The organism is Luteolibacter algae, assembly GCF_042683045.1.
Classification (GTDB): Bacteria; Verrucomicrobiota; Verrucomicrobiia; order Verrucomicrobiales; family Akkermansiaceae; genus Luteolibacter; species Luteolibacter algae.
In genome coordinates, this window is the sequence record NZ_JBHUIT010000002.1 from 576,714 (window position 1) to 634,384 (window position 57,671).

General features: G+C 54.7%; 42 protein-coding genes (2 of these 42 cut by a window edge). 30 read left to right on the forward strand and 12 right to left on the reverse strand.

Annotated features, from left to right (window positions below):
• The 5 genes from ccsA to ACFSSA_RS03730 form a co-directional block, all read left to right on the forward strand.
• Positions 1-489 carry the 3' portion of a cytochrome c biogenesis protein CcsA gene (gene ccsA, locus ACFSSA_RS03710; RefSeq protein WP_386818430.1) on the forward strand. The gene continues 279 nt to the left of window position 1, outside the view, so the window shows 489 of its 768 coding nt (coding positions 280-768); its start codon lies off the left edge, out of view; the stop codon is at positions 487-489.
• Positions 489-1,481, forward strand: coding sequence for a glutamyl-tRNA reductase (gene hemA / locus ACFSSA_RS03715; protein WP_386818431.1), 993 nt, complete (start codon positions 489-491; stop codon positions 1,479-1,481). Before ccsA ends, hemA begins: the two co-directional genes overlap by 1 nt.
• A complete protein-coding gene (locus tag ACFSSA_RS03720) occupies positions 1,481-2,470 on the forward strand; it encodes a class I SAM-dependent methyltransferase (RefSeq protein ID WP_386818432.1) in 990 nt (329 codons plus the stop codon). The genes hemA and ACFSSA_RS03720 overlap by 1 nt, the downstream gene beginning before the upstream one ends.
• Before the next feature lie 168 nt (positions 2,471-2,638).
• Positions 2,639-3,688: a type I glyceraldehyde-3-phosphate dehydrogenase gene (gap, locus tag ACFSSA_RS03725; RefSeq protein ID WP_386818433.1), complete on the forward strand. Its 1,050-nt coding sequence runs from the start codon at positions 2,639-2,641 to the stop codon at positions 3,686-3,688.
• A 96-nt stretch (positions 3,689-3,784) separates the two neighbouring features.
• Positions 3,785-4,867 (forward strand): acyltransferase family protein, encoded by a 1,083-nt coding sequence (locus tag ACFSSA_RS03730; protein WP_386818434.1) that lies wholly within the window; start codon positions 3,785-3,787, stop codon positions 4,865-4,867.
• Between the two features lie 92 nt (positions 4,868-4,959).
• Here the strand turns inward: ACFSSA_RS03730 and ACFSSA_RS03735 are convergent, their stop codons facing one another.
• The 3 genes from ACFSSA_RS03735 to ACFSSA_RS03745 form a co-directional block, all read right to left on the reverse strand.
• The gene (locus ACFSSA_RS03735; RefSeq protein ID WP_386818435.1) at positions 4,960-5,742 is read right to left on the reverse strand and encodes a hypothetical protein; all 783 of its coding nucleotides are present in this window, start codon (positions 5,740-5,742) and stop codon (positions 4,960-4,962) included.
• A gap of 317 nt (positions 5,743-6,059) precedes the next feature.
• A complete protein-coding gene (locus ACFSSA_RS03740) occupies positions 6,060-6,998 on the reverse strand; it encodes a DNA cytosine methyltransferase (protein WP_386818437.1) in 939 nt (312 codons plus the stop codon).
• A complete protein-coding gene (locus ACFSSA_RS03745) occupies positions 6,991-8,889 on the reverse strand; it encodes an ATP-dependent nuclease (RefSeq protein ID WP_386818439.1) in 1,899 nt (632 codons plus the stop codon). Before ACFSSA_RS03745 ends, ACFSSA_RS03740 begins: the two co-directional genes overlap by 8 nt.
• Positions 8,890-9,090: 201 nt before the next feature.
• On the opposite strand from ACFSSA_RS03745, the gene ACFSSA_RS03750 reads away from it, so the two are divergent.
• Positions 9,091-11,238, forward strand: coding sequence for an exonuclease domain-containing protein (locus ACFSSA_RS03750; protein WP_386818441.1), 2,148 nt, complete (start codon positions 9,091-9,093; stop codon positions 11,236-11,238).
• Positions 11,239-11,352: 114 nt separating this feature from the next.
• Here the strand turns inward: ACFSSA_RS03750 and trhA are convergent, their stop codons facing one another.
• Positions 11,353-12,012, reverse strand: coding sequence for a PAQR family membrane homeostasis protein TrhA (trhA, locus tag ACFSSA_RS03755; protein ID WP_386818443.1), 660 nt, complete (start codon positions 12,010-12,012; stop codon positions 11,353-11,355).
• Positions 12,013-12,264: 252 nt separating this feature from the next.
• Between trhA and ACFSSA_RS03760 the strand changes: the two genes are divergently transcribed.
• The 9 genes from ACFSSA_RS03760 (at position 12,265) to ypfJ (ending at position 26,769) form a co-directional block, all read left to right on the forward strand.
• Positions 12,265-14,580, forward strand: a complete 2,316-nt coding sequence (locus tag ACFSSA_RS03760) for a Tex family protein (RefSeq protein ID WP_386818445.1) — start codon at positions 12,265-12,267, stop codon at positions 14,578-14,580.
• A 93-nt stretch (positions 14,581-14,673) separates the two neighbouring features.
• Positions 14,674-15,090, forward strand: a complete 417-nt coding sequence (locus ACFSSA_RS03765) for a PQQ-dependent sugar dehydrogenase family protein (protein WP_386818447.1) — start codon at positions 14,674-14,676, stop codon at positions 15,088-15,090.
• The gene (locus tag ACFSSA_RS03770) at positions 15,065-17,830 is read left to right on the forward strand and encodes a chitobiase/beta-hexosaminidase C-terminal domain-containing protein (protein ID WP_386818449.1); all 2,766 of its coding nucleotides are present in this window, start codon (positions 15,065-15,067) and stop codon (positions 17,828-17,830) included. The genes ACFSSA_RS03765 and ACFSSA_RS03770 overlap by 26 nt, the downstream gene beginning before the upstream one ends.
• A 357-nt stretch (positions 17,831-18,187) precedes the next feature.
• On the forward strand, positions 18,188-19,195 hold the full coding sequence (locus tag ACFSSA_RS03775; protein WP_386818450.1) for a patatin-like phospholipase family protein: 1,008 nt from the start codon (positions 18,188-18,190) through the stop codon (positions 19,193-19,195).
• Positions 19,152-20,606 (forward strand): phenylacetate--CoA ligase family protein, encoded by a 1,455-nt coding sequence (locus ACFSSA_RS03780; protein ID WP_386818452.1) that lies wholly within the window; start codon positions 19,152-19,154, stop codon positions 20,604-20,606. The genes ACFSSA_RS03775 and ACFSSA_RS03780 overlap by 44 nt, the downstream gene beginning before the upstream one ends.
• A 119-nt stretch (positions 20,607-20,725) precedes the next feature.
• The gene (locus ACFSSA_RS03785; protein ID WP_386818454.1) at positions 20,726-21,976 is read left to right on the forward strand and encodes a thiolase family protein; all 1,251 of its coding nucleotides are present in this window, start codon (positions 20,726-20,728) and stop codon (positions 21,974-21,976) included.
• Between the two features lie 28 nt (positions 21,977-22,004).
• Entirely contained in the window at positions 22,005-23,954 is a 1,950-nt protein-coding gene (locus ACFSSA_RS03790; RefSeq protein ID WP_386818455.1) for a 3-hydroxyacyl-CoA dehydrogenase NAD-binding domain-containing protein, read from the forward strand.
• Positions 23,955-23,993: 39 nt separating this feature from the next.
• Complete coding sequence (locus ACFSSA_RS03795) at positions 23,994-25,814, forward strand: acyl-CoA dehydrogenase family protein (RefSeq protein WP_386818457.1); 1,821 nt, start codon at positions 23,994-23,996, stop codon at positions 25,812-25,814.
• 64 nt (positions 25,815-25,878) lie between these two features.
• On the forward strand, positions 25,879-26,769 hold the full coding sequence (gene ypfJ, locus ACFSSA_RS03800) for a KPN_02809 family neutral zinc metallopeptidase (RefSeq protein WP_386818459.1): 891 nt from the start codon (positions 25,879-25,881) through the stop codon (positions 26,767-26,769).
• Between the two features lie 11 nt (positions 26,770-26,780).
• Here the strand turns inward: ypfJ and ACFSSA_RS03805 are convergent, their stop codons facing one another.
• Positions 26,781-27,287 (reverse strand): pyridoxamine 5'-phosphate oxidase family protein, encoded by a 507-nt coding sequence (locus ACFSSA_RS03805; RefSeq protein ID WP_386818461.1) that lies wholly within the window; start codon positions 27,285-27,287, stop codon positions 26,781-26,783.
• A gap of 119 nt (positions 27,288-27,406) precedes the next feature.
• Here ACFSSA_RS03805 and gcvP point away from each other — a divergent pair, with 119 nt between their 5' ends.
• The 4 genes from gcvP to ACFSSA_RS03825 all read left to right on the forward strand — a co-directional run bounded on the left by gcvP (position 27,407) and on the right by ACFSSA_RS03825 (position 33,012).
• A complete protein-coding gene (gene gcvP, locus ACFSSA_RS03810; protein WP_386818463.1) occupies positions 27,407-30,232 on the forward strand; it encodes an aminomethyl-transferring glycine dehydrogenase in 2,826 nt (941 codons plus the stop codon).
• 315 nt (positions 30,233-30,547) lie between these two features.
• Positions 30,548-31,678 (forward strand): vWA domain-containing protein, encoded by a 1,131-nt coding sequence (locus tag ACFSSA_RS03815; protein ID WP_386818465.1) that lies wholly within the window; start codon positions 30,548-30,550, stop codon positions 31,676-31,678.
• A gap of 215 nt (positions 31,679-31,893) precedes the next feature.
• On the forward strand, positions 31,894-32,274 hold the full coding sequence (locus ACFSSA_RS03820; RefSeq protein ID WP_386818466.1) for a hypothetical protein: 381 nt from the start codon (positions 31,894-31,896) through the stop codon (positions 32,272-32,274).
• A gap of 84 nt (positions 32,275-32,358) precedes the next feature.
• A complete protein-coding gene (locus ACFSSA_RS03825; RefSeq protein WP_386818468.1) occupies positions 32,359-33,012 on the forward strand; it encodes a vWA domain-containing protein in 654 nt (217 codons plus the stop codon).
• A gap of 90 nt (positions 33,013-33,102) precedes the next feature.
• Here ACFSSA_RS03825 and ACFSSA_RS03830 read toward each other — a convergent pair whose 3' ends face one another.
• Positions 33,103-34,413, reverse strand: coding sequence for a DEAD/DEAH box helicase (locus ACFSSA_RS03830; protein WP_386818470.1), 1,311 nt, complete (start codon positions 34,411-34,413; stop codon positions 33,103-33,105).
• A 200-nt stretch (positions 34,414-34,613) separates the two neighbouring features.
• Here ACFSSA_RS03830 and ykgO point away from each other — a divergent pair, with 200 nt between their 5' ends.
• Positions 34,614-34,778, forward strand: coding sequence for a type B 50S ribosomal protein L36 (ykgO, locus tag ACFSSA_RS03835; protein ID WP_386818472.1), 165 nt, complete (start codon positions 34,614-34,616; stop codon positions 34,776-34,778).
• 97 nt (positions 34,779-34,875) lie between these two features.
• Here ykgO and ACFSSA_RS03840 read toward each other — a convergent pair whose 3' ends face one another.
• From ACFSSA_RS03840 to ftsY, 3 genes are read right to left on the reverse strand one after another with little or no spacing between them, the layout of a single operon-like run.
• The gene (locus ACFSSA_RS03840; protein WP_386818474.1) at positions 34,876-35,859 is read right to left on the reverse strand and encodes a lipoprotein N-acyltransferase Lnb domain-containing protein; all 984 of its coding nucleotides are present in this window, start codon (positions 35,857-35,859) and stop codon (positions 34,876-34,878) included.
• Between the two features lie 47 nt (positions 35,860-35,906).
• Positions 35,907-36,977: a peroxiredoxin family protein gene (locus ACFSSA_RS03845; protein ID WP_386818476.1), complete on the reverse strand. Its 1,071-nt coding sequence runs from the start codon at positions 36,975-36,977 to the stop codon at positions 35,907-35,909.
• A 53-nt stretch (positions 36,978-37,030) separates the two neighbouring features.
• On the reverse strand, positions 37,031-37,963 hold the full coding sequence (ftsY, locus tag ACFSSA_RS03850; RefSeq protein WP_386818478.1) for a signal recognition particle-docking protein FtsY: 933 nt from the start codon (positions 37,961-37,963) through the stop codon (positions 37,031-37,033).
• Between the two features lie 194 nt (positions 37,964-38,157).
• Here ftsY and ACFSSA_RS03855 point away from each other — a divergent pair, with 194 nt between their 5' ends.
• From ACFSSA_RS03855 to ACFSSA_RS03865, 3 genes are all read left to right on the forward strand, one after another.
• Positions 38,158-40,212 (forward strand): hypothetical protein, encoded by a 2,055-nt coding sequence (locus ACFSSA_RS03855; RefSeq protein ID WP_386818480.1) that lies wholly within the window; start codon positions 38,158-38,160, stop codon positions 40,210-40,212.
• Positions 40,209-44,102 (forward strand): PAS domain S-box protein, encoded by a 3,894-nt coding sequence (locus ACFSSA_RS03860; protein WP_386818482.1) that lies wholly within the window; start codon positions 40,209-40,211, stop codon positions 44,100-44,102. The genes ACFSSA_RS03855 and ACFSSA_RS03860 overlap by 4 nt, the downstream gene beginning before the upstream one ends.
• A gap of 65 nt (positions 44,103-44,167) precedes the next feature.
• Positions 44,168-44,794: a hypothetical protein gene (locus ACFSSA_RS03865; protein ID WP_386818484.1), complete on the forward strand. Its 627-nt coding sequence runs from the start codon at positions 44,168-44,170 to the stop codon at positions 44,792-44,794.
• On the opposite strand, the gene ACFSSA_RS03870 is transcribed toward ACFSSA_RS03865, so the two are convergent.
• The gene (locus tag ACFSSA_RS03870; RefSeq protein WP_386818680.1) at positions 44,791-45,723 is read right to left on the reverse strand and encodes an ABC transporter ATP-binding protein; all 933 of its coding nucleotides are present in this window, start codon (positions 45,721-45,723) and stop codon (positions 44,791-44,793) included. The genes ACFSSA_RS03865 and ACFSSA_RS03870 overlap by 4 nt on opposite strands.
• Positions 45,724-45,856: 133 nt before the next feature.
• On the opposite strand from ACFSSA_RS03870, the gene ACFSSA_RS03875 reads away from it, so the two are divergent.
• The 4 genes from ACFSSA_RS03875 to ACFSSA_RS03890 all read left to right on the forward strand — a co-directional run bounded on the left by ACFSSA_RS03875 (position 45,857) and on the right by ACFSSA_RS03890 (position 53,151).
• Positions 45,857-48,658 (forward strand): 2-oxoglutarate dehydrogenase E1 component, encoded by a 2,802-nt coding sequence (locus ACFSSA_RS03875; protein WP_386818486.1) that lies wholly within the window; start codon positions 45,857-45,859, stop codon positions 48,656-48,658.
• Between the two features lie 28 nt (positions 48,659-48,686).
• On the forward strand, positions 48,687-50,099 hold the full coding sequence (gene sucB, locus ACFSSA_RS03880; protein ID WP_386818488.1) for a dihydrolipoyllysine-residue succinyltransferase: 1,413 nt from the start codon (positions 48,687-48,689) through the stop codon (positions 50,097-50,099).
• Positions 50,100-50,110: 11 nt separating this feature from the next.
• Complete coding sequence (locus ACFSSA_RS03885) at positions 50,111-51,979, forward strand: ABC transporter ATP-binding protein (protein WP_386818490.1); 1,869 nt, start codon at positions 50,111-50,113, stop codon at positions 51,977-51,979.
• Positions 51,980-52,068: 89 nt separating this feature from the next.
• Positions 52,069-53,151, forward strand: coding sequence for a nucleoid-associated protein (locus ACFSSA_RS03890; RefSeq protein WP_386818492.1), 1,083 nt, complete (start codon positions 52,069-52,071; stop codon positions 53,149-53,151).
• A 30-nt stretch (positions 53,152-53,181) separates the two neighbouring features.
• Here ACFSSA_RS03890 and ACFSSA_RS03895 read toward each other — a convergent pair whose 3' ends face one another.
• Positions 53,182-53,736, reverse strand: a complete 555-nt coding sequence (locus ACFSSA_RS03895; protein ID WP_386818494.1) for a C40 family peptidase — start codon at positions 53,734-53,736, stop codon at positions 53,182-53,184.
• 168 nt (positions 53,737-53,904) lie between these two features.
• Here ACFSSA_RS03895 and ACFSSA_RS03900 point away from each other — a divergent pair, with 168 nt between their 5' ends.
• Positions 53,905-54,828 (forward strand): mitochondrial fission ELM1 family protein, encoded by a 924-nt coding sequence (locus tag ACFSSA_RS03900; RefSeq protein WP_386818496.1) that lies wholly within the window; start codon positions 53,905-53,907, stop codon positions 54,826-54,828.
• A gap of 26 nt (positions 54,829-54,854) precedes the next feature.
• Positions 54,855-56,057: an MFS transporter gene (locus ACFSSA_RS03905; protein ID WP_386818498.1), complete on the forward strand. Its 1,203-nt coding sequence runs from the start codon at positions 54,855-54,857 to the stop codon at positions 56,055-56,057.
• Here the strand turns inward: ACFSSA_RS03905 and pdxA are convergent, their stop codons facing one another.
• Entirely contained in the window at positions 56,058-56,918 is an 861-nt protein-coding gene (gene pdxA / locus ACFSSA_RS03910) for a 4-hydroxythreonine-4-phosphate dehydrogenase PdxA (RefSeq protein ID WP_386818500.1), read from the reverse strand.
• Between the two features lie 137 nt (positions 56,919-57,055).
• Between pdxA and ACFSSA_RS03915 the strand changes: the two genes are divergently transcribed.
• Positions 57,056-57,671: the 5' portion of an LLM class flavin-dependent oxidoreductase gene (locus ACFSSA_RS03915; RefSeq protein WP_386818502.1), read on the forward strand. Its footprint extends 389 nt past the window's final position; the window shows 616 of its 1,005 coding nt (coding positions 1-616); it begins with the start codon at positions 57,056-57,058; the stop codon falls past the right edge of the window.

The window sequence follows — 57,671 nt, forward strand, 5'->3', positions numbered from 1 at the left end:
ACCGCTCCTGTGGTGGTGATTTTCCAGGGCTTGGCGCTTTTTCCCGGGCAGCTTCACGCAGCGCCGGAAAAGATCCTGAACACAAATTTCTGGGGTGAGACCCATTCCGCGATGTCTGTCCTTGCCTACGGGGCACTCGCCCTTGCCTCTGTGGCCGGGGTGATGTTTCTGGTGCTGGATCACCAGCTCAAGGAGCATCATCTGAAAGGTGGGCTCTTCCGGAACCTGCCGCCCGTGCGGGAATTGCTGGTTTCCCTGGAAAGACTGTTGTGGCTGGGGATGGGCTTGCTGACCTTCGGGGTCCTGGCAGGCTTGCTGATGCCACATGGTGAGGATGCCATGGGACACCTGATCGCTGCGGTTGCGGTTTGGGTGGGCTATCTCGTGCTGATGATCGTGAAACGGGTTCGCGGTATCACTGGACGTCGGTTCGCCATCGCGGCGGTCGCGCTTTTCGTCCTTTCTCTGGGGGTTTTTGCTTTTGTCTGATGGAACTCGTCTGCCTGGGATTGAATTATAAAACGGCACCCGTCGAGGTGCGCGAGCGCTTTGCTGTGGGGAATACGAAGCTTGGCGAGGCATCGCAGAATCTTCTCGATATGGCTGGTGCTCCGGAGGCTGTCGTGGTTTCCACCTGTAACCGGACGGAATTCTACCTCGCTGCGGAAGACGCCGGGGATGCGGTGAGGCGCCTGGAGAATGCTCTCGCGGAAAAAGTCCACGGCCATGAGGAGCCATTCTACCGTTACGATAAGAAAGAGGCGGCCAGACATCTATGCCAGGTTGTCAGCGGGCTGGACTCCATGTTGCTCGGCGAGACAGAAATCTTCGGCCAGGTAAAACAAGCCTACCAGGCTGCACATGCGGCTGGGACGACAGGGGCGATGCTGAACAAGCTTTTCCAAAAGGCCTTCAGCGTCGGCAAGAAAGTCCGCACACAGACTTCCATCCAGGAGGGATCGACCTCGATTGGGAATGTTGCAGTGGAGCTGGCGGAGAAAATCTTCGGCCACCTGAAGGACAGCGAGGTGATGGTGCTCGGGGCGGGTGAGATGAGCCGTCTGACCGCCCAGGCGCTGGTTTCACGCGGCGCGAAATCCGTCATTGTCGCGAACCGCACCCATGACCGCGCGATAGAGCTGGCTGCCGAAATGAAGGGCCGGGCGGTGCGTTTCGATGACTGGCTGGAAGTTTTGAAGAATGTGGATGTCGTCATTTCATCGACTGGTGCGCCCCACACGATCATTCACAAGGAGGAGGTGGAATCCGTCCGCCGCGCACGGAAGTTCCGCCCGCTTTTCCTCATCGATATCGCTGTCCCGCGGGATATCGATCATTCGGTGGGAGAAATCGAGGAGGTCTACCTCTATGACATCGATGCCCTTGAGCAGCTTGCGGAGCAGGCGAAGACGCGCCGGATCAAGCAGATCGAGGAGTGCGATAAAATCATCGAGGCCGAACTCATAAAACTGTTGCGATAATGAACCCCGCATTGGAGACCCTTTTTCTCGCCCGTCAGGAACTCCCGGAAAAAGGCGGAGCCACGCTTTTTCTTGGAGCGGAAGCTCATCCCGATCTCGCTGCGATTCCCCGGCTGACCGCTTGCCAGCCGCTCAAACCTCTGGCGGATAGCTGCGGGGAGATGGGTGTGGAAATTTCCACCGTGCCGGATTCCGGAGAGTTTTCGACCATCCTTTTCCTGCCTGGGAAATCGAAGGATGAGATTCTCGCCGGATTTGCCAGAGCACATGATCTGCTGGCGCCGGACGGTGTGCTACTGGTCTCACTGGCCAATACCGCTGGTGCTTCCCGCTATGAAAAAGAGCTGAAAAAAGTGACCACGCTGCTGTCCTCATTTTCAAAAAACAAGTGCCGCGCATTCTGTGTCGATCGCTCGAAACCATGGGATGCGGCCACGCTGGACGCATGGCGGGAGCTGGCCCGGCCGCGCTTGATCCCCGATACGGATTTCACCGTGGAGCCCGGGGTTTTCAGCTCAGGTCATGTAGATCCCGGCTCGCAGCTCTTGATCGATCATCTCTCGTATTCCGTCCGCGGCCACGTGGCGGATCTCGGTGCTGGCTGGGGTTTTCTCAGTCAGGCCGCGCTGAAAAAGCTGCCGAATATTTCCCGGATCGATCTCTTTGAAGCGGATGCCCGCGCACTTTCCTGTGCGAGGAAGAACCTTCCGGCGGAGGCGCCCGCGGGTTTTCATTGGCACGATGTCACCAAGGGGCTCCCGGAGAAATACGATCATATCCTCATCAATCCACCCTTCCACACCGCACAATCGCGCGATGTGGATCTCGGAAAAGCATTTCTTTCGGTAGCGGCCGCCTCCCTGAAACGCGGGGGCAGCCTCCAGATCGTCGCCAACCGCCAGCTTCCGTATGAAGCTCATCTGCTGGAATTGGGCCTGAGGCCGCGGATTGTCATCGAGACCGGGGTTTACAAAGTGATTTCGGCATAGAAGGGCGGCGATACCGCTTTTCCCGAAATTCCGGAAAAACCCCGTGGGTTCTCGCCATACAGCAGTATTGACGCTGGGAAAAATCCATGCAAAGTTCCGCCGCCGCGGGCGGAAGGACCGTCCGCGGCGTTTTCAACAACCAGTCTCCGGACTACTTAAAGCAAACATATGACCACTATCGCCATCAACGGATTCGGACGCATCGGACGCCTCGTCTTCCGCGCACTCGTCGAACAAGGCCACCTCGGCACCACATTCAAAGTCGCCGCAGTCGGTGATATCGTTCCTGCCGACAACCTCGCATACCTTCTCAAGTATGACTCCACACAAGGCAGATTCGACGGTGAAGTATCCTCCAAGAAATCTTCCCCGGAACTGGAAGAAGACGACATCATCGTTGTTAACGGCCACGAGATCAAAGTCGTATCCGCACGCACTCCGGAAGGTCTCCCTTGGAAAGAGCTCGGCGTAGACGTAGTCATCGAGTCCACCGGCCTTTTCGTCGAAGACAAGCTCGCACAAGGCCACATCACTGCTGGTGCGAAAAAAGTCATCATCTCCGCTCCTGGTAAAGGCGACGACGTTCACACCTTCGTGCAAGGTGTAAACGACGGCGAATACGATCCTGCGAAGCATCACCTCATCTCCAACGCAAGCTGCACCACCAACTGCCTTGCACCACTCGTTCACGTGCTTCTCAAAGAAGGTTTCGGCATCAAGGAAGGTCTCATGACCACCATCCACGCCTACACCGCTACCCAGAAGACTGTAGACGGTCCTTCCAAGAAAGACTGGAAAGGTGGCCGTTCCGCGGCGATCAACATCATCCCTTCCGCGACTGGCGCTGCAAAAGCAGTGGCTCTCGTTTGCCCACAAGTCAAAGGCAAGCTCACCGGTATGGCGTTCCGCGTTCCTACTCCTACGGTTTCCTGCGTTGACCTCACCGTGAAAACTGAGAAAGAAACTTCCCTTGAGGAGATCAACGCCGCTCTCAAAAAGGCGTCCGAGACTTACCTCAAAGGCATCCTCAACTACACCACAGACGAGGTGGTTTCTTCCGACTTCATCCACGACAAGGCTTCCTCCATCTACGATGCAGGCTCCTCCATCGAGCTCAACAGCACCTTCTTCAAGCTGGTCAGCTGGTATGACAACGAGTGGGGCTACTCCAACCGCGTGATTGACCTCCTCGATGACGTTGTTAAAAAAGGCATCTAATTCATAGTATGGAGAATCGGCCGAAAGCCGGGTTCTCCAGCTCTTTCCAAAAGCGGGCTGCCTCTCCGGGGTAGTCCGCTTTTAGTTTTCCCCTATATGAGCAAGCCGCCCAGCAACCGCGCAATCCAGCTCGATGGTCTCCGTGCCCTCGCGATGCTTGGGATTTGCTGGGATCACTGGGTTCCCAAAGCCTGGAACTTCAATCTGCCCTACGAGATCGGGCTCTACTTCTTTCTGGTCCTCACGGGCTATTTCATCACGGGCTCCTTACTCCGCATCCGGGATCGCTCGGAGGCTGCCGCAAATGGCGGCTCCTGGCGCTGGCAGGCATGGAAAAATTTCCAATGGCGCCGCGGGCTGCGGATCATCGCTCCCTACTACGTGGCCCTGGGCATCGCCTTCATTTTCTTGGCCCCGAAGCTCTGGCACAATCTTCATTGGTATCTACTATACCTGACGAATTTCCACATCGCTCTCATCGGAGAGTGGCCACACGGAACCTCACATTTTTGGTCGATCGCGATCCAGCAACAGTTCTATCTGTTCTGGCCGGTTGTCATCTGGCTCACCCCGCGCCGCTTTCTGCCAATGGCGATGATCCTTTTCACCGCGATCGCGCCGCTCTCCCGCTACTACGAGCACCTTTTCATGCCGCCCTTCGTCTGGCCGGGCAAGATCAGCTGGGGCTCGTTCGATTACTTCGGCATAGGTGGGCTCATGGCGCTCCTCATCCACAGTGGCTTTCCACTTTCCAGCAGACTCTGGAAAATCCTTGGCGTCGCCGGGTTCGGCACCTTTCTTACCCTGGAATACGGCAGCCATTTCGGTCTGCCGCCCAATCACATCGGCCCGTTCTACGCCTGCATTTTATCGGTGGGTCTCTGCGGAGTGATCGCCACCGCATCCATCGGCTGGCAAAACATCGCCGGCAGATTTCTCGAAACCGCCTTCCTCCAAAAGGTCGGGCTCCTTTCCTACGGGATCTACCTCTATCACAATCTGGCTCCCATCATCCTCGGGAAAACTCTGCCAATCCTCTGGTGGGGCCCCTATGCGGATTCCATCCCGCAGGCAGCCTTGCGCACAGCATGCTTCGCCGCACTAACCTGGGCGATGACTCTCGCCTCATGGAAGTATCTCGAAACTCCCCTCAACAACATGCGCGCGAAAAAAGGCTAGGGCACTTGCGCAATCGGTCATCTGCAGCCGCTAGCAGGCAGATTGCTTTTATGGAGGGATTCCGGAATAGCGAGCACGTCCCCCCGTAGCAACTACCTCCTCATCTCCAGTCTCATCTCCTCCTCGGTGATCGGATCCGCCACTGCGATTCCAAGCTTCGCCTGCATTTTCACAGCTCTCTCAAAATCCTTTTCCGCGACCCAAACTGCCGAATACTGGGTGCTGAAGTTCCCATCGGGCGCCGTGGAGACGTTTAGGAGCTTGAATCCGGCTTCGGTGTATTCCCTGTGAAAGCGCAGGAAGCGCACTCTGTTGCAAAAGATACGGGCAGCAAAATGGAAGCCCTCGCCGGGTTCGGTATAGATGGATCTGCCACGGCGGTTCTTATCCATCTCCTGATAGAGCGGGCAGGTCTTTTTCTCTCTTTGGTCGAATCTCTTCTGCAGCACTGGACTGCTCTCCCAAGGGGTGAATCTGCTTTCACGGGCGGCCGCCATATCCTCGTCCAGCGCTGATGCCTGGATCACGCTCTCCTTTGGCTTCGCTGGATAGATCCAGATCGCCTGATATCTCGCAATCCCCGAAGCATCGACAAACACGTTCAGGCTCACACGCTCGTAACCTTTGAGATGCCACTCCTTGCCTTCCTCGTAGTAGTCCTCGACACGTTTGTTCCACAGCATGGCAAACCTGAAAGACTTATCCAGCGGCCTGTCTTCCGAGACCCAGCGGAACTGGCTGATCCCATTGTGGTTCCGTCCCTCCAGCTTCCGCCAACAGGTGTAGCTCCCGCTCACCTCGTTCGATCTCAACGTGGTGTCCAGAACATCGAACCACTCGGAAAACTCCTCCTCCTCCAACGGTTCGGAGCTCACAACCTCCTTCTTGGAGCAAGCCACCGAAGAAAACGCCAGGACCACAAAAAACAACCATTTATACATAGCGCTATCCTTAGGAAAATAGCGGACCCGCCAATACAATTTCATATTGATGGTATAAAATTCCACTTATGCAAAACTCCGGATATTAGGTCCTCCGGGGCGGGCTGAAGACCCGCGGTCCTATGGAAAGCGATATGGTAGTGGGAATTAGAACTCGACACCGCCGTCCGTATTCAGCGCCCGACCGGAAGCTGAGGCTTTTGGCAGTGAAATTATAAAAAAACGGAGACTGAACATTCTCTTCTCTCACCTCAATAGGATGCAAAGATAGCATTTCCCAGTGCCTCTCCTATAGGAGGTGGAACAGCGTTTCCAACTTGCCGGGCACAACTCCAAAGATCGCCGCAAAAAATGAAGTCGTGGGGGAATCCTTGAAGAGTAGCCGCTTCTCGAACTGTTAGCGCACGATCATATTGGGGGTGCCCGAAGCGACCGTTTGAGAAAGATATACATTTTGTGGTTATCGTCGGAGCAGGCGCATCCCAGTGCAGACGGGAATAACTGTCGCTGAATGATGTTCCTCTGGCCCGCGAGTTCTCTCCTGCACGAATTTGCCTTATCCGAGCGAGATTTCCGGCTGAGAGTTTTAACGAGACATGGTTTGGGATTGTGTCTGATGTATCAGGAAATTCACCAATTTTCTCGCGGACAGTTTTTGGTTGATCATATTCCCCCATTGGCAATCCGATCTTGTTCCGCGATGCGAGGACGATCATCCTCTCTCGTTTCTGCGGAAGACCAAAATCAATACCTCTGAGAATACCGTGCTCAACATGATAGCCTTCATCTTTGAGTGTGGTGATAACCAGATTCCAAGCATCGGATCGAGACTTGATTGCCGGAACGTTCTCGAAAACCACGTGTGCGGGTTTAATCGATCGAATTAAGTTCATATAGGCCGCAACTTCTCGTGAATTGGAACGCGGGGATTTATTCAGCCGACTGAATAATTGACAGGGTGGACCACCAGCGAGAATTAGATTTTCCCTTGACTCAACATGATCGAGAAATTCCTCTGGGCGCAGTTCGGTGATATCCCCGCGAAGAAAGGGAGAGTCTCCAAAGTTCCTACGGTAAGTCGCCTCGCATCCAGCGTCCAGATCAGTAGCCAGTTTTACAGTGATTCCTGCTCGCTGCAGTCCGAGACTTAACCCGCCCGCGCCACAAAACAAATCGATACACTCAAGCATTTTCAGAAATCTTGCGGATTAAATTCTGAAGGTTCTCAAATGCCTCGCCCCTCTCAGAGACGAATCGATTGAGAAACATTTTCTGGATAAGGTTGATCTCTCTGCTGTCGGTTTGAGCGAAGTCCGGCTGTATTAAAGTTGTCACGGCTCTAAATCGTTCCTTTGGCTTAAGTTTTTCGAATTCAGGAATATTGTCGGAATCAGTGGCGAACTGCTTAATTAAAACCATTGCTGTGTCGGTGTCCCACAAAGCTGCCTCTGGGGTGTCGAAAGGAAGAAGGTGGAAATGGGTATTTGCAAATTTGATGAAGTTGATGCGCATTTCGCGTTTTGTATCCTCGTTCATATTCGAATTCTGACGGAACGAAATTTTAGAACCATATTGTTCCTTTATTAGTTCGTCAATATCGTCGCAGGTAGAGTCGATTCCAATGTTGTTCAATTCGATATTTTTCGTATTAAGCGCCTGATCCCCGTCGAAGACGTAGTGAACTCTTTGGGCGAATCGGTGATACTGCAAATTTGCGGCATCTTGTTTCATGTCACCGGTTCCGCCGGGGCTGTAGCTCACATGAAATCGGTTCGAAAAAGCTTCCCCTTCAGCGCTGATAACGGCGTCCAGCATCTGCTTTGCTAGGATGTCTTCCACATAGATCTGTGTCACATTTTCCGTCGGATGTCCGATAGAGTGAAATGCTTCATCTGGACTAATATTCTGGCGATGTTCTACTTTGCCATCGATATTGGCGTGCAAGACATGTATTGCTTTCTCAGGAAGATGGCGGACAAAAACAGGGGAGTGACTTGATATGACTACTTGCAAGAACTTCGAGGCAATCTGATCAAGGATAAAAACGAGTAGCCGTTCTTGGGCTCCCGGGTGAAGTGAAGTTTCTGGTTCATCAATGAGAAGCAATCGATTTGACGCTCCAGACATAATTTCGTGAACCATCTGTGCGACTGCGCTCTCGCCACTTCCGGCAAAGGCTTCGGAGTATGAACGAGCGTCTGTCCGGAAATAGGTAGATATTCCCCAACTGCCGTAAAATCGATGTTCTAAAATGTATCCGTGCGTGTATTTTCGCCCGATTATGTAACTGATTGTTTCTAGCTCTTCGTTACTGAGGGCTACTCTTTGCTTGTGTTGATTGCAGCTTCTATGGGAGATTTCTTTTCCCTCAACCAACACTTTTCTCAGCTTTTCAGATCTGTAGCGAATGAAGTCTTGGATTCTCGCTGCGCTTTTTCGCCCCAAGGCTCGTAAACTTTTCCAGTAGGCAAGATAAAGAATCTTTTTTGTTAACTCTTCTGGTTCAGAATAATAAAAAGCGCGATCGAAAGCATTGAGTTGGGTCTTAAGGTTGAAATATTCCGACTGCATTTGTATCGCGGTATCTCGCGATTTATCCTCATTGAGTTGCATGCCATATGCAGCGATCGGACGACTTGGCTCCCAATAGTCAGGGTCTCCTGGTTTCAAGATGCGCATTTTCACTACTTCGCGGGCTACGCCGCTCACGTCATGGTAGCCATACCAAAATGCCGCTTTTTCTTCAGTCGCCAGCCGGCGTTTTCGTTTCTGTGAAGTACGAAGTTCTTCGACGATCGGATCAAGCGAAGTTCCGAACCACCATCGACCCGGGGATTTTCCACCTGGTGCGCCATAAAGTGCATGAAGGAGAGATGTTTTACCGCAACCGTTCTGCCCCACCACAACCGTCAACGGGAACAAAAACTCAACTCTCAAGCCTTTTTGAAAATTTTTGTAGTTGGAAAACTCGATGAAATCGATGAATTTCGTGAATTTTCCTCCCTTCACGAGGCCGGCTATCCTTGCGACAGCTAGATTAATTTTATTGGAATGATTCTCCATCGGGAAAGATGGAATCATATTATCCAAATAAATATCACGAGCGAGAAATTTGTGGAGTTTTTCATTAAAGTTGCGAATGTAGAGGGTCGATTATAATCGTATGATGAGCGGACTTTATGAGGTTTTGAGACGGGAGTCCGATGGGTGCGCGATGATATGTTTGTAACTGTTCACTTGAACTTTAATGGCGCCGGGGGTAAGGGTTTTCCCCCAAGCGCTGTGGCTAGAAGTTTTCCCATCCTCCGACCTTTTTATTACCTCGATCATTTCGAGGAGATGCTGGCGTTTCTGGAGGGGAATTGTGCGGGTTTGTTTGGCGGGGAGGAGAGGGGATTCATCGCGGACTTCCGAGGGCTGGGAGTCGAGGCGCGGGCGATGGTGGTGCGGCTGGCGAACCGGTCGGGCTCGGTGTTCCGGGTTTCCTCGCTGAAATACAAGGAGCTGCCGGATGTGGCGGGGGTGTTGGCGGTATTACGGTCGGCAGGGTTCGTGAGGGAGCCGGGGCGGGCGGATGAGCGCGGCATCGTCGCGGTGCTGACGCGGCCTGAGATTGTGGATATTTTGAAGCCGATGAAGGGGCTTTCTTCGAAGACGAAGGGGGAACTGCTGGGCTTGGTGCAGGGTTGCGGGGATGGGGAAACGGGGGTGCTGGGCGATGAGTTGCTGGGCGGATTCATCGTGCAGGAGAGGGTGGAGACGCTGGAATTCCTGTTCTTCCTGTTTTTTGGAAAGCAGAGGCGTAACCTGCAGGCGCTGGCGCTGCGCGATCTGGGGATTGTGAAGACGCGGGCGGGGCAATCGTCGTTCGAAGTAAAGTTCCCCACGAGGGAGGCGGCGGTGAATTCGTTTTTCTACGCGAAACTTTCGGAGGCTATCTCCGTGGCGGATGGAGAGATGCTGGTGGAAATTGCGGCGGGGCTGGAGGATTGGCCGGTGGCAGGAGCCGGGGCTGGCGTGGATATGGAGCGCGATCGGGAGATCTGCCGGCTGGGTGCGCGGCTGGAGCAGGCGGGATTTCCCGGGGAGGCTTTGGGGGTTTACCGGAAGACTTCGGCGCATCCGGCGCGGGAGCGGGTTTGTCGGATTCTTGTTTCCCAAGGGAAGCCGGAGGAGGCGGAGCGGCTGCTGGAGGAGATGATTTCCTCGCCATCTTCCGATGAAGAGCTGCTGTTCGCGGAGGATTTCCACGCGCGGAAATTCGGCGGGCGTAAGGTGGGACGGCTTACGGGAATGTTGCGCTCGGCGCCGGTGATAGAGATCGATGAGGCTTTCCGGGATAGTGCGGAGGAAGCGGCGGCGAATCATTTCAGGAGGAAAAGGAAGCGAGCTTACCGGACGGAGAACCATTTGTGGGCTTCGCTCTTCGGCCTGCTTTTCTGGGAGGAGCTGCAGGGGGAAAACGGGGAGACGAAGCACAATGAATTCGAGCACAGGCCGACGCAGCTGAGCGATGGAAGTTTTTTCCGGAAGAACGAGGCGGCGATCGAGGCACGGCTGGAGCTTTTGCAAACCGGTGCGGCGTTGGAATATCTGGAGGCGGTGGCAGGCGCACATTGCGGGAAGGCGAACGGGGTTTTCCGGTGGAGACGGGATACGATGGAGGTGATACGGGAGCTGTTGGCCCATGCTCCGCCGAGGGCGGTCGCGGCAGTGCTGCGGCGGATGGCGAAGAGGCCGGGGGAGACGATGATCGGTTACCCGGACCTGATGGTGGTGGGCGCGGAGGGCTTGCGTTTTGTGGAGGTGAAGGCGGAGGGTGATCAAATACGCAGGCACCAGCTGGTGCAGCTCCAGGCGCTGGAGGCGGCGGGCTTCCGGGTCGGGGTGGTGAGGGTGGAGTGGTTCGCCGATCCGGATCAGGAATATGTGGTGGTGGATATCGAGACCACAGGCGGTCGGGCGGCGCATCATCGCGTAACGGAGATCGGTGCGGTGAGGATACGCGGTGGAGAGGTGGTGGCGAAATACAGCACGCTGCTGAATCCGGAGCGCCGCATCCCGGGGAACATCACGCGCCTGACAGGCATTTCCGATTCGATGGTGGCGGGCGCACCGAAGTTCGAGGACGTGGCGGATGCCTTCCGGGACTTCGTGGGGAACGCGGTCTTCGTGGCACACAATGCGTCATTTGATTATGGATTTCTGAGGCAGGAGTTCGCGCGGATCGGTGAAGATTTCCGCAGGCCCACCTTGTGCACGGTGGTGGCGATGAGGAAATTTTTCCCCGGTCTGCCGTCCTACAGTCTGGGGAAACTGACGGAGTATTTCCAGGTCCCGCTGGAGTCGCATCACCGGGCCTTGTGTGACGCCGAGGCTACGGCGGAGTTGCTGAAGCTGATCAATGGAAAGCGGTTGGCAGGGAGGTAGCGGTTGGCTGGCTTTTTGGACGCCGGAGCGGGCTGAAGGGCCGCGGTTCATGCGGGGAATTTTGTTGCTTTTCGGAAGCTGTCTTCGCCTGTTTCCGGGGGTGCGGGAAAGGCTTCAGGAAAGCACGTGGAGGATGACCATCAGCGCATGGCAGATACTTCCAGCTAGAACGAAAAGGTGCCAGATCGCGTGATTGTATTTTAACTTCTGCCAGGCGAAAAAGGCGACTCCGCCTGTGTAGCAAAGCCCGCCCGAAACCAATAAAACAAGCCCGCCTGTGGGCATGGCTTTGATCAGCGGGCCGAGAGCGACGACCACCAGCCAGCCCATGAAAATATAGAGCGCGGTGGAGATCCAGTGCTCGCGGTTTTTCCTCATCACGGATTTGATGATCACTCCGCACAACGCCATAGTCCAAACGATGGTTAGCAGCGTCCAACCCCAGGGACCATGCAGGGTGACGAGCGCCAGGGGAGTGTAGGTGCCGGCGATCAGGAGATAGATTGCGGAGTGATCGATGATCTGGAGCGCCGACTTTGTCCTCGGTCCGCTGAAGGAATGGTAGAGGGTCGATGAAAGATAGAGTAGCACCAGCGTGCTACCGAAAACGGCACCGCCAATGGTGCGCCATGGATCGCCGATGGAAATTTTCAGCATAACGATCAGCGCGATGATGCTGAGCAGCAGGCCGACGGCGTGTGTGATGGCACCCGCGAGCTCTTCCGCGTGGGTTTCGCAGAGATCGGAGCGGGTTCTCGAGAGATTTGGGGGCATGCGTCTTCCGTAGAATAGCCGCGAACTGGATATTGGAAAATCGTTTCCAAAAGGTGTGAGAAAAATCTCCGGAAGGAGCGATCTAAACGGTTGCCGTGTGGACCGAGGTTCCAGGAGGTTCTTGATGGATTTTTCGGGGGAAATGAAAAGATTTCCGCAGGCTTCCGGCAGGAAGGAGGTGGCCCTTTTCTGATTCCTCCACCCATCGCTTGCCACCAGCAAGGCTTCTGGCATAAAACCCGCCCGAAAGCCATGTCCGACTCCAAGCCAGAAACTTCCTCCCAAGCCCATCTCGAACTCATTGCCCGGGAGACCGGCATCAAGCTCTCCTCGGTTGCCGCCACAGCCAAACTGCTAGCCGAAGGAGCTACGATTCCCTTCATCTCCCGCTATCGTAAGGAGGCGACCGGAGAGCTCGATGAGCTGCAAATCCAGACCATCCGGGACCGGATGATGCAGCTTGCGGAGCTGGATGCACGGCGGGCGACCATTCTGAAATCCTTGGAGGAGCGGAGTCTTTTGAGCGATGAGCTGAAAAAGAAGGTGCTTGCCGCATTGACGCTTTCCGCCTTGGAAGACGTCTTCGCGCCATACCGCCCGAAACGGCAAACCCGTGCCACCAAGGCGGTCGAGCGTGGTTTGACGCCGCTGGCAGACTACATTTTCGAAAACCAGGGCGCCGATCCCACAGAGGAAGCCGCCAAGTATGTCGATGCGGAAAAGGATGTGGCGAGCGTGGAAGATGCTCTGGCAGGTGCGCGTGACATCATTGCAGAGCGTGTAGCCGATGACGCGAACCTACGCGGCCAGGTCCGGAAAATTTACGAGGAGGAAGCCACGGTTTCCTCGAAAATCATGTATGGCAAAGAGGAGGAGGCGGATGCGGCAAAATACCGTGATTACTTTGAGTGGTCCGAGGCCTTCAAGACAATCCCTTCCCACCGGATGCTCGCGATCCGTCGCGGCGAAAAGGAAGCCATTCTTTTCATGCGCATCGAAGTGCCGCTGGAGCGCGTGACAAGGATTGCCGTAGCGGATTGGGTTTCCGGAAACGGTGCCTGCGCTGAGCAGGTCCGCCTGGCCGTGGAAGATGGCTGCAAGCGCCTCCTGATGCCATCCATGGAGACGGAGATGCGTCTTCTCGGCAAAAAACGTGCGGATGAAACCGCAATCCAGGTATTTGCAGACAATCTTCGTGAGCTGATGCTCGCCTCCCCGCTCGGGCGGAAACGCACTCTGGCGATTGATCCGGGCTTCCGCACCGGTTGTAAAACCGTCGTGCTGGATGCTCAGGGAAACCTGCTTCATCACACGGTCCTGCACTGCACGGCAGGCTCCCAAAATCAGGCTTATGAAGCGGCTCTGGAGCTGGCTGGCCTTTTGAAAAAATACCAGATCGAAGCGATCGCGATCGGCAACGGCACCGCTTCCCGCGAGACGGAGGCTTTTGTCAGAAAGCTCAAACTTCCCGCCTCGATCCAGGTGATCATGGTAAACGAAAGCGGTGCTTCCATTTACTCCGCCTCGGAGGCGGCACGTGAGGAATTTCCCAACGAGGATGTCACTGTGCGCGGCGCGGTATCCATCGGCCGTCGTCTCATGGACCCTCTTGCGGAACTCGTAAAGCTGGACCCGAAGGCCATCGGCGTAGGGCAATACCAGCACGATGTCGATCAGCGCGCTCTCAAAACCTCTCTTGATGGCACGGTTGAAAGCTGTGTGAACGGTGTCGGCGTGGAGCTCAATACCGCCTCGAAGCATCTCTTGGCCTATGTTTCCGGGCTGAGTAATTCACTCGCCGAGAACATCATTTCCTTCCGCACGGCAAACAGTGGATTCACTTCCCGCGCCCAGCTGAAGGAGGTCCCGCGGCTTGGTGAAAAAGCTTTCGAGCAAGCTGCCGGATTCCTGCGCATCCGTGATGCGGCCTATCCCCTGGACTCTTCGGCAGTCCATCCGGAGCGTTATGCGCTGGTCGAAAAAATGGCTGAGGATCTTGGCTGCGGGGTCGCGGATTTGATGCGGGATGATTCCCTGCGGAAGAAAATTGATCTGAAGAAATACATCTCCGAGGAGGTCGGATTGCCCACACTCCAGGACATTCTTTCAGAGCTTTCAAAGCCGGGTCGGGATCCGCGGAAAGCGTTTGAAATTTTCAATTTTGCCGAGGGCGTTGAAAAGCCGGAGCATCTCACAGTGGGAATGAAGCTACCGGGCATCGTGACCAATGTTACAGCCTTCGGAGCGTTCGTGGATGTCGGCGTGCACCAGGACGGCCTCGTCCACGTCAGCCATCTTTCCGATCAATTCGTGCGGGATGCGAGCGAGGTCGTGAAAGTCGGCCAGAAGGTCCAGGTGACAGTCATGGAAGTGGATCTCAAGAGAAACCGGATTTCCCTTTCGATGAAGTCCCAGCCGGATTTCGAGCCACGCCAGCGCAATAGCAGCCCGGGCGGAAACGATCGCCGTCCGCAGCGCCAGAACAATGGTGGAGGAAACCGCAACCAGCAGCAGGCACCCGGCAACGATTGGTTTAGCCAAGCAATGGGCCAGGCGAAGAAAAGGTAGCTGTTTTGGCGAGGATGAAGAGGCATCCTTTTCTACGAAAGCCACTTGCAACCACATCTGGACTTTGGCGTGGGTTCTGCCAATTTTCTGTTCATGGCATTGCATTGTTCCATCACAAAGGTTCCACTGTTTTTCGTTTTAGGATGGATCGGATGCATGCTTGCTTCCCATGCCGCCGAGCCAAATTGGCCCATCCTAGAGTTCACCTCCGTGGCTTCCGGCGTTCCCCGGCCTGTGGACATCCAGAATGCAGCGGACGGAAGCAACAGATTGTTTCTCGTTGGTCAGGATGGGGAAATCCGAATTTTGAAAAACGGAGCCTTGCTGGAAACCCCGTTGCTCGATGTGGGTGACAGGATCGGCACCTACGCAGAGCAGGGTCTTCTGGGGCTAGCTTTTCCGCCAAACTTCGCTGAGAAAAAGTGCTTCTATAATTTACTATTGCCGCATGGGGGACGGGGCCGCGGTAATCAGCCGTTTTCAGATGGGTTCCGATCCGGATGTCGCTGACGGTGGGGCCGAGACCATCCTTCTTGTCATCCCGCAGCCGGAGCGCAATCACAATGGCGGTCAGCTGGCGTTTGGGCCGGACGGGCTTCTGTATATTTCCACTGGCGACGGCGGAGGGAGCGGCGATCCGTATCAGAACAGCCAAAATCTTACCAACAGGTTGGGAAAGATCCTGCGGATAGATGTGGAAAATACCTCTCCGGGCTTGCCCTATTCGATTCCCGCAACCAACCCGTTCGCAACACACAATGTCAATTCCCGCGAAATCCTCTGCTGGGGACTGAGAAATCCCTGGCGCTTCTCGTTCGATTCACTCACCGGAGATGTCTTCATTGGAGATGTGGGTGAACACCAGCGGGAGGAAATCGATTTCATCCCTTCAGCTTCCATTAATGCGGGGATTAATTTCGGCTGGTCGGTCAAGGAAGGCACCCTCGATTTCAGTGTCCAACAGGAAATCACCGGAGCCCTTGTGCCACCAGTATTTGAATACGATCACACCCTCGGCTCCTCAGTTACCGGGGGGCAGACCTACCGCGGTTCGGATCCCCGGCTTCAAGGGTTTTATATTTTCGGCGATTTCCAGACAGGCCGTATCTGGGGGATGGAAAATCCTGCCGCAGGCGGGCGCGTCGCCTTGCTCAAGGATACCGCCTATAATATTTCCACCTTCGGCAAGGATGAGGCTGGCGAAATCTACTTCGCCGATTACGAGAGCGAAAGAATCTTCCGGATCAGCACTGCGGACACTCTGCCTCCGCCCCTCATCACTCCGCCGACGAGCACCCATATTGGCGGCGTTTCCTATACGATCGGGAATGATGTTCCGGGAGCAGTCACCCATTATACCACGGATGGCAGCACTCCGGACGAAAGCAGTCCTGTTTTCACCCCGGGAATATGGGTGCATGCAAACGACCCTCTCACACTCAAAGCTATATCCCTCAGGCCGGATCTTGAGCCCAGCCCTGCTAGCGAGGCGGTTTACACACTCCGGCCGAACGGGGTGCAAATCAGCGGTGGCAATGGTTACCTCAACGACTACTCCACCATCGAACTCAGCGAGTCCACCCCCGGCACGACCATACGCTACACCATCGATGGATCGCTTCCTGACGAAAACAGTCCGCTCTACTCGGCGGAGAGCGGAATTCCGATCAACCGTTCGCTGACTTTAAGTGCCATCGCTTTCAAGTCGGGCTCCGGCTGGCTGGCTTCGTCCGTCACCGCCAAAACATTCAGGTTGATTGTGGATCCACCGGTTCTTTCCAGCACATGGAGCGACCTTTACGATCCTATCGGACTGACCAGTAAGACTTCCGGCGCGGTTCTCCACTATACGACAGATGGCACGATGCCCACGCTCCAATCTCCCGTTTGGACCGGCCCGCAGGAGCTTCCCTCCAATACGGTCATCCGGGTTCTGGCGGGGAAAGGGCAGATGGAAACGGCCTCCGCCAGTCTCAAGGTTCTGCGTATTTCGGCTCAAAAAGTCCGTTTTGAAACCATAGGCACGGGCTACCTAAGCAGCGTTGCCGATGTCGTGCGGAAAGATGACTCCACACTCTACGCCGTGGGATTGCATAATATTTGGAAAATAAGCGGCGGTGAATCGACCTTGTATCACACCGGAGGCTATACCCAGTCTTTCCAATCGATCGCCCTTACCCCCGAGGGTAAACTCTCAGTGGGGGACGCTGGAACCCGGGATGTCATCCACTTCCTGCCTCCTTCGAGCGTAGCCAGCGACAGGTGGGAGGTGAATTCAATCGTGCCTGCCGATCTGGTTTCACTTCCATCCGGGGGCTTCCTGGTGGCGGACTCCACGGGCAATCGCATCCAGAGAATCACCGCATCTCATGTCGGAACCCCATTTGCAGGAAGCGGAACTGCGGAGTCTGTTGATGGGCCGGCTTTGCAAGCCGGTTTCAACTTTCCGGTGGGGATTGCCCGGGACGATGCAGGCATCGTTTACGTGGCGGAATATTCGGGGCGCCGCATTCGTAGGATTGGAGTCGATAACATTGTCACGACCGTGGCTGGCAATGGCGAACCGGGGTGGGTGGATGGACCAATCTCCACCGCGCGCTTTGACCGGCCCCGGGCACTTGCACTTGATCGGATTGGAAACCTTTATGTTTCTGATGAAGCCAGTGGCTCCACCGGGAAAATTCGTAAAATCCGCCCCGATGGCACGGTCACCACCCTCCGTGGCCCGAAATTCCAAGCCGGCACCGATACCGTGCTCTCGCCCGATTCGTTAGGTCTCTCAAGTCCGCGTGGTCTTGATGTCGATGAAAACGGGGTTCTCTACATCGCGGGCGACTACACGGTCATCAAGGCCATCCAGGAGGATTGGGATAATGACGGGATTCCCGATACCACGGAAGCGGCGCTAGGTGCGCCTTTCGTCGTCGGTATCGACGATCGGTCGGCTGACTTTGATGGCGACTTGTTCTCCAATTGTTCCGAATGGATCGCTGGCACCGATCCGCTTCTATCGGAAAGCCGACCTAACGGCGCAACTCTGGAAACCTTTTCCGATAAAACCATCTCTCTCGATTTCCCCTGCGACCCCGGAAGCACCCATCAACTCGAATATTCCGACGACCTGCAGAACTGGAGGCCTATGGGCATCCCGTCGTCCTCAGCCCTCCGCTCTTTCCCTGTCCGCCTCACAGGTTCGTCACTGACCAGCCAGCGGTTCTACCGACTCAAAAGCACCTCAGAGCAGCCGTAATAATTGGATTCGTGCGCAGCGAACCGAACCACCTCCTTACCGCGACCCCAAAAAATAACGGGTTCTCCCAGGCGATGTTCCTAGCAAAGAAACGCTAGAGACATTGTGCCCGCTCATTGTGCCCGCTAAAGCGGAGTGACGGAAACCGTTTCGTTTCGAATCTCGCTACAGCAGTTCGCACCTACGTCATCCGTGATGCTTGCCTGTATGCGGAGTTTACTTTTTGTAAGGCCGATGGCTTGAGGTCTGTGGCGGAGCTACCTGATTCAGAAGGGAATAGTTTGCCATTCCGGGTGCATTGGTTAGTGTTAGTTGGATTTGTAAAAATAATTTTTAAGTCCACACGCTTCACCAATCATGTTCGGAAAAATTCTTCGCAAACTAAAGGGCGATCCCCGTCCGAACCGGCAAGAGCGACCACTGGAGACAGATGTTCCCGCAAAGCTCAAGCTCGGCTTGGCGCTCTCTTCCGGGGGCGCTCGCGGGCTCGCGCACGTCGGGGTGCTCCAGGTTCTTGAGGAAAACGGAATCGAAGTTCATGCGATTTCCGGTTCGTCGATGGGCTCCTACGTCGGGGCGCTCTGGGCAGCTGGTTTTTCGGGGAAGGCTCTAGCCGAGCTAGCCGAGGAAATGCACGATCGCCGCCAGCTCTGGAAGCTCGCGGATCCCGTTTTTCCGCCAACCCGTGGGCTTTTCCATGGTCTCAAGGCAAAGGCCCATCTTGAGCGATCACTGGGTGACCTGAAGTTCGAGGATTTGAAACGCAAGCTCCTGGTGATCACCGCGGACCTGGATACGAAGGAACGCCTGGTCCTACGCAGTGGGAAGATCGCGGATGCCGTCCACGCTTCGTGCGCGATGCCGGGAATCATCGCACCAGTGGTTCTCAACGGACGCCGCTGCGTGGATGGCGGTGTGGTGGATCCGGTGCCGGTGGGGGCGTTGCAAAAGTTCTCGGACGTGGATCGTGTGATCGCGGTATCCGTTATTCCCAGTTTTGAAGAGGTGGATGCGGGGATGTATCGTGATGATGACGAGGTGGAGCGCTTCTCGATGTTTCGGCGCGGTCTCTCGATGATCAACCGGAATATCAACTTTCTGGCCCAGGGGAATATCATCGATACCTTTCGCCAGTCCATCCGCTGTGCCCAGGTAAGGATCGCCCATGACTCACTGAAACGCGCGGATCTTTGTTTACGTCCCGAGCACTTTTTCGCCCCTTGGAATGACTACTCGAATTTCGAGCGATTCATCGAGGCTGGCCGTAAGGTGACCTTGGAGAACCTCGATCAAATCCGCGCACTTCTCGAAACCCAACCCGATGAAAAAGCAGACAACAGCATGGTGGGCGACCGCGTCGCCTGAAGGTATCCACATACGTCAGAACGCGATTTTGAAGCGTTTCCTGCAGACCCGTGCTGTGCCATTCTGTAGCTTTTATCGAGAGATGTTTCTGGAGTTGGGAATTGATGCCCGGGATATCCGCACCACGGATGACCTTGTGCATCTGCCGTTTACCTCCAAGGTGGATTTCAAGGTTCCAAGGGATTTTGTGATCATCCCTGACGAGGCGATTTTAAAAACCCAGTGGAGAACGATCTTCCGAGGACTCACCACCGGCAAAGCCGCTACCAAAGCGGCTCTCGAGGCGGAATTGAGACCGATCCTGCTGACCAGCACAACGGGCAGATCGGCCGCGCCGGTTCCTTTCCTCTATACCGCGCATGATATCGAAAGGCTGACGGAGGGAGGCCGCCGGCTGATGGAACTTTGCCAGTCCGATGCCTCGTTCCGCCACGTGAATGCTTTTCCTTTCGCACCCCATCTGGCGTTCTGGCAGGCGCATTATGCGAGCATGGGGCACAATACTTTTATGCTTTCCACCGGCGGGGGGAAAACCATCGGCACGGAAGGAAATATCCGGATTATCGATAAGATCGATCCCGAGGCGATCATTGCGATGCCGACGTTTCTCTATCACCTTCTGCAGGAAGGGATGGCCACCGGCTCTCGCTGGAAGAATATCAAACGATTGGTGCTGGGGGGTGAAAAGGTGCCAGCTGGAATGCGCCGGAAGCTTAAGGAACTGTGTGCGGAAATGGGCGCGGAGCAAGTCCATATCATGTCCACATATGGCTTCACCGAGGCAAAAATCGCTTTCACCGAATGTCTGCCAACGGCGGAGGGTGAGCCTTCGGGATTTCATGTTTATCCTGATATGGCGTTTGTCGAAGTCATTGATCCCGAGACCGGAAACAGAGTCCCGGACGGACATCCCGGTGAGATCGTCCTCACCCAGCTCGACTCCCGCGGCACGATTGTTCTGCGTTACCGGACGGGTGATCTCATCGAGAAAGGACTCACCTATGAAGCGTGCCCGCATTGCGGCCGCACATGCCCGCGGTTACTTGGGAAAATTTCCCGCGTATCGGATTTCAAGAACCTGCACATCGACAAGCTCAAGGGAACTCTCGTGGACTTCAATGCACTGGAGAATATCCTCGATGATACAGAGGGTCTGGGTGCATGGCAGGTGGAACTGCGGAAAAGGAATGACGATCCCATGGAGAGTGATGTGGTGCTTGTCCATGCCGTGGTTTTGAAGGGTGATGAAGCCCAGCTTCGCGACGCGATTCTCGATAGATTCCAGCGCTCCACCGAGTTTGCCCCAAATGACGTTTTATTCCATAGCTGGGAAGAAATGCGGGAGCTCCAGGGCGTGGGCAAGCAATTGAAGGAGCAGAAAATCCTGGATAACCGCCCGAAAAGCCAGTGAAGCAAAATCCACCGAATACCTGATATTTTTATCCACTCCTGAAATGTAACTGATATACTTCCATGAAATACTGCTAATCCAGTAAATTTGGTTTCATTCAGCACCAACCCCCGAAGTTTATGTTCATCATCGCCGCAACCCGCACGCCATTTTCCAAAATCGGAACGGATCTGGCAAATCTGACTGCCGATGATCTGGGGCGCTCCGCTGCTTCCGCGCTACTGACCGCGACGGGGATCGATCCCGCAGAGCTTTCCGAAGTGATTTTCGGCTGCGTGGCACAACCTGCGGAGGCTGCGAATATCGCCCGCATCATCGCGCTGAGAGCAGGAGTCCCGGCGCATGTGCCGGCGGTCACCGTGCACCGGAACTGTGCTTCCGGTATGGAGGCGATCACGACCGCGCATCAGCGGATCTTGGCTGGCCAGGGAGATCTTTTCCTCGTTGGCGGGACAGAGAGTATGAGCCATGTGCCTTTGCTCTTTCCCCATGAGGCAGCGTTGCATTTCTCCGAGCTTAATCGCGCAAAATCCTCGGGACAGAAAATCTCAGCCGCAGCGAGCTTCAATATCTCGGATTTCAAGCCCAGAATCGGATTGGAGCTGGGACTTACGGATCCATTCTCCGGAATGATCATGGGCGATACCGCGGAGCTGCTTTCGCGCGAGTATAACATTTCCCGGGAAATGCAGGATCAGTTTGCCGCCGAGTCACACCGTAAGGCGCTGGCTTCCAGGGAAGCGTTGAACGGTGAAATTTCTCCGGTTTTCACGCGGGGTAGCGCGGTGGTGGAAGACAACGGAATTCGCACGGATTCCACGAAAGAAAAGTTGGCAACGTTGCGCCCGATCTTCGATAAAATCACAGGGACGGTGACCGCCGGAAATAGCTCACAGATCACGGACGGGGCGGTGGCGTTGCTCGTCGGTAGCGAAGCTGCGGCAGAGCGATTGGGGGTAGAGCCTCTGGGCAGGCTAACTCACTATGCTTATAGTGGATGTGATCCTGCCCGGATGGGATTGGGGCCTGTCCATGCCATTCATCGGGCCAGGCAGCTTCATGGAATCTCTCCGGAGGATGCCGATATCATCGAGATCAACGAGGCCTTCGCAGCTCAAGTCCTGGCGGTGCTCGCTTCCCTGAAGAAACCCGAGACCCATCAGCTCGATCTCCCGGCCTACGAGCTCCCATTGGAGAAAATCAATCGCCGCGGTGGTGCCATAGCCCTCGGCCATCCGGTTGGTGCCACAGGAGCACGGTTGGTGTTAACCGCATTGGATCAACTGTGGGAAACCGGTGGGAAACGTGCACTCGCATCGCTCTGTGTCGGCGGAGGCCAGGGAGCTGCCCTCTATCTTGAACGTCCGTAATTGTATCAATTTCTAGCAGCCAGAAGCCATGTCAAACATCACTCTCACCTACGTCAATACCACTGCCGTCCTCGTTTTTGATCGCGCGGACTCTTCGGCGAATGTTTTTGATTCCGCGACATTGGCCGAGCTTGGAGAGCGCTTGGATGAACTCGCGCTTCAACCGGAAATCACTGGTTTGCTGATACGCTCCGCAAAGCCGGGAATTTTTATCGCTGGAGCGGATTTGAAAGAACTTTCGACAGCCCGTGGCGAAAAACTCAGCCGCCTGATCACGACTGGGCAAACACTTTTCAATCGGATCGCGGACCTACCATATCCAACTGTTGCGGCGATCCACGGCGCGTGCGTGGGCGGGGGATACGAGCTGGCTCTGGCATGTGATTGGAGAATCGCCAGCGATGCCTCCGCGACAAAAATAGGACTGCCGGAAACACAGTTGGGAATTCTTCCTGCCTGGGGCGGGACCACACGGCTGCCGGATCTTTTGGGCCTACAAGATGCGTTGCCCGTCATTCTTTCGGGGAAACTCCATTCCGCAGCCGATGCCAAACGCAAGGGATTGGTCGATGAGATTGTCCCTGCCGAGCATCTCAAAGCGCACGCGCTGACCTACATCGAAAAGGGCAAACGGCACCTGACGCATAATCCGATTATTCATAACCAGGCCGTTGCTGCGCTGACCCGAGTCCAGGCACACAAGGAATTACTCAAGAAAACGCGAGGCCACTATCCCGGGCCGGAGGCTGCCCTGGAGGTCGCGGTGGCATCAATCGGGCACACGCGGGAAAAATCCCAGCAGGCGGAACGGGAAGCGATCGAGAAGCTCGCGCCATTACCTCAGACAGCACAGTTGATACGCCTCTTCTTCCTGCAGGAGAGGGCAAGAAAGCACCGGCACACAATGGCGGATCCACGTCCGGTTCATCGTGCCGCAGTGATCGGAGCCGGGGTGATGGGCTCTGGTATTGCTTATTGGCTGAGCACGAGGAAGATCGAAACCATCCTTCAGGATGTCTCCGATGCGGCATTGGCCGGCGGTATGGAAAATATCCGGAAACTCTACGATGAGGCAGGGAAGCGTCACGTTTTCTCAAGAAATCAGGTGGCTCGGGGCTTGGATCGGATTCATCCAACGAGTGACAGGGTTCCATTGGGAAACTGTGATCTGGTGATTGAGGCTGCGGTCGAAGAATTATCGATCAAGAAAAGGATCTTTGCTGACCTGGCCTCCCGCTGCGCGGACGATACGATACTTGCCACCAACACTTCCGCGCTGCCGATTCATGAGCTGGCCAGCGGTGTGCCGCATCCGGATCGATTGGTGGGACTTCATTTTTTCAATCCGGTGCATCGGATGCAATTGGTCGAGGTCGTTCGCACGGATTTTACCTCGGATGAGACCTTGTCCACGGCTGTGGCATTCGTCCGGGGAATTGGCAAGCTTCCGGTCGTGGTTCGTGATACTCCGGGTTTTCTAGTAAATCGAATTCTAATGCCTTACCTGGTGGAAGCCGCAGCACTCTTTGAGCAAGGAGGTGATCCCGGGGAAATTGACAAAGCGATGCTCGACTTTGGGATGCCGATGGGGCCATTGAGGTTGTTGGACGAAGTCGGCCTGGATGTGGCGATGCACGTGGCACGGACTTTGGCGGCCGCATTTCCGAACCGAATGGAGATCCCGCGGGTGGTGGAGAAACTCCTTGATGCGGGCCATATCGGGAAAAAGGGTGGCAGTGGTTTTTACGTGTATGACGATGCCAGCCCGGCAGTGAACGCCGAGGCCATTTCTTTTCAGACGGGCACCGAAGACGCACCGCATGATACCCGGGAAATCCTCGCCTCGCTGATGACCTCCGAGGCCGAGCGCTGCCTTGAAGAAGGGGTGGCCGAAACTGCGGAAGATATCGATCTGGCGATGGTGCTCGGGACCGGCTATCCGCCATTCCGTGGTGGTCCGCTGGAAAATAGATCCTGATGATTTCTTCAAAACCCAAACCTCAACACACCTGAAGCCATGTCCGACTCAATGATTGATACCAGCAAAATGTCAGAAGGTCAGCGCGCCGCCCTGGAGCTGGCGGAGTCCTCGCGTGATATGCGCGAGTTGTCTGGTTTTGCGGCCTCACTTTTTGATGGCGCTCCGGATTTTTCCATCGTCTTCCCGTTCCCTACCCAGCCTGCCGAGGACAGAGAACAGGGTGATGCGTTTTTGGAAAAACTACGGGATTTTCTAGATGAGAAGACGGATCCGGACGCGATAGATCGTGATGGTGAGATTCCGGATTCGGTTTTCAAAGGGCTGGCGGAGCTCGGGGCGTTCGGTATCAAAATCCCGGAGAAGTATCAGGGCCTGGGATTGTCCCAGACAAATTACTCGCGGGCGGCGATGGTTCTCGGGGGGCATTGTGGGAATCTCACCGCGCTTCTTTCTGCCCATCAATCGATTGGATTGCCTCAGCCGTTGTTGGTCTTCGGGACAGATGCGCAGAAGGAAAAGTATCTACCGCGATGCGCTCAAGGAGGGGTTTCCGCATTCGCGCTGACGGAGAAGGAGGTGGGATCGGATCCCGCCCGCATGGCCACGGAGGCGATTCTCTCGGCAGACGGAAGTCACTACGTTTTGAATGGGGAAAAGCTTTGGTGCACAAATTCCCTCAAAGCCTTTGCGCTGATCGTCATGGCGCGGACTTCGACTCCGGAAAAGCCCCATGCGACTACGGCTTTCATCGTAGAGATGGATCAGCCGGGCGTTGAAATCGTGACCCGCTGCCATTTCATGGGGCTGAAAGCGCTTTATAACGGAGTGGTTCGTTTCACGGATGTGAGGGTCCCTGTGGAAAATGTGGTTTCAGCACCCGGAAAGGGGTTGAAGGTCGCATTGACGACCTTGAATACGGGGAGGCTTACCCTTCCTGCCGCTTGTGTTGGCCTGCTGGATCGTTGTCTGGAGATGGCCCTGAAGTGGTCTGGTGAACGGGTGCAATGGGGACAGGAAATTTCCAAACATGCTGCGATCGCTGCAAAGCTGGCCGATCTGGCTGCGGACAAATTCGCCACCGAGTCTCTGGTTCTTTATACTTCTGCATTGGTCGATGTGGATCATTCCTCTGATATCCGTCTGGAGGCCGCTCTTGCAAAACTCTGGGGCACGGAGGCAGGTTGGCGTGGTGCGGATTCGACGATGCAGATCAAAGGGGGGCGTGGTTATGAAACGGCCGATTCTCTACGGAATCGCGGAGAAACACCGGATCCTATCGAGCGCTTGATGCGAGACTCCCGGATTAACACGATTTTCGAAGGCTCGACGGAAATTATGCACTTGTTCATCGCGCGCGAGGTGCTGGATCCGCATTTGCGCCGGGGGGCGGCAGCGCTTGATACCCGGAAAGAAATTCCCGAGCGTCTGCAGACGGCGCTGTCGGCCGGGCTGTTTTATTCCGGCTGGTATCCCAAGCGCTGGCTGCCGCTGAGTTCCGGCATCCCTCATGATCTCAATGCGGAGCTGACAGGACATTTGCGGAAAGTTTCCTCATATAGCCGGAAGCTCGCCCGGACAATTCTGCACTCCATGGCCCGCTACGGCCCGAAACTCGATCGCCAACAGTTGTTGCTTGCCCGGATTGTGGATATTGGCGCGGAGCTCTTGGCAATTTCGCTTTCGATTTCCCGGGCCCACTCGCTAGGCGATGAGCAATCGCTGGATACCGCCAAGTATATAGCCAGCCGTGGAATAACCCGCTGCCGGACGCTTTTTTCCGAAATGGGAAGCGATGCGGATGCGAAGGGCTACAAATTAGCGCAGGCGCTGGCAAAATCCTCCGTGGAGCTGAGGTGAGTTTTTTCCCGAGGGTCGGCTCAGACATCTTGCGCAGTGGGCGAATTGCGGATAATTCTGTTTTATGGAATGGAAAGGTCGAAGCGGGAGCACGAACGTTGAGGATGCACGGGGGGCGGGCCGGGCCGGTATGGGCGGCGGTCGTGGCGGGATAGGGATGGGGTTGATCTCCCTGATCGGACGAAAATTCGGGATCAAAGGAATCCTCGTGGCAGGTGGCGCCTTTCTACTTTTGTGGAAGATGGGAATTGTGGATCTGAACAGTCTGATGGGAGGTGCGCCAGTTGCTAGCTCATCGGCGAGTTACAGTGCTGCTGAGCAGGAGCGATATGCTTTTGTCGGAGTTGTCCTAAAACAGACGGAAATTGTTTGGGCACAGGAATTTTCCCGGATCGGTAGGACTTACAAGGAGCCCGGACTTCAGGTTTATAGCGGGCAAACGCGAACGGCGTGTGGAACCGGCAATGCGGCGATGGGGCCGTTCTACTGCCCCGGCGATGATAAAATCTATATCGATTTGAGTTTTTATGATGAGCTCGCGCGAACCTTTCAGGCCCCGGGTGACTTTGCCCAGGCTTATGTGATCGCCCATGAAGTGGGTCACCATGTGCAGAATCTTCTAGGAACCTCCGGAAAGGTGGCGGCGATGCGCGGGAAGCCGGATTACAACCAATATTCGGTGAGACTGGAGCTTCAGGCGGATTTTCTTGCCGGTGTGTGGGCTCATCATTCCATGGATGACTTACGGGTCGACCGCGAGGACATAGAGGAAGCCATGCGTGCCGCGAACGCGATCGGCGATGATGCGATCCAGAAGAAACAGCAAGGAAAAGTGGTTCCGCATTCTTTCACCCACGGTTCATCGGAGCAAAGAATGCGGTGGTTTAAAAAAGGGCTGCAGAGCGGCAAAATCGAAGATGGTGATACTTTTTCGATGCCCTACAGCCAGCTTTAAAAAGGCCTGGATCAGACATTGAGATCGCCTTCCACACCGGTCTCGATATCGGCGCCGGTCGCGGCTCTGGTGAGGATCTTTGCCATCGTGATCAGTTTTCCGTCCTCCGTGTCCCAATAATGGGCGAGGGCTGGCTGGACACAAATCAGACTGATATTCGGATCGTCTTTTCCTTCCGGGAACCAGGCCTCGACCATTCGATTCCAAAGTCTGTCGATCTGGGCGCGATCATGGGAGATGCTGGCGGTCCCGTAGACTGTGAGAAATTCCATATCGGGATTGTTCGCAAAGATGAGCTGAACCCGGGAATCCGCGGTGATCTGGGCATTGTGGGTGCTGTCCGCTCCACTGAAGAACCAAAGGCGGCCTTCGTAATCGGCTTCCTGGACCTGCATCGGGCACACATGGAACGGGGCTTTCCCCAATCCTGTGGAGAACATACATGTAGGTGCGTTTTTCACCAGCTCCTGGAGTTTGGCGATAGCATCTTCGGCAATGAGATTTTTATTTTCAGACATATCCCAAAGTCGTGTGGAAATGTCTGCGGTCAAACTGAACCTCCGCAGTTTTTGCAGAAAATGCAGAACATCTAAGGTTGCAGCGGGGGCATTCCTACGTCATTAGCAAAGCCGTAACCATGGCTGCTACTTCCTCTTTCCTGCCCCGCCACATCGGTCCATCCGTATCCGATCAAACTGAGATGCTGAAATTAGTGGGCCATGGCGCACTGGACGCGCTGATTGCCGAGGCGGTGCCGGCAGGGATCCGCATGTCCGGCGATATGGATCTTCCTGAGCCTTTATCGGAGAACGAAGCGCTCGCATGGCTCCGTGCCTGGATGAGCCAGAATACCGTTCTCAAGTCGTTTATCGGACAAGGTTACTATGGCACGCTCACTCCAGGGGTGATTCTCCGGAATGTCCTGGAAAATCCCGGCTGGTATACCGCTTACACGCCTTATCAGGCGGAAATCGCCCAAGGCCGCCTGGAAGCATTGCTGAACTTCCAGACATTGGTTACCGATCTCACGGGCCTGGATGTCTCCAATGCATCACTGCTGGATGAGGGGACTGCAGCTGCGGAGGCTGTCACTCTCGCTCTTTCAGGGAAGCCGAAGGGAAAGTCCATTTTCATCTCTGATCGCTGTCATCCGCAGACCATTGATGTGGTCAAAACCCGCTCGGAGCCACTCGGGCTCCAGGTAGTTGTCGGGGATTGGGAGGAATTCGATCCTGCCTCCGTCGATGGACTTTTCGCTGTGATCGTACAGTATCCGGATACCCGCGGGCGGATTGATGATTTCTCCGCGTTTTTCGATACGTGTAAAGCCGCCGGGGCAGTGACCATCTGTGCTGCGGATCTCCTTGCGCTGACTCTGCTGAAATCACCAGGTGAGTTCGGAGCGGATATCTGTGTCGGCTCCTCCCAACGTTTCGGAGTGCCTCTAGGGTTCGGAGGCCCGCATGCTGGTTTCATGTCCTGCAAGGATGCGCTGAAGCGCAAGATGCCCGGTCGCCTGATTGGCGTGTCCGTGGATGCCGAAGGTCGCCCGGCTTACCGGCTGGCGCTTCAGACCCGTGAGCAGCATATCCGTCGTGACAAGGCAACATCCAACATTTGCACCGCGCAGGTCTTGCTCGCGGTGATGGCATCCATGTATGCGGTTTATCATGGCCCGGAGGGATTGAAGGCAATTGCAGGAAAAATCCATTCCCAGGCACGCAGGCTGAAGGCAGCTCTAGTTTCCGGCGGCTATGCGGTCGAAGACGGGGCATTTTTCGATACCATCGTCGTCAAAACAGAAAGAGCGGAGGAATTGGTGGCAGCGGCACCGGAGCATGGCTTCAATCTACGTTTTATTGATGGATCGCATGTGGGGATATCCTTGGATGAAACGGTGGCGAATGCCGATATCTGGTCGCTTTGCAGGCTTTTTGAGATTCCTTCCGCAGATCAGGCGATATCCGGAAATGAATGGAACGAATCCCTGCAGCGCACCTCGGGCTTCCTTACCGCACCGGTTTTCAACTCGTATCATTCTGAAACGGAAATGTTGCGCTATATCAAGCGCCTGGAGTCGAAGGATCTCGCTCTGAATGAATCGATGATCGCGCTTGGTTCGTGCACGATGAAGCTTAACGCAACTTCTGAAATGCTCCCCCTGAGCTGGCCGGAAGTTTCCACAATCCACCCGTTCGCCCCAGCATCTCAGACAAAAGGCTACCTTGAAATGCTGACCCAGCTGGAGAACTGGCTTGCGGAAATCACAGGATTTGCGGCGGTTTCCCTGCAGCCGAACGCTGGCTCGCAAGGAGAATATGCAGGCCTATTGGCGATCAAACGCTACCATGAATCCCGCGGCGAAGGTGACCGGGATGTTTGCCTGATACCGGTTTCCGCCCATGGGACCAATCCCGCATCTGCGGTGATGGTTGGCATGAAAGTCATCGGTGTGAAATGCGATGAAAGAGGCAATGTCGATATGGCTGATCTCATTGCTCTGACTGAGAAGCACCGTGACAAGCTCTCCGCCCTGATGATCACGTATCCGTCCACTCACGGAGTTTTTGAAGAAACGATCGGTGAGATTACGGAGATCATTCATGAAGCCGGTGGGCAGGTCTATATGGATGGGGCGAATATGAACGCCCAGGTCGGCCTGACTTCTCCCGGCCTGATCGGTGCCGATGTCTGCCATCTTAATCTACATAAGACTTTCTGCATTCCCCACGGTGGTGGTGGCCCCGGGGTAGGGCCCATCGGAGTGGCCGAGCAGCTGGTGGAGTTTCTTCCCGGTCATTTTTCCATGGAAGACAAGACCCATGCTGTCTGCTCGGCGGCTTATGGGAGTGCCTCGATCAATACAATCTCATGGATGTATATCGCAATGATGGGAGCGGCGGGGCTGAAAAATGCAACAGAGATTGCCATTTTGAATGCCAACTACATTGCCAAACGGTTGGGCGATTTTTTCCCGATTCTGTATACCGGTAAGACTGGTTTGGTCGCACACGAATGTATTATCGATTGCCGCGCACTCTCGGACCAATCCGGTATCACCGTGGAGGATATCGCCAAAAGGCTCATGGATTATGGCTTCCACTCCCCGACGATGTCCTGGCCGGTAGCCGGCACTCTCATGATCGAACCTACCGAATCCGAATCCAAGGCGGAGCTTGATCGGTTCTGCGATGCGATGATTTCCATACATGGAGAAATTTCCGCAGTCATCGGAGGTGAGATGGATCGAGTGGACAATCCACTGAAGAATGCTCCCCACACCAGCGGTGTGCTTTGTGCCAATGAGTGGTCACACGGTTACTCCCGAGAGCAAGCGGCCTTTCCCCTGCCATATTTGCGCAATCACAAGTTCTGGCCATCGGTTTCAAGGATCGACAATGTCCACGGAGACAGAAACCTCGTGTGCACCTGTGATTCAGTCCAGGCCTATGCCTCGATATGATTTTTTCGGGAGGCCGTGTGCGTGGAAATCCTGTAGGTGCGATAAGATCACTGCGCCGAGAATTTCGGCCATATAAAGTGGTGGAAAGGCCATTCCGAAATTTCTGATGATAGTTTAGCGTTACTGACCGCAAGCGGGACAAGAGCAGGGCAAACTACCTTCGATTGAATTTTCGGGATGATGCGCTAGATTTGTAAATATGTGGTTGTGGATTGTTAACGAGAGTAGCAAATTCCCGCCCAACCTCATCCAAGGAACCGATCAATCACATCGAAGATTTAAAACCTGCATCAATCCAAGCGGAGCAATCAATCCATGAGTATTCACGTAGAAATTAGCGAGGAAGCTAAAAAGAAGCTGATCCAACAGAAACGGATTTCGACCATCATTTCGATGGCCACTTCGGTTCTGGTCATTGTCGGGGTTGCCCTGATTCTAGGCATTTTCCTGTTGCCGAATTTGGTAAAGGAAGCTTCCACGATTGTTACCTATAAATCGGCTGCGATTGAAGAGACCGAGAATGTTACAGAAAAGGTCCAAAACGTGATCCAGAGGAAGCCAACGGCTCCTTCATCCGCAACTTCCAAAGTAATCACTTCCAGCTCACCAGCTGCCACGGCGATCCCGACGGTGGATTCCTTTGAAGACACCCAGTCTGTCGATTTTGGCGATGCCATGGAATTTGGAACAGGTTGGGGGGAAGGCACGGAATTCGGCACCTCCGGCGGTGGCGGTGCGACTTTCTTCAATCAGGAAGTAAGTGCCGAGCGCATCGCATATGTCATCGACTATTCGGCTTCGATGCATGGTGAGCGCGATAGCCTGATGAGAGCCGAGCTCACCAAATCTGTCCAGGGATTGGCTCCTGGCTCGCAGTTCTCGCTTATTTTCTTTTCCGGCCCCGCATGGGTCGCCGGCGATAAGGTAAAGGTAAAACGTAACGAGAAGGACAAGGATAAAGGCGGCGCTGGTGGTGAAGCCGTCGTGACGACTCCAAGCGGCAGGGATTATGATTGGGAAGGGAAAACCATCTCGGAATGGGCACCGAAGAGATCCGTGGAGAAGGCGGATTGGATCAAGTATAGTGCAAAATCGATCAAGGAAACGCTGGAAGTGATCCAGAGCACGCCCTTGAGTTATGGAACAGACTGGGAAAATCCTCTCAAAATGGCAATCGCCCTGGAGCCGCCTCCGCAGATTATCTTTTTCATGACAGACGGTTTGATGAGCGGGCGCGATATGGAAAAATTGACCCGTGACCTGGGAGGCGATGCCAAGAAACGGGGCATCACGGTCAATACAGTGGCACTAATGGAACCAAAAGCCGCAGTTCACATGTATGACTTGGCCAAAAGGACCAACGGAGTCTTTACCATTGTTGAAAGCGGTGGAGTTTCTCGGGAAGTTACAAAAGTCGAGCGGGACGGCACTTTGAAGACGAAATAAGATCTGAAAGTCAGAAAGTCACGATCAACCCCAGAGGTATGCGGAAGATTTTCGCATACCTTTTTTTGTGTCTTCCGCTGATGTTTGGCGGACTCGTGATGTCTTATTTTCCAGGGATTGTCCCAAAGCAGGTATTTCGATGCGTAATGGCTTCATAAAGACCTAAGAAATCGTTTTTGCACCACGTTGATGCAGAAGCACAAAAAACCTAAGACATGAGTATTCACGTAGAGATTAGCGAGGAAGCTAAACAAAAACTGATCCGTCAGAAACGGATTTCGACCCTTATTTCCATCACCACTTCTGTCTTGGTAATCGTCGGAGTCGCACTCATCCTCGGGATTTTTCTCCTTCCGAATCTGATCAAGGAAACTCCTACGATCGTCACCTATAAGGCGGCAGCGATTGAGGAATCGGAAAAGGTTACGGAAAAGGTCCAAAACGTGATCCAACGCAAGCCTACGGCCCCCTCTTCCGCCGCGTCCAAGGTCATTACTTCCAGCTCTTCCGCCGCGACTGCGATCCCGACTGTCGATTCATTTGAAGACACGCAATCCGTGGATTTTGGAGATGCGATGGAATTTGGCACCGGCTAGGGTGAAGGCACTGAATTCGGGACTTCCGGAGGAGGCGGTGCCACCTTTTTCAATCAGGAGGTTAGCGCGGAACGCATTGCCTACGTGATCGACTATTCCGGCTCAATGCATGGAGAGCGTGAACAATTGATGAGAGCTGAACTGAGTAAATCCGTCGAGGGGCTGGCCCCCGGCTCCCAGTTTGCAATGATCTTCTTTTCGGGACCGGCATGGGTGGCGGGGGATAAGGTGAAGGTAAAACGCCTGAGCAAGGATACAGGTGAAGGGACCGGAGTGGTCACAACGCCACGTGGCAGGGATTACGATTGGGAAGGCGCCGGTGCGTGCGAATGGACACCCAAAAGATCCGTCGAAAAAGCCAGCTGGCTGAGATATAGCGCAAAAGCGATCAAGGAATCCCTGGAAATCATCCAAAGCACTCCGCTGAGCTATGGCACCGATTGGGAAAATCCGTTAAAAATGGCGATGGCGATGGAACCGCCGCCTCAGATCATTTTCTTTATGACCGATGGATTGATGAACGGAAGGGATATGGAAAAACTGACACGGGAGCTGGGTGGCGAAGCAAAGAAGAAAAACATCGTCATCAATACCGTGGCCCTTATGGAACCGAAAGCCGCGAGCCACATGCTGGATCTGGCAAAACGTGCCGACGGGGTTTTCACCGTTGTGGAAAGCGGAGGCGTTTCCCGCCAAGTGAAACGCGTCGAACGCGACGGAAAAATCAAAAAGAAATAACCCCTTGGTCCAAGCCAGTGGCTGCTTGGAAAACTGTTCGATAAAAGGGGCATGCGTTGAATCGTATGCCCTTCTTTTATGCGCCACATTCTATGGTTTCTTCCTCCGGGAGGCGCTTTTCTTTGGCGCGGACCGTGTGGTTCTACCTCCGGTGGGCTTTTTGTGCGGAAGGTTTTTGGCGGACTTCTTGGCTTCCATCTCCCGGGTCCGTTTGCGCCAGTCCTTTTTGGCGGGCTGCATGTTCGCATCCTTGGCGGGAGTTTTAGCGAAGTGGTCGAATCCGCGGAGGCGTTTGCGCGCTAATCTCTGGCCGATGTGTAACTCAGTCATTCCCAGTAGATTGAGGTCCCCTTTCGGGACAAAACTCAGCGCTTCACCCGCATGTTCGGCGCGGCCTGTGCGCCCGATCCTGTGGATGTAGTCCTCCGGATTGACGGGGAAATCGTAGTTGATCACATGGGTGACTCCATCAATGTCGATACCGCGGGCCACGATATCGGTGGCCACGAGCACCTGCGTTTTGCCATCCTTGAAATTCTGCAGCGCCTTTTCCCGCTGTTCCTGCGTTCGGCTGGAGTGAAGCTTTGCGACATTCACCCGCGCGGATTTGAGAATATCCGTCAATCGGTTCGCGCCATCCTTCATGCGCACAAATACCAGAACTCTCTCGAATCTCGGGTCTTTCAATAGCTCGATAAGCAGCGCTGATTTGAGATGGGGAGGCACTTCGTAGACGCTTTGATCGACCGTGTCCGCAGCTTCCGAACGTTTGCCAATCTGGACGGTCTTCGGTTGATGCTGGAAGCGTTTGGCAAGAGATTCGACTTCTTTTGGAAATGTGGCGGAGAACATTAGCGTCTGTCTCCGGCGGGGTAGTGTCTCGATAATCGTTTCGATATCGGGCAGGAAGCCCATGTGCAGCATCCTGTCCGCCTCATCAAGCACCAGTGTCTGGATGGCACTCAAATCGATTTTATGACGTTCGATGATATCGATCAGGCGGCCCGGTGTGGCGACAACGATATGGACTCCTTTTCGGAGTGCCTTGATCTGCGAGATCTCATCCACTCCGCCATAAATGGCTGCGACACGAATGGCGAGATGGCGTCCATAGGACTCGATGTTGTCCACGATCTGGATCGCCAGCTCCCGGGTCGGAGCCAGGATCATCACCCTCGTCCCCGGGATTTTGCCCCCTTTCGCCACCTCGGAAAGCCGGTTCAGAATAGGTAAAACGAAGGCTGCGGTTTTACCTGTCCCTGTCTGGGCGATGGCGATGACATCGTTGCCTGCCATCACTTTCGGGATGGCGGCGATTTGGACAAGTGTGGGCTGGGTGTAACCTACTTTTTTGATGGCTCTCAGGATTTTTTCCTCGAGCCCGAAGTTGCTGAACGGCATGACGCTAGCTTATAGCGATCCTGTGGCCGCTGGCACGGAATTAAAACGCACAAGTTGTGGAGCAAGGGAGTGGATTTGGACACCTTTTTTAAAAAAATGGAGGCTATAGTGAAAAGTGGCTTTACAAATTCCGTGCAAACCGTAGATTCCGCGCCCCGCCACCAGGTTGGTAGCGATCCAATTTTCAACCAATTTCCGCCATGAGAGTTCTTTCTTCCCTTGCCTCCGCCAAACGCCGTCACGCTGATTGCCAAGTTGTCAGCCGCAAAGGCACAAACTATGTCATCTGCAAGTCGAATCCTAAATTCAAGGCTCGCCAAGGTGCTACCAAGGGAACACGTCTCTCAAAGAAAGGCGTTAAATAATTTTCCTGCTTCTGTTTTCATAGTTTTTCAAGGTTTGGAAAGGTGGTCTGTAATGGACCGCCTTTTCTTTGTGCCTGGAATCTTGAAAACTCCGGCATCAAAAACCGGGGCGGCCATCACGGATCCGGCTGGAATATCGCTCCTTGCCTGGGTTTCCAATGACCAGCGGATCAAGATAACTGCGTTCTTTCAGCTGCGCGAATGACAATCCGGCCGTCTCCAGGATATTCCGTTCATACAGTAGTTCATCGAGCTTTCCATTTGCGATAATTCGCCAATCCATGGGAAAGCCCCCGTCCATCTGCGAGCGGACGGCCGTGGTGCAGTTCGAAGTTAGTATATTGTAGAAGCGGGGTTTTTCGCGCAACTGATTCATCGTGCGCACGAATTCCATGAACCGTGCGCGTGCCTGTTGCGGGCTGGCAATGGTGCGGTAAATATGGACGGATTCGTTGTCCCTGTAGTGGGAGCGGGCCCGAACGGCATCCGATTCCTCGCAAGCGATGTAAATGAGCTCGTAGCGGCGGTAGAGACCGGAGAGGAGCTGGTAACTCTCGTCCTTTTCCAAACGGGCTTCGATGGAAAATGCCAGATGGCCTTCGGCACCGAAATCGAAGCTGAACAAGGGGTGCCCAGCATAATCGGACTTCCAGTGGGTCATGAAAACATCCATGGCCACGAGGTTTTCGAGATTATAGGTGCGGGTGGACCAATGAGGAATTTCATTCCCATCTGCGTCGTAATCAAAACTACGGATCTCGTGAACCGTCACCAGATTTCCGGTGAGTGTTGCATAGGGCGTCCGCGAGCTCGAAACCTGCCAATCGCGATGGTTGCTCGGTCTTATCAGGCTGAAAACCGCAACGGGCAAAACGAAAAAGGCAAGCTGGCCACTCATCATGGCTTTCCCGGCTGGAAGTTTGGAAATGACTAGGATCAAAGCGATCAGCCACAGGATTGCCAGCAAGGGATTCCAGAGGTTGTGGCCGGCGATGGGGCCGTTGAACCAAATGAGGCCGAAAATCCATATTGCCAGCAGGCATTTAAAGATTTTCAGAAAGATGACACGGGTGCGGTTCAATGGAGGATGGCGTGGGACCAGGCTAAGTAAAACCGGGGATCCATCCCTCAGTTTCCGGAAAGCAGAGCATCAAGTGTGAGATCCACAAAGGAGCCTGGAAGTCCCGTGTATTCGATCTTTCCCTCGGCATTGATGATAAAAACCGCTGGACGGATTGCGATTTTGTAGTTCTTCGAGAGGGTTTCCGCAGGATCGATGATGTTGTCCCATTTGATGGATCCATCCGCTTGCAGCTCGCGGATGCGGGCCAACGATTCGGGGGTGATTCCGAGCACTTTGACAGGATTGTCCGCATGCTTTTCCACCAGACGATTCGTAAGCTGGATGATTTTATCGGTGTCTTGCGTGGAGGCATCCCAGAAGAGCAGAACGGTAATTTTGCCTCTGGAATCCGATAGTTTCACCGTGCGGCCCGCAACATCGGTGCCGGTGAAGTCCGGAGCGATGCGTCCTTTGGATAAGTAACGGATGACATACAATTCATCCGAGACGATATCCGCGATGCTGCGGTCCGCGACTTTTTGGTCAGATGACTGGATGATGGCCTTGCGCAGATAGCCTAGCCTTTTTTTCATGACTTCCGGCTCGTCGCCGAGTGTCTTCATGATCATTGCCGCACCAAGTGCTGCAACCCCCTGCGTCGCTTCGTCCGGATTTTGGGCGGCGATTTTTTCAAGGATCGAAAGTGCCTGTGGATTCCCGGTATCCGCCAAGGCGATGCAGAAGGGGGCGATCCCGGGTTTGTTCAAATGGTTCTGGGCGAATGAGTCGATAACTCGCTGCCGTTCAGCGCTGAAGGCTTGCTGAACATTCTCATTGGCATCAGTGATCGTAAGATTGTCGGTTAGATCGAGAAAATATGCGGCAAAAGGGATCGACCATTCCTCTTTCAGGGAGGGTACGGTGTTCCTCCATAGCTCAGCCGCTGCAATAGAGCGATCCGGTTGGCTTGCCAGCAGGGCTTGCTTTTCCTCCTCACTGGTTGCCAGTTTGTATTTCAGTGCCCAGGTATCCGCAGTGAGCTCAAAGCTTCGCTGAATTCGCTCAGCCTCCGCCGGACTGGCATGGAGTGGAGAGAGTGCGAAAAGTGCTAGAAGAGCGAAAAGTGGTTTGAGCATTGGACTGGGGATTTTTTGCAAAGGGATTGGGCAAGGAAGACGCCGGTAGCGGATTACAGCACTTCAGAGACGAAGCGTTCTTTCTCGAAAATCGAAAATTCCGCGGGTTCCTCGCCGGTGCCGATGAAATGCGGGGTGATTTTCAATTGATCGTAAATCGTGAAGGCGATCCCGCCTTTGCCGGAACCATCGAGCTTGGTGATGATAAGGCCATCAAGCGGGCTGGCTTTATGAAATTCTTTCGCTTGGTTGAGGGCATTGGAACCAGTTGAGGCATCTACGACGAGAAGTGTGAGATGAGGTGCGGAATCATCCTGCTTGGCGATGGTGCGGCGGATTTTACCAAGCTCTTCCATCAGATTGTGGCGGGTATGTATGCGGCCGGCGGTATCGCAAATGAGAAACTCGGTTTGGTTGGCGATGGCCTGTTCGTGCGCTTTGAAACAAACGGATGAAGGATCCGAGTTCGGCTTGCCGGTTACGACAGGGATGCCGAGGCGGTCGCCCCAGCGTTGGAGTTGTTCCACCGCCGCGGCCCGGAAGGTATCGGCGGCGGCGAGTGTGACGGAATGCCCGCGGTTTTTCAGCCACATACCGAGTTTTGCGGAGGAAGTGGTCTTACCCGTGCCATTCACGCCGACGACAAGAATGACTGTCGGTTTGCCGTTTGCGCGGGGAGCGGGCGCAGGGCTGTCTTCCGGTAGAATTCCGGACAGCCTTTTCCGGGTGACATCCACCACATCCTTGGCGGAGATTTCACGGCCCAGATCGTAGAGTTCATCTACAATTCCTGTGCTGAGTTTCGCTCCGAGATCTGCCGCGATGAGATTTGCCTCCAGCTCGTCCCAATCGACTTCCGCTTGGTTTGTGATCTGGTTGAAAAGCTTTTTGAAGAAACCTGCCATGAGTGGTGTGAGGCTAAACGTAGCTGTGGCGCGGTCAAGAGCGGGAAATTGGAGATTCATCGCCTCTTGCTCTGCAGCCATGTATCGGTTAGCTAATATCCAACTTCTGCCCACCGATACTTTTGCTTCATCTCAATCCGTCTCCTGTCACTTTATGGCTGGGCATTTTTGCTCTGCTGATTGTGGCGTTTCTTTGCTTTTTGTCATGGCGGCGCAGTCCGCATCCACGAAGGACCGCGGGTCTGGAGCTTCTGAGATTTTCAATCGCGGCATTTGTGGTAATTCTATTGTGGCAGCCGGAGTGGAGGACAGTGGTCAATCCGACGACGAAACCGAGGATAGCGATACTTTGGGACGATTCCAAATCCATGCAGACGCTGGATGCCTCGCTCCCGGATGCGCTTTCGGAGAACGGCAAAGCGGGCGAGATTGTCTCCCGCGAGGAGTGGGTGAAAAAGGCTCTGGCTTCCGAGCTTTGGACGCCGTTGCGCTCGGATGGTGCGAATGATCTTGTTTCCACCGCGTTTGCCAGTCCGCCGGAGGAGGGCCTGAGCGGAACGGATATGAGTGCCCCGCTCGGGGAATTATTGGAAGACGGGAGTAATCTGCGCGCTGTGGTGATGCTGGGGGACGGAGATTTCAATCTCGGGGAGCCGCCCGTGGGAGTAGCCCAGAAATACCGTTTGCGGGAGGTGCCGATCTTTACCATCCCAATAGGTAGCGAGACGCGTTTGCCGGATCTGGATCTTCTGGCAGTAAGTGCGCCGACTTACGGGATCATCGGAGAAAACGTGCAGATTCCATTTACGATACGTTCATCGCTGGATCGGCAGGTAAGAACGATCGTCCGCCTGAGGGATGAATCCGGTCGGGAGCGCTCGAAGAACGTCGTCTTGTCGCCAAACTCCGAGACCTACGACTCAATTCTCTGGCGTTTGGAAAAGGAGGGTTCCTCAACCTTGGAACTTTCTCTTCCGGTGGAAGACGGCGAGCTGGTCTCCGCAAATAATGCCCACAAATTTACCATTGCCGGCAGACCCGAAAAAATCCGGGTATTGATTGTAGATACCCTACCGCGGTGGGAATACCGCTTCCTTAGGAATGCGCTTTCCAGGGATCCTGGGGTGCAACTTTCCTGCTTGTTGCTGAGGCCGGAGCTAGGGCCTGCGGAGGGGCTAAACTACATTCAGGAATTTCCGAAAAATCTCGAGGAACTTTCAAAATATGACGTGGTCTTTCTCGGGGATGTAGGAGTGGGACCGGATCAGCTTACCGCGGAGCAATGCACGCAGATCAGAGGTCTGGTGGAGAATCAAGCAGCTGGTGTGGTCTTTCTGCCGGGATCCCAGGGCAATCAAATGACACTCCTGGATAGCGACCTTTCGGATCTGATGCCGGTGGTGATGGATGAAAAAAACAAACAAGGCTTCCCCGAAGCGCTGGCAACTCCGCTGAATCTCACCACGGAAGGGCGTGCTTCCCTGCTGACGATGCTGGGCGATTCCGAGGAGGAAAATCCCGAAATATGGCGTCGGCTCCCCGGATTTTTCTGGCACGCGCCGGTGATCCGCGCAAAGGGCGGGACGGAAGTCCTGGCTGTCCATGGAAACCGCCGGGGACCATATGGGCCAGTGCCCTTGCTGGTGACGAAGGCGGCAGGCAGTGGAAAAGTGCTTTTTATGGGAATCGATTCCGCGTGGCGCTGGCGCAGGGGAGTGGAAGATCTATATCATTACCGGTTTTGGGGGCAGGTTGCCCGATGGATGAGCTATCAGCGGAATATGGCTTCCGGTCAGCGGGTTCGCCTCTTCTTCACTCCGGAAAGGCCTGAACCGGGAGAAATGGTCACTCTCAGCGCAAACGCTTTTGATGCGAATGGAGCACCGCTTGAAAGCGGAATTCTCTCAGTGGATATCACCGGCCCGGAGGGCAGGAGCCAGCGGATCGAGCTTCAGAAAAATGAATCGGAATGGGGAACCTATACCGGAAGGTTCCGGGTGGGCCTGCCGGGCGAGTGGAAGCTTAGGGCGACGGTAGCGGGGGCGGAGGATTTTCCGACAGATACGATCCTTCTGGCCCAGGGCGTGGATATCGAGAAAACCGGCCAGCCGGCGCGGCCTGATGTGCTGGAGGAGATCTCGAGAGTCTCGCGGGGACGGAGTATCTCACCGGATCAATTGCCGGATCTGATCCGCGATATCAATGCATTGCCGGAGCCCCGGCCGCTTGAGAACCGGATTCCGCTGTGGTCCCATTGGCTCACGATTATCATTGTCACTGGTTTGCTCGGATTATTCTGGGTGGGCCGCAAACTCAACGGAGCATTTTGAAAACGCCGATCGGAATCTTATTGGTGGATGGGAGTGAGGGAACGCGCGATGCCGTGCGGAGCACGCTGAACGCTGTCCAAGGGGATTATCAATATACGCTTACCGAGGTGGACTCCGGTGAGGCAGCCATGAAGATGCTGGGAAATACCCGCGTCGGGAAGCCCTGTTGTGTGCTTTTGGGGGAAAATCTTCCTGATATGGATGCTTTCGAGCTACTCGCCGCGCTTTATTGCACAGGCGATGGGCCAGTTTGCCCGGTAGTGGTTCTGACCAGTCAAGGCTCCGGAGAGCCGGTGAGATACATCCGGGCCGGAGCTCAGGACACGATCGGCCTGGAGTGGATGAATGGAGGGGCGCTGGTTTCCACCATCGGCAATGCGGTGGAGCGTTATGTCAGCAGCGGAGACAGTCTGAAGGCCCAGAGTGAACTGGTGGAGGATAGACGCTTCCTGAAGCAAGTGCTGGATAGTCTTTTCGCCTTCGTAGGGGTTTTGCTACCGGATGGGACTCTCATCGAGGCAAACGAAGCTCCGCTGAGTGTTGCAGGTCTCAGCCCTGAAGAGGTGATCGGAAAAAAATTCTGGGATTGCTACTGGTGGAACTACTCGGAAGAGATGCAGGAACGGCTGAAGGAATCCTGCGAGAGGGCGCTCAAGGGTGAGCTTGTGCGCTACGATGTTCCGGTGCAGATAAAAAATGGAGAAATGCTTTGGATCGATTTCCAGCTATCTCCCTTGCGAAATGAAAATGGAGAAATCACCCATTTGATTCCTTCAGGAAATGATATCAGCGAGCGCCGCAAAGGAGAGGCGGGCCTGCGGAAATCCGAGTCCAAACTCCGTGCGATCTATGATGGCACCCATGAATACATGGGACTTTTGCGGCCGGACGGGATTGTTTTGGAGGCGAACAGGGCTTTGCTTTCGTTTGCCGGAAGCAAGAGTGAGGAGGTTATCGGAAAGCCGTTCTGGGAAGCGGTATGGTTCGAGTTCACGGATGGAGCGCCGGAGCTCGTCCACTCCGCGATCCAACGCGCGGCCAAAGGTGAGTTCGTCGAGTTTGCATCCGAGATCATCACGCCGGATGGAAAGCGGGAGTATTTCGATCTTTCGTTCTCACCGATTCAGGATGAGCAAGGGAATGTGATCTACATCGTCCCGGAAGGTCGTGAAATCACTGCGCTGATGCAGGCCAAGACAGAGCTCCGGCTCAGCGAAGAACGTTTCCGGGAGACCTTTGAGAAAATCGCTATCGGGATGGCCCACGTAGGCGTTGACGGCCGCTGGCTGCGCATGAACGACAGCGTATGTGAGATCACGGGCTATTCCAAAGCGGAGCTCAGGGAAATGACCTTTGCGGAAATTACCCACCCGGATGATCTGGAGGAGGATATCGTCCTTTCCCAGAAGCTTTTGAGAAAAGAGCTGGATACCTATACCTTGGAAAAGCGCTATATCCGGAAGGATGGAACCTATGTGTGGGTGAATATCTCCGTCTCTCTCCTGTGGGATGATAATGGAGAGGCCTCGGTTTATATCGCCTCCATTGAGGATGTCAGTGACCGTGTGAAAGCGCAGACCGAGCTGGAAACCCAGAGATTGTTCATTGAGCGGATGACTTCTGTAATGCCGAGCGTGCTTTACGTCTTCAATCTGGAAACGCGGCGCAGTGTCTGGGCAAACCGGCCGATCGGCAAAGCGCTGGGATACTCCGATCAGGAGGTGCACGAAATGGGGCCGGATTTCCTCAGTGATATTCTACATCCGGAAGACGGGCCGTTGTTTAGCGCGCATTACAAAAGGCTTGCTTTGGCTGCCGATGGCGAGCGGCTGGATATCGACTACCGCCTGAAGCATAGAGACGGCACATGGAGATGGTTCCAGAGCCACGACACACCTTTTACCAGAAATCGAAAAGGAAAACTGCTGGAGATTATCGGGACTTCCACAGAAGTCACAGCACGGAAGCTCGCGCGGGAAAATCTTCGTCAGAGCGAGGAACGTCTGGCGCTTGGAGTCCAGGTTGCCGGGCTGGCGCTTTCCGAGGTCAATTACAGCACGGGCCTTGCAAAGTTGTCTGCAGAGGCGGCGAAGATGTATGCACTGGGTGATGATGCGGTGGAAATTCCCCGTCACAAAATCTACGAAAATTTACATCCGGATGACAGGGATGAGGTGCTCCATGAGATTGAAAAATGCCTGGATCCCACCGGGGACGGAGGCTGCGCCATCGAGCACCGGATCATTTTGCCTGATGGCGGAGTAAGATGGTTGCGGGTGCGGAAACAAGTTTACTTCAGGATGGAATCCGGGACCCGTATCCCGGCAGGCTCAATGATGGCTGCATTGGACATCACCGCTGAAAAAAATGCTGCGGAATCCATCGCCGCCAGTGAGGAGAGATTCCGCCAGGTCTTTGAATATGCGGCGACAGGGATCGTGATCTCCAACCAAGCTGGCAAGATCCAACGCTGCAATCCCGCCTACAGCCTACTGATCGGTTACTCCGAGGAGGAACTCGTGGGGCGCTGTTTTTCGACATTGGTTTATCCCGAGGATCATGAGGAAAACTATATTGCGGTCACAAGATTAGGTAGAGGCGAGATCGATAACTTCGAAATTGAGAACCGCTATATCCGCAAGGACGGGCAGGTGGTTTGGGTGAGGAAATTCGTTTCCCGCCTCGCTGGAGACACAGAAGGTGGGAATGAACTTGTGGCACTGGTGACGGATGTCACGGAGAGGCGTAATGCCGAGGCTCGTTTGCATGAAGCTGCCCAGAGGAAGGATGAATTCCTGGCCATGCTCGGCCACGAGCTGCGGAATCCTCTGGCTGCGATCCGGCATGCGATCCTGATAGGACGCGAATCCAAGGATGACGAAAGATCCTGCAAGTGGGCGGCGGAGGTGATCGATCGCCAGAGTCTCCAGCTTAATTACATGGTAAATGATTTGCTCGACGTTGCGCGAATCACCCGCGGCCGGATAGATCTGAGGCTCAGTGATGTGGATCTGCGCGAAGTTCTGCAGTCATGCGTGGAAGTGATACGCCCGCAGGTGATCCATCACGGGCACGAATTTGTCATTGAGGTGCGGGACACTCCCCTGATGGTCCTGGGAGACGAGGCGAGACTGGAACAGATCATCGGAAATCTATTGAGTAATGCCGTGAAATACACCCCCCAGGGAGGTCGGATTATTCTACGCTCCCAATTGATTGATGGTGAGGTCGTCACAAGCGTCGAGGACAATGGCGTCGGTGTGGGATCCGATCTTTTACCCCAGATTTTTGATCTTTTCCGGCAGGCTGAGACGACGCTTGACCGCTCCCAGGGAGGGCTTGGCATTGGTCTTACCGTTGTGAAATCCCTGGTTGATCTCCACCACGGCAGGATCTTTGCGGAAAGTGAAGGTATGGGAAAAGGCAGTAAATTCACCTTCTGTCTCCCATTCAACGAGCATGCCGAGCCTTCTCCGCCGGAAGTGGAAGCTCCGCGGGAAGCCGCCCCGGCAAACCAGCGGAGGGTGATGGTTGTCGATGATTTGGAAGATGCAGCCCATGGCTTGGCTAGAATCCTGGAAATGAGGGGATTCGAGGTAAGAATCGCCCACGATGGAGAAAGCGCCTTGGAGATGGCTGGGGAATTCCAGCCAGAGGTTTTCCTCCTGGATTTAGGTCTGCCGGGAATCGACGGTTACGAGCTGGCCGAGATTTTACGTGGCAGGCAAGAGTTCGAAAGCGCCCTCTTGATCGCGATCTCAGGTTATGCGCAGGAAAACGACCAGTTGCGATCCAGGAAATCAGGCTTCGACCGCCATTTTGCAAAGCCCTTGAAGCTGGAAACTTTGCTGGAGGTATTGGAGGGCGCTTTTTACGATAAAAATATGTAATCTGGTCGACATATATACGCTTGGATAATTAGTTTTGTGTTCGGTCTAATTCTATCGAGCCAACTATGTCATCCATCAGCCATCCGTCCCCGGGGTCGTTCAGTCCGCAAGCTACAGAAGCGATTATTCGTCGTTTTGCGCACGATCTCCGCAATCAGCTCAATGCGCAGGAGATTGAGATCGCTCAGCTGGGCTTTTTAGCGCCTGCTGCAGAAGTGCAGACCTCATTGGCGCGGTTGAGAAAGCACATGGGTAGTATCGAAAATTCCTTGAAGTCGCTGGCATTGCGCTTCGTGGAGCCGGAAAAGAAGGCCGTGCCGGTGGTGGATCTATACACGCTATGGAGCACCCGGGCTATGCGGCTGTTGCCGGATTCCAGTGCAAAATGGATCAATCAAGCGACATCCGAGATGATCTTCACAGATATGCGAATGCTCGGGGATGCTCTCGGTGAAATGCTGACTTCCTACAAGGTTTCTCCCAGTGAGGTGAATATTTCCGCAAGCCCACAGGAAATTGGCTTCCGCTGCAGATGGATTTTTCCGGATGCAGACGGGGAGATTCAGCGCGCGTCCCAGCTTCCCGGGCAGGAGGAATTCATAGCGCGCCTCGGCGGGGAATATTGTGGAGAGCACGGCTCCGGCCAGGCAGAGATTTCCTATGTATTTCCCGTTTATCTGGAGCGGAATTAATCCTTCCGCGTCATCTCTACAAACACGTCCTCAAGCGTCGCTTCGTGCCGGAATAGCGAGCGCAGCGGCCAGCCGTTTTCCGAAGCAATCGAGGCAATTGTCTGCCGGGTGTCCGAGCCGGAATCCGACCAGAGCGTGGAGCGCATCCAGTTGTCCTCAAGAGGTTCGGAACTCACCTTTTTCACATGTGGGAGATTGGCGAGGACGGGGGTGGTGATTTCAGCCGGTGCCTGTATCTCACACTGCACGCGGCCGGCGGCCCGCATATCCGCGATCAAATTCTGGGGAGTGTCGGCCGCTTTGATTTTTCCGGAATCGATGATAATTACGCGGTTTGCGATCATTTCCACCTCCGAGAGAATATGGGTGGAAATCAAAACGGTATGATTGAGGGCGAGGTGCTTGATCAACTCCCGGATCTGGCGGATTTGGATTGGATCCAGCCCATTCGTTGGCTCGTCGAGAATGAGTAGCTCTGGCTGGTGAACCAGTGCGTCCGCCAGGCCCACTCTCTGACGGTAGCCTTTGGAAAGTGTCTTGATCATTTTCCGTCTTACGCCCTCCAGTCCACAGGTCTCGATGACATGGGAGACTCTCCTGCGCGCATCACTATTGGACAAACCTTTGATGCGGGCACGGAAAGACAAGAACTCCCGCACCCGCATATCATCATAGAGCGGCACGTTCTCCGGCATATAACCGATGCGCTTACGGGCCTCGATGGACTGGCGGAAAATATCGAAATCCGCGATTTTTGCCGAGCCTCCTGAAGGTGGCAGGTAGCCGGTGAGCATCCGGATCGTGGTGGTTTTACCGGCTCCGTTCGGGCCGAGGAATCCCACGATTTCGCCTCGGGCTACGGAAAATGAAATATCGCGGACGGCGAGCTGGCGGCCGTAGCGTTTGGATAGGTTGGTGACTTCGATCATGCGGGGTGGTGCGGCGGGGATATTTTCAGTCTGCAATGATTGACGCAAGCCTGCGAGACCTTTAACTAATGTCCGTGCACGGACAGCCAAGCGGGAATTTCCTCTTGCCGGAGTACTCTTCAACATAAAGCTCATGAATTCATCGGTTTCGGCGCGACTAAATGCGGATTTGCTAGACGAAAAATATGCACAGTGGTGCGAAGACCCCGGCTCCGTGGAAGCGACGTGGTCGTCATTTTTCGAAGGTTTTGAACTTGGCGTGACCCAGGCAAAACAAAAGGGGGCACCCGCTCAAGCTGAAGCCTCTGTCCAGAAACAGTCTGCCGTTCTCTCCGATGCGCCGCCCGAGCTTGGCGCGGATCTGGAATTCAACGGAAAGGTCGTCGGCCTGGTCTACAATTACCGGACACTTGGACACACACAGGCGCGCATCAATCCGCTTGATGACGAGCCGGAGATCAACCCGCGCCTGAGCCTCAGCGAGTACAAATTCACCGAGGAGGAAATGAACCGCGAGGCCTCCAATCCGTTTTTCTTTGATGGTGAAAAAATGCCTTTGGCAAATATGGTCGAGGCGCTCAAGCGAACCTACTCCGGTTTCATCGGATTTGAGTTCATGCACATTCACAACACCACCGTCCGCCATTGGGTGCGCGAGCGTATCGAGCATCATGGCTCGAAAGGTGCGGAAAAAACCCCGGAACTACAGATCAAATCCCTCCGCTGGCTCCTGGAGGCGGAGTCTTTCGAAAATTTCCTCGCGAAAAAATTCCTTGGGGAAAAACGCTTCTCCCTGGAAGGAGGCGAGGGCGCCATGGTCGTTCTGAACGCAATTCTGGAAAACTGCCCGCGTCAGGATGTTCTTGAGATTGAGATGGGGATGGCGCACCGCGGGCGCTTGAACGTTCTTGCAAACTTTGTCCGCAAGTCTCTGACGACCTTGCTTTACGAATTCACGCCCAACTATGAGCCGGGCCTGGTCGCAGGCGATGGGGACGTGAAGTATCATTTGGGTTACGAGAGCATCCGCGAGTTTCCCGACGGCAATGTCCGCGTTAGCCTTGCCGCGAATCCAAGTCACCTGGAGGCTGTCAATCCTGTGGTAGAAGGAAAAGCGCGGGCACGTCAGCGTGTGCTTGGAGATGATGGTGTAGCCACAGACCGCAAACGTGTGTTGCCAATTCTGCTTCACGGCGATGCTGCCTTTGCCGGACAGGGTTCTGTCGCCGAGGTGTTGAACCTTTCCCAGCTTCCGGGCTACCGCACCGGCGGAACCATCCATCTTATCATCAATAACCAAATCGGCTTTACCACCATGCCGGCCGATGCCCGCTCCTCATCCTATGCGACAGATGTGGCGAAGATGATTGAAGCACCGATCCTCCACGTCAATGGGGAGGAGCCGATGGAGCTTTACTGGGCGGCTCAATTTGCACTGGAGTTCAGGCAAAAATTCGGAAGGGACGTGGTAATCGATATGTATTGCTATCGCCGCCAGGGTCACAACGAAGCGGACCAGGCGGCGTTCACCCAGCCACTCGTAGCCAAGGAAATCGCCGCCCGTGAGACCTTCGGCCAGGTCTACAAGCGTCAGCTGGTCTCGGAAAATGTGCTCAGCAAAGAGGATGCGGACGCTCTTGAGCAGGCAATCTGGGATCGACTGGAAGAAGGTCACCAGAAAATGGTGAAGCTTTCCGAAGCCGGTGACCGCACTGTATTCAGCGGCTCCACGGCGGTGATCCAACCACCTTACAACCATGATCCGGTTCCAACGGGAATTGACCGCGATATGTTACAGCGTATCGGGAAAGTTCTCACCAATGTTCCCGATACCTTTACGCTCAATCCAACGCTGAAGAAGCGCTTCATTCCGCGCCGCGTGGAAGCCCTGTCCAATGGCGGACCTTTTGACTGGGCGTTTGCCGAATCTCTGGCTTTCGGATCGCTGTTGCTCGAAGGCTCTCCGGTCCGGCTTTCCGGCCAGGACTGCCGACGTGGCACTTTCTCCCAGCGTCATGCGGTGTTCTACGATTACGAGACCCGCGAGCGTTACATCCCGCTGGAAAACCTATCGGCGGATCAGGCGAAGTTCTGCGTTTACAATTCTCTTCTCTCCGAATTTGCGGTGCTTGGTTTCGATTACGGCTACTCGCTTTCATATCCGAGTATGCTGCTGATGTGGGAAGCCCAGTTCGGAGACTTTTCCAATGGTGCGCAAGTTATCATCGACCAATTTATTTCCTCCGCTGAATCGAAGTGGCAGACCCCGAGCGATCTGGTGATGCTGCTTCCGCACGGTTACGAAGGCATGGGACCGGAGCACTCCAGTGCCCGCCTCGAGCGTTTCCTTCAGCTCTGCGCGGAGGAAAACCTGATTGTGGGAAATTTCAGCACTCCGGCCCAATATTTCCACGCATTACGCCGTCAAAAGCGTCGTGACTTCCGTAAGCCGCTCATCCTGATGACACCGAAGAGCCTTCTTGGCCGCCCGGAAGCCGTTTCCAGCGAATCAGATTTCCTAGAAGGCACTTCCTTCCAGGAAATTCTTCCCGACCCGACTCCTTTCGAAAATCCTTCGGCGGTCAATCGGGTGATCTTCTGCTCGGGGAAAGTGTATTACGATCTGGCGGCTCACCGCAAGGAACACAACCTCGGGGATGTCGCAATCATCCGTGTGGAGCAGCTTTACCCTTTCCACAGCGAAATGGTGAGCTCCATCGTGAGCCGGTTCCCGAATGTAAACCGTTACGTCTGGTGCCAGGAGGAGCCGAAGAACATGGGAGCATGGACTTACATCGCGCCATTGCTTGAGGAAACCCTGGGCAGCAAACCGCTTTATGCAGGACGCAAGCCCGGCTCAAGTCCTGCTGCCGGCTCCAAGGCGATGCATTATCGCGAGCAAAAAGCCCTGCTTGGCAAAGCATTCGAAATCTGATTTTTCCCACCACTTATTTATTTTTATCATGGCTATCGATATCAAAGTGCCGGCCGCCGGCGAATCCATCACTTCCGCAAATATTGCCAAGTGGTATAAACGCAATGGTGACTCCGTCAAAAAAGGGGAGCCTCTTGTAAGTCTGGAGACGGACAAAGTTTCCAATGAGCTCGAGGCTGAGGCCGATGGAATTCTCAGCATCACCGTGGAAGAGGGTGTAGAGGTCGCGATCGGGACTATCATTGGTAAGCTTGAAACCACCGGAGAAGCTCCGCCCCAGGCCGCCCCGGCTTCCACCCCCGAGCCTGCCGTAGACTCGAAGGATCCTGTGGAAATCAAAGTTCCCGCAGCCGGTGAATCGATCACTTCGGCCAACGTGGCTGCATGGCGCAAAAAAGACGGGGAGTATGTCGAAAAAGGAGAAACTCTCGTCACTCTGGATACGGACAAGGTTTCCAATGAACTGGAAGCTCCTGTTTCCGGAACCATACAAATTCTCACACCTGAAGGTGAAGAAGTGGCCATTGGAAAAGTGATTGCCACCATTACCCCTGGATCCGGAGCGGCGGCAAGTCCGTCGCCGCAGCCAGCCTCCAGCCCGGTAGCTGCTCCAGCGGAAACACCTGCAAAGAACGAGGCTCCTGCCCCGGCTGCGTCTTCCCAAACTTCCCGTCAAAAGCCGGATCTCTCCGTATTGGCGAGCGCTCCAGAGGAGAAAGCCCAGGCTGCCACATCCAGTGAAGGCCGCACGACCCGTAAGAAAATGTCGATGCTGCGTCGCAAAATCGCGACACATCTCGTGAATGCACAACAGACCGCCGCCATCCTCACGACCTTCAATGAAGTCGACATGTCAGCGGTGATGGAACTGCGGAAGAGCATCCAGGAGGAGTTCGTCAAGAAGCATGGAGTAAAATTAGGCTTCATGTCTTTCTTCGTGAAAGCGGTGACCCAGGCGTTGAAAGATGTTCCGTCGATCAATGGCCGTATCGATGGCACGGATGTGATTGAGAACCATTTCTATGACATCGGAGTGGCCATTGGCACCGATAAGGGACTGATCGTTCCTGTGCTGCGGGACTGCGACCAGAAATCCTTTGCCAGGATCGAGCAGGACATTCTCGACTACGCCGCGAAGGGAAAATCCGGCAAGATTTCCATCGAGGATCTTCAAGGCGGGGTCTTTACCATCTCCAATGGCGGGGTCTACGGCTCTCTCCTGAGCACCCCGATTTTGAATCCTCCACAAAGCGGGATCCTCGGTATGCATACCATCCAGCAGCGTCCGGTTGCGCTGAACGGGCAGGTCGTCATCCGTCCGATGATGTATCTGGCCTTAAGTTATGATCACCGTTTGGTGGATGGCAAGGAAGCCGTTACTTTCCTGATCCGGATCAAAGACTATCTGGAAGCTCCGCACCGCTTGCTTCTGGAAGTGTGATCTAGCTGATTGTGGTCACCCTGCGCACCCTCGCGTTGGCGGGTGGTGCGATTCGCTGCTTGCCCGGAAGTGGCAGGTGGAAAAGAATCACGGACAAGCCATTGAAAAAGTTTTTCCCATATTATCGCCATCTCTGGATGGTGAAAGGTCAGTTCGCGCTCGGTGTAACCGCCGGGCTCATATACGCGGCAGCTTCGGGAGCAGGTCTGCCGCTGATGACCAAGGTGGTTTTTCCCGTTCTATTTAATGAGAATGTGGATCAATCGAAATGGTATGTTGCATGGTTGACGTCCAGGATTGGTGAGATTTCCAGGCAGGATTTGCTGATTTACACCTGTTTGTGGATCCCTGCGGTCTTTTTGGTCCGCGCGATCGCCGGGTATACCAACGCCTACTTCATCCAGCATGCGGGGATGCGGGTTGTGGAATCGATCCGCACGGATCTTTTCGTGAAGCTGCAGCAGCTTCCTCTGGCCTTTTTCAAGCGCAACAAATCCGGAGATCTGCTGGCGCGGCTGATGAATGACACGCAGATGCTCCAACAGGTGATCGCCCAGGCGTCCAGCGATCTTATCAAACAGCCGGCAACCTTGCTGTTCGCTCTGGCCACTGTCGGCTATCTGGCTTTCAAGGACCGCAGTTCGTTTATCGCACTCATCGCCCTCCTCACGGTGCCACTTTGTATCCTTCTGATTCGCTCCGCGGGGAAAAAGCTCACCCGGAGAGCCCGTGCCTTGCAGGAAAAGGGGGGAGATTTATCCGCATCGCTATCGGAGAGCCTGCAATCAGCCCTTGAGATCCGGGCATACAATCTCCAGGAGATGCAGGTCAGCCGTTTTCGGAGCCGGATTGCCGAAATTTTCCGGCTGGGAATGAAGGTGGTGAAATATCGTCAGATTATTTCCCCCTCCATCGAAGTGGTTGCCGCCACAGGATTTGCCGCAGCGCTTTACTTCGGTGTCCGGGCAGGCATGACCTTGGAGGGATTCCTCGCCTTGGGGATGGCGTTATACATGTCCTACGAGCCGATGAAAAAGCTCGGAAATATTCATTCCCTCTTTCAGCAGGGCGGTGCTTCGGTGGACCGGATTGAGTTCATACTTCACTCCGATGATACGATCTTGGAGCCGGAGCATCCAAAGCCCTGTCCGCTCCCAGTGAGAGGAATCACTTTCAAGGACGTGACCTTTGCCTACAATGAGCTTCCGGTGCTGCATGATGTGGATCTTCATATTCCAGCAGGGCAAGTAGTTGCTCTGGTAGGACCCAGCGGTGCGGGTAAATCGACGTTCGCGCATTTGGTGCCCCGTTTCTATGATCCACAAGCTGGCGAAGTTCAGCTGGATGGCGTTTCGATCCGCGAGTTTTTGAAAGGTGACCTGCGCAATCATATTGCGGTGGTTCCTCAAACACCTTCGCTCTTCCTCGGGACATTGGAAGAGAATATCAGAATCGGGAAACAGGATGCGACCCGGGAAGAAATTGAAACGGCAGCGAAGAAAGCTTTCGCCCATGACTTCATCAGTAAGCTCCCCAATGGTTATGAAACTTCTGTCGGCGAGCGGGGGGATTTGCTTTCCGGAGGGCAGCGCCAGCGGATCGCTATCGCGAGAGCTTTCCTGAAAGATGCGCCGATTCTCATTCTGGACGAAGCGACCAGTGCGTTGGATACGGAAAGTGAGGCAATGGTGCAACAAGCGCTGGCCGAGCTGGTAAAAGGGCGGACGACCTTGATCATCGCCCACCGTTTCAGCACTATCCGCATCGCCGATCGTATTCTGGTTTTCAAAAATGGCAGAATCATCAGCGATGGGAGCCACGACGAGCTCCGCGATATCGACCCAACCTATCAGGCGATGATGGGCGGGGAGCTCCGCTGAACTACCGGTTCCCGGGAAATTTGCATTGATGCAATCTTCCCGAATTTCAGAGTTTCCAAACACGAGTCTGGGACTAGCTTGCTCCTCCCATGCCATCGAAGATTCGTTTCAACTCCGCTATCGCCACAGGATTGGTTCTCGCAAAGGTCGGTCACCCGCAACGCGAGGAACCCCTGCAAACCTCAAAAGAGGTTTTCAAAATCACCGAGAGCGATCAGCCCATGCTGGCTTCCATCTTTCTAAAACCGTTTAAAAATCTCACCGCGCACCGCTTCAATCATTACTCATCACTTGCGCAGCACGAGATGAACTCCCTGACCGCCGCGATTTTTGCCTCGGAAAGCGGGTTATTGGAAAAGGGTTGCGACATCGCAAAACGCCTCTACGCCAAATCAAACCACCCGAACATCAAGTCCGGCGATCTCTGTATTTCGATGATCAAAGACATCGAGCTGGATGGTGAGATGGTCCAGGGATTGTGCATTCTCAAATCAGAAAGCGTTGTTCCCTTTCTTAGTATTTCCACGCGAGATGGAGATCTGGAGCTACATACCGAGCAGGGGATCAATCCCGAGAAAATTGATAAGGGTTGTCTCATTCTGGATCACTTGGCGACCAAGGGGTATTACGTCCTGACTTTCGACCGCAGCGGATCGGAATCCCGGTTCTGGGTGCGGGATTTCCTCGCAGTAGTGCCAATTACAGACAGTCCGTTTTTGACGAATAAATTCGCAAATATGGCGGTGTCGTTTCTCGAAAATGAGAAGAAAACTGCGCCAAAACCTTTGGACGATGAGACTCCGCCCTGGGACGCATCCAGTGCGGCAAGAGATGCGATCACCTATTTCGAGGAAAAGGAAAATTTCGATCTAAAAGAGTTTGAGGAGGTCGTTCTGAAAAGTCCGGAGGTGAAAGAAAAATTCGCCGAGCATCGCAGCAAGATGGAGGAAGAGCAGGGCCAGCGGTTGGAGGATAAATTCGAGATTTCGAAAAAAGATGTCACCAAAGCCAAGAAAAAGCTCAAAACAGTGATGAAGTTGGATACTGGCATAGAGATGAAGCTAAAATCGTCGGTTGCAACAAAGCCGGACAAATTCCTGGAACATGGGTTTGATGAGACGCGGAACATGAAATTCATTAAGGTTTTCTACAATGAAGACCTTGCCGAGTGATCACGTTCCTTCGGAGATAGGCTCTTGGATTTATTTCAGGAGTCCCGGCGGGGTGCCGTAGCCTACGATACGGGACTTGCTCGCCGTGCTCGGGATGCGGAAATCGTAGACGCCAAAGCCATTGCCCTTTTTACCGCGATACGAGCGGCCATTGGTCGCATTGATCATTACCGCACGGCCGTCTTTTTTCTCGTATCCGAGAAAGATCGCGACATGGGTGATCTTTGTTTGCCGTTGGTCATTGGGCTCGTAGGTGCCGGACCAGAAAATAAGATCGCCGGGCTCCAACTGGGCAAGACTGTGGTCATCCGGAGAGGTGGCAGCGCTCGATACGGTATGGATCTCCGAATATTTTTTCACCCAAAGGTATTGATCCGAGGAGGTGCGCGGCGGATTCAGCCCGATTTTGTGGAGAATAAAATGGATGGCTCCAGAGCAATCGAATCCGCCATCCGCAGGTGTGTTCCCGCCATACAGGTAGGGCATTCCGGTTACTTCCTTCGCGGTTTCAATGGCGGTTTCAAGTAGCTCGCGACGCCGGCTCTCCAGCTCGGAAAAGTCCTTTAGCTCTGAAGTTTCGATCACTGCGGGATTTTGCGCAAATACAGGAAGGATGAGGCCGAATAGGACCGCTGAAACAACTCCCCGGATATTTTTAGAACGCATCAGCTACAGTAGCACCTGGGATCGTGTCGCACAAATGGAGGATTCTCTTTGCCATCAATGGCATCGCTGATCATTTTCATTGGCATATTGAGCAATTCAATCCAACTCCTCATTATCAGCGATGGCAAGCCGGGTCACGAGAACCAGTCGCTGGGGCTTGCAGAGGCGATTGCGCGATCAAGAGCTGCCGAGATCCAGCTGCTCAGGCTCGATACGACGAAGAATTTTTTGAGTAGAACCTCTGCAGCTCTCCAACAGAGCAAAAATTACCCGAAGCCGGATTTTGTCATTTCGACAGGTCATGCGACACACGTCCCGTTGCTGTGGCTTGCTAGATACTACCGCGCGTGCAGTATCGTATTGATGAAGCCAAGCTTACCGTTGGCTTGGTTTGGCTGGTGCATCGCGCCTGAGCACGATTTCCCGGATCTTCCCGGAGGAAAGAATCTCATTCTGAGCAAGGGTGCATTGAACCGGGTGCGCGTCTCGCGACGCGAAAAATCGGGGAAACTTTTTTTGATCGGGGGGCCTTCCAAGACCCATGGGTATGACGAAGACGGGCTGATCGGGAGAATTTCCACGATTGCCAAGGATGGCGAGTGGCAGGTGGCGGATTCACGGCGGACGCCCGGAACATTTATCACAAAGCTGCATGAGAAACTCCCGGGACTGGCAATTTTCCCTCATCAACAAACAGAACCGGGTTGGTTGGCGGAAAAGCTCTCGGAGGTGGAGGAAGTTTGGGTGACGGAAGATTCCGTTTCGATGATCTATGAGGCACTAACGAGTGGAGCCAGAGTCGGCGTGTTGCCAATGCCACGGTTGAAAGGTGACTCACGGGTCATTCGTGGTTTGGAAAAACTGCAGGCGGAGGGCTATTTCATCAATGGATTCTCTGGAGAAGATTTCGATGCGCCGGCCTGTGACCGCCCTGTATTGGCGGAGGCGGACAGGTGTGCTGCTGAAATTCTCCGGGCCCGCGATCGTGCAACACGCTTGCATGAACAGTAAATACGTCTATCCAGAGCCGCGTGGAAATGACCGATGAGAAAAAAGGAGTGTTTACGAAGCTTTGGCTCGTCTCCTTTTTTCATGGCATGGGGCCGGGCTTTTGGATTCCCGCGCTGACGAATCTTCTTCGGGCGGAAGGCATGGGCGAGTGGATTGCCTGGGCTTTTGCCATTCCGCCGATATGCGCTCTGGTGTCTCCGCTCATCGGTGGGGCGATGGCGGATGAGCGGATGCAGGCGCAGAAGCTTCTCGGGTGGTGCTCCTTCGCATGTTCCATCACGCTAGTCATTGCCTTTGCAGCGCTGGATTTTGATCTCGGGGTTGGTTGGTTTCTTGCCGGACTCACCTTGTATTCCATTGCTTCCGGCCCGACTTGGGGACTGGTTACGACGATCAGCCTGACTCATCTTTCCAATGGAGAAAAACGATATCCTCTGGTTCGTGTCGCAGCGACGTTTGGGTGGATGGTTGCTGGATTTTTTACAAGCTACGCCATGAATGCGGATGTCAGCCCCGTCTCCGGATATGCCTCCGCGCTGGCAAGGATTGTTACCGGTGTCCTCGCTTTCATGCTGCCGGCGACACCTCCTCTCGGCCAGGGTAGATCGTGGCGCAGCGCTCTCGGGCTGGGAGGATTCGTGCTGTTCAAGAACCGCGATCATGCCGCGGTTTTGATCATTACCGGCTGCTTTTCCGTGCCGTTGGCAGCGTTTTACATGTATTCGCCCGAGCTGTTCAAGGCGCTCGGAGACGAAACGCCAACCGCAACAATGACTGTCGCCCAATGGAGTGAAATTGTGGCAATGTTCGCGCTGGGTTCATTGATGCTGAAGTATCGATTGAAGACACTCCTGATGTGGGGAATGGGGCTCTCCGCCCTCCGTTTTGCACTTAGCGGATACGGGGGAATGACGGGTGTCATGGCATGGCACACGACGGGTGTGGCGATGCACGGAGTCTGCTACACGATTTATTTCATCACGGTCCAAGTTTACCTGAACCGGAGAGTGAAACCGGAATTGCGCGGGCAGGCACAGGGGCTTTTGGCTGTGATGGCCGGCGGCGTCGGACCACTGGTGGGCGCCTTCTTCTGCGGATGGCTACGAGATACTGTCGTCGATGAAAGCGGCCGGGGCTGGGACGTCTTCTGGTGGGTGTTATCCTCGATGATCGTCGTTTGCTGGCTGCTCTTCGGTTGTATCTACAGAGGGCTGGGAGTTCGAAAATAGTCACCGCCCGGCCAAAGTGCAGGCGAGCCGGATCGCTGCCAACATGGATGCCGGACTGGCGAGATTTTTGCCGGCTATTCCGAATGCGGTTCCGTGATCAGGGCTGGTTCTTGGTTTCGGCAGGCCGAGGGTAACGTTCACGGCCTCATCAAAATCCAATAGTTTGAGGGGAATCAGGCCTTGATCGTGATACATGGCAATGACCCCGTCGTATTTCCCCTGGGCTGCGTCGCGGAAAATCGCATCGGGAACGTGCGGCCCGGTGAAGCGAGCCAGCTTAAGGTCGTTGAGGGCCGCGATTGCCGGTGCGATGGTGGTGATTTCCTCCTTCCCGAACGTGCCGTTTTCGCCTGCATGGGGGTTCAATCCGCAGACTGCGATACGGGGTCCGGCACACCCTTTTTGTTTCAGAAATTCTGCAGTGAGCTGGCCAATCTCAAGAATGCTTTCGTGGGTTAGTAAGCGGGGGACCTCGGCGAGAGCTTCATGGATCGTCGCGAGCCCCACGCTGAGCGTTGGGCCGGTAAGGAGCATTCCATGCTTTTCCGCACCGAGCTCGGCGGCGAAGAATTCGGTCTGCCCTGGGTATTGGAAACCGATGGATTGGAGTCCTTCTTTCGAAACAGGGCCGGTGACCACTGCCGCCGCATCAGTCTCGCGTAGTAGCCGGGTGGATTCCTTCAGTGCATCTAGGGCAGCGCTGGCGGATTTCTTATCCGGAAAGCCCGGCTTGCCGGCTGAGCGATCGCCAATGACACGGAAGGTAAACCCGGCAGGCAGGCTTTTGGAAGACAGGGCTTGATCAATGACTTCCGGCCCGATTCCTGCAGGATCGCCGAGGGTGATGAGAATTTCTGGCACATCGGGAAAATGCCCCCCCCATGCTTTCGCGGCAAGCGGGAAGGTTCCTGGTCGGACCAAAGGGGGGGGGATAAAATTTGACTGGCCGTGGAGCCACCACGAGCTTGCGGCGGATCCGCGGATCCATAGAAATCGTAATGAAGAATTTATCAGAAGTCGCCCTTTCGGTCCTGGATCTCTCGCCAATCATCGAGGGGGGAACGGTTGCGGAAAGTTTCCGTAACAGTGTGGATCTAGCGCGCCATGTCGAAGGGCTCGGCTACCGGCGGTTCTGGCTGGCGGAGCACCATAATATTCCAGGGATTGCGAGCGCTGCGACCGCCGTCCTAATCGGGCATGTGGCCTCGGCGACAAAATCGATCAGAATCGGCTCCGGAGGGATCATGCTGCCGAATCATCCGCCACTTGTGATTGCCGAGCAATTCGGCACTTTGGAGGCGCTTTTCCCCGGCCGGATTGATCTCGGATTGGGCCGTGCACCGGGCTCCGATCAGATGACGGCCCGGGCACTGAGGCGGGATCCTTCCGCAGCCGATGATTTCCCTGATCAGGTCCAGGAGTTACTCGCTTTCCTCGGGACCCCGGGTCCTGGGCAAAAATTGAAAGCCATCCCCGGGGCTGATTCCCACGTGCCGGTGTGGCTTCTGGGATCAAGCACGTTCAGTGCGAGGCTTGCGGCTTTCCTTGGGCTGCCGTTTGCCTTCGCCGCTCATTTTGCTCCGCGGCTATTGCATGAGGCTTTGAGGTTGTATC

Coding starts and splice junctions, on each gene's coding strand:
- hemA (WP_386818431.1), top strand. CDS start 489: ATGGAACTCGTCTGCCTGGGATTGAATTATAAAACGGCACCCGTCGAG.
- ACFSSA_RS03720 (WP_386818432.1), top strand. CDS start 1,481: ATGAACCCCGCATTGGAGACCCTTTTTCTCGCCCGTCAGGAACTCCCG.
- gap (WP_386818433.1), top strand. CDS start 2,639: ATGACCACTATCGCCATCAACGGATTCGGACGCATCGGACGCCTCGTC.
- ACFSSA_RS03730 (WP_386818434.1), top strand. CDS start 3,785: ATGAGCAAGCCGCCCAGCAACCGCGCAATCCAGCTCGATGGTCTCCGT.
- ACFSSA_RS03740 (WP_386818437.1), bottom strand. CDS start 6,998: ATGCTTGAGTGTATCGATTTGTTTTGTGGCGCGGGCGGGTTAAGTCTC.
- ACFSSA_RS03745 (WP_386818439.1), bottom strand. CDS start 8,889: ATGATTCCATCTTTCCCGATGGAGAATCATTCCAATAAAATTAATCTA.
- trhA (WP_386818443.1), bottom strand. CDS start 12,012: ATGCCCCCAAATCTCTCGAGAACCCGCTCCGATCTCTGCGAAACCCAC.
- ACFSSA_RS03760 (WP_386818445.1), top strand. CDS start 12,265: ATGTCCGACTCCAAGCCAGAAACTTCCTCCCAAGCCCATCTCGAACTC.
- ACFSSA_RS03765 (WP_386818447.1), top strand. CDS start 14,674: ATGGCATTGCATTGTTCCATCACAAAGGTTCCACTGTTTTTCGTTTTA.
- ACFSSA_RS03770 (WP_386818449.1), top strand. CDS start 15,065: ATGGGTTCCGATCCGGATGTCGCTGACGGTGGGGCCGAGACCATCCTT.
- ACFSSA_RS03775 (WP_386818450.1), top strand. CDS start 18,188: ATGTTCGGAAAAATTCTTCGCAAACTAAAGGGCGATCCCCGTCCGAAC.
- ACFSSA_RS03780 (WP_386818452.1), top strand. CDS start 19,152: ATGAAAAAGCAGACAACAGCATGGTGGGCGACCGCGTCGCCTGAAGGT.
- ACFSSA_RS03785 (WP_386818454.1), top strand. CDS start 20,726: ATGTTCATCATCGCCGCAACCCGCACGCCATTTTCCAAAATCGGAACG.
- ACFSSA_RS03790 (WP_386818455.1), top strand. CDS start 22,005: ATGTCAAACATCACTCTCACCTACGTCAATACCACTGCCGTCCTCGTT.
- ACFSSA_RS03795 (WP_386818457.1), top strand. CDS start 23,994: ATGTCCGACTCAATGATTGATACCAGCAAAATGTCAGAAGGTCAGCGC.
- ypfJ (WP_386818459.1), top strand. CDS start 25,879: ATGGAATGGAAAGGTCGAAGCGGGAGCACGAACGTTGAGGATGCACGG.
- ACFSSA_RS03805 (WP_386818461.1), bottom strand. CDS start 27,287: ATGTCTGAAAATAAAAATCTCATTGCCGAAGATGCTATCGCCAAACTC.
- gcvP (WP_386818463.1), top strand. CDS start 27,407: ATGGCTGCTACTTCCTCTTTCCTGCCCCGCCACATCGGTCCATCCGTA.
- ACFSSA_RS03815 (WP_386818465.1), top strand. CDS start 30,548: ATGAGTATTCACGTAGAAATTAGCGAGGAAGCTAAAAAGAAGCTGATC.
- ACFSSA_RS03820 (WP_386818466.1), top strand. CDS start 31,894: ATGAGTATTCACGTAGAGATTAGCGAGGAAGCTAAACAAAAACTGATC.
- ACFSSA_RS03830 (WP_386818470.1), bottom strand. CDS start 34,413: ATGCCGTTCAGCAACTTCGGGCTCGAGGAAAAAATCCTGAGAGCCATC.
- ykgO (WP_386818472.1), top strand. CDS start 34,614: ATGAGAGTTCTTTCTTCCCTTGCCTCCGCCAAACGCCGTCACGCTGAT.
- ACFSSA_RS03845 (WP_386818476.1), bottom strand. CDS start 36,977: ATGCTCAAACCACTTTTCGCTCTTCTAGCACTTTTCGCACTCTCTCCA.
- ftsY (WP_386818478.1), bottom strand. CDS start 37,963: ATGGCTGCAGAGCAAGAGGCGATGAATCTCCAATTTCCCGCTCTTGAC.
- ACFSSA_RS03865 (WP_386818484.1), top strand. CDS start 44,168: ATGTCATCCATCAGCCATCCGTCCCCGGGGTCGTTCAGTCCGCAAGCT.
- ACFSSA_RS03870 (WP_386818680.1), bottom strand. CDS start 45,723: ATGATCGAAGTCACCAACCTATCCAAACGCTACGGCCGCCAGCTCGCC.
- ACFSSA_RS03875 (WP_386818486.1), top strand. CDS start 45,857: ATGAATTCATCGGTTTCGGCGCGACTAAATGCGGATTTGCTAGACGAA.
- sucB (WP_386818488.1), top strand. CDS start 48,687: ATGGCTATCGATATCAAAGTGCCGGCCGCCGGCGAATCCATCACTTCC.
- ACFSSA_RS03890 (WP_386818492.1), top strand. CDS start 52,069: ATGCCATCGAAGATTCGTTTCAACTCCGCTATCGCCACAGGATTGGTT.
- ACFSSA_RS03905 (WP_386818498.1), top strand. CDS start 54,855: ATGACCGATGAGAAAAAAGGAGTGTTTACGAAGCTTTGGCTCGTCTCC.